At 48.4% G+C, this 51421-nt stretch carries 39 protein-coding genes, 1 other RNA gene, 3 pseudogenes and 1 riboswitch; of the genes and pseudogenes, 40 read left to right on the top strand and 3 right to left on the bottom strand.

Features of this window, described 5'->3' with window-relative positions; translation table 11 throughout:
• The 12 genes and pseudogenes from DWX76_RS14005 to DWX76_RS10410 all read left to right on the top strand — a co-directional run.
• Positions 1-618 (top strand): hypothetical protein (locus tag DWX76_RS14005; protein WP_412694051.1); only part of this gene is annotated, 618 nt, incomplete at its 5' end.
• A gap of 3 nt (positions 619-621) precedes the next feature.
• On the top strand, positions 622-1413 hold the full coding sequence (locus DWX76_RS10455) for a hypothetical protein (protein WP_118570624.1): 792 nt from the start codon (positions 622-624) through the stop codon (positions 1411-1413).
• Positions 1414-1876: 463 nt separating this feature from the next.
• A complete protein-coding gene (locus DWX76_RS10450) occupies positions 1877-3559 on the top strand; it encodes a carbon starvation protein A (RefSeq protein WP_022359691.1) in 1683 nt (560 codons plus the stop codon).
• Positions 3560-3884: 325 nt separating this feature from the next.
• Positions 3885-4892 carry a deoxyguanosinetriphosphate triphosphohydrolase gene (locus DWX76_RS10445; protein ID WP_117795145.1) on the top strand — a complete coding sequence of 336 codons (1008 nt, stop codon included), beginning with the start codon at positions 3885-3887 and terminating at the stop codon, positions 4890-4892.
• Positions 4893-4902: 10 nt separating this feature from the next.
• A complete protein-coding gene (dnaG, locus tag DWX76_RS10440; RefSeq protein ID WP_118570623.1) occupies positions 4903-6816 on the top strand; it encodes a DNA primase in 1914 nt (637 codons plus the stop codon).
• Between the two features lie 204 nt (positions 6817-7020).
• Positions 7021-8134, top strand: a pseudogene (gene rpoD, locus DWX76_RS10435) (RNA polymerase sigma factor RpoD).
• 43 nt (positions 8135-8177) lie between these two features.
• Positions 8178-8945, top strand: coding sequence for a tRNA (adenine(22)-N(1))-methyltransferase (locus DWX76_RS10430; RefSeq protein ID WP_118570622.1), 768 nt, complete (start codon positions 8178-8180; stop codon positions 8943-8945).
• Entirely contained in the window at positions 8932-9195 is a 264-nt protein-coding gene (locus DWX76_RS15150; protein ID WP_412694050.1) for a Nif3-like dinuclear metal center hexameric protein, read from the top strand. Before DWX76_RS10430 ends, DWX76_RS15150 begins: the two co-directional genes overlap by 14 nt.
• Complete coding sequence (locus DWX76_RS10425; protein WP_412694049.1) at positions 9192-9731, top strand: Nif3-like dinuclear metal center hexameric protein; 540 nt, start codon at positions 9192-9194, stop codon at positions 9729-9731. The genes DWX76_RS15150 and DWX76_RS10425 overlap by 4 nt, the downstream gene beginning before the upstream one ends.
• A gap of 12 nt (positions 9732-9743) precedes the next feature.
• A complete protein-coding gene (locus DWX76_RS10420) occupies positions 9744-11396 on the top strand; it encodes a nucleoside kinase (protein ID WP_118570621.1) in 1653 nt (550 codons plus the stop codon).
• A gap of 44 nt (positions 11397-11440) precedes the next feature.
• Positions 11441-11788, top strand: an RNA gene (gene rnpB, locus DWX76_RS10415) — RNase P RNA component class A.
• A 100-nt stretch (positions 11789-11888) separates the two neighbouring features.
• Entirely contained in the window at positions 11889-13316 is a 1428-nt protein-coding gene (locus DWX76_RS10410; protein ID WP_118523582.1) for an alanine/glycine:cation symporter family protein, read from the top strand.
• 136 nt (positions 13317-13452) lie between these two features.
• Here DWX76_RS10410 and DWX76_RS10405 read toward each other — a convergent pair whose 3' ends face one another.
• Both DWX76_RS10405 and pyrB read right to left on the bottom strand, forming a co-directional pair.
• Positions 13453-13878 carry an aspartate carbamoyltransferase regulatory subunit gene (locus DWX76_RS10405; RefSeq protein ID WP_022359701.1) on the bottom strand — a complete coding sequence of 142 codons (426 nt, stop codon included), beginning with the start codon at positions 13876-13878 and terminating at the stop codon, positions 13453-13455.
• Positions 13872-14794 (bottom strand): annotated as a pseudogene (pyrB, locus tag DWX76_RS10400) (aspartate carbamoyltransferase). The gene DWX76_RS10405 and the pseudogene pyrB overlap by 7 nt, the downstream one beginning before the upstream one ends.
• 419 nt (positions 14795-15213) lie before the next feature.
• Between pyrB and DWX76_RS10395 the strand changes: the two are divergent.
• The 10 genes from DWX76_RS10395 to DWX76_RS10350 all read left to right on the top strand — a co-directional run bounded on the left by DWX76_RS10395 (position 15214) and on the right by DWX76_RS10350 (position 27816).
• Positions 15214-15981 (top strand): ABC transporter ATP-binding protein, encoded by a 768-nt coding sequence (locus DWX76_RS10395; protein WP_118570620.1) that lies wholly within the window; start codon positions 15214-15216, stop codon positions 15979-15981.
• A gap of 155 nt (positions 15982-16136) precedes the next feature.
• Entirely contained in the window at positions 16137-18128 is a 1992-nt protein-coding gene (locus DWX76_RS10390; protein ID WP_243022537.1) for a CARDB domain-containing protein, read from the top strand.
• 15 nt (positions 18129-18143) lie between these two features.
• Positions 18144-19505 carry an ABC transporter permease gene (locus tag DWX76_RS10385; protein WP_118570619.1) on the top strand — a complete coding sequence of 454 codons (1362 nt, stop codon included), beginning with the start codon at positions 18144-18146 and terminating at the stop codon, positions 19503-19505.
• A gap of 129 nt (positions 19506-19634) precedes the next feature.
• On the top strand, positions 19635-20144 hold the full coding sequence (locus DWX76_RS10380) for an SEC-C metal-binding domain-containing protein (RefSeq protein WP_022359524.1): 510 nt from the start codon (positions 19635-19637) through the stop codon (positions 20142-20144).
• 143 nt (positions 20145-20287) lie between these two features.
• Positions 20288-21460, top strand: coding sequence for a hypothetical protein (locus DWX76_RS10375; protein WP_118570618.1), 1173 nt, complete (start codon positions 20288-20290; stop codon positions 21458-21460).
• Positions 21457-23364 (top strand): hypothetical protein, encoded by a 1908-nt coding sequence (locus tag DWX76_RS10370; protein WP_118570617.1) that lies wholly within the window; start codon positions 21457-21459, stop codon positions 23362-23364. The genes DWX76_RS10375 and DWX76_RS10370 overlap by 4 nt, the downstream gene beginning before the upstream one ends.
• Before the next feature lie 31 nt (positions 23365-23395).
• Positions 23396-25081: a GspE/PulE family protein gene (locus DWX76_RS10365; protein WP_118570616.1), complete on the top strand. Its 1686-nt coding sequence runs from the start codon at positions 23396-23398 to the stop codon at positions 25079-25081.
• Between the two features lie 32 nt (positions 25082-25113).
• On the top strand, positions 25114-26175 hold the full coding sequence (locus tag DWX76_RS10360) for a type IV pilus twitching motility protein PilT (protein ID WP_118467476.1): 1062 nt from the start codon (positions 25114-25116) through the stop codon (positions 26173-26175).
• A 148-nt stretch (positions 26176-26323) separates the two neighbouring features.
• Positions 26324-27421 carry a stage V sporulation protein AD gene (locus DWX76_RS10355; protein ID WP_118570615.1) on the top strand — a complete coding sequence of 366 codons (1098 nt, stop codon included), beginning with the start codon at positions 26324-26326 and terminating at the stop codon, positions 27419-27421.
• 38 nt (positions 27422-27459) lie between these two features.
• Entirely contained in the window at positions 27460-27816 is a 357-nt protein-coding gene (locus DWX76_RS10350) for a SpoVA/SpoVAEb family sporulation membrane protein (RefSeq protein WP_022359528.1), read from the top strand.
• A gap of 131 nt (positions 27817-27947) precedes the next feature.
• Here the strand turns inward: DWX76_RS10350 and DWX76_RS10345 are convergent, their stop codons facing one another.
• A complete protein-coding gene (locus DWX76_RS10345; RefSeq protein ID WP_118570614.1) occupies positions 27948-30659 on the bottom strand; it encodes a transglycosylase domain-containing protein in 2712 nt (903 codons plus the stop codon).
• Positions 30660-30946: 287 nt separating this feature from the next.
• Between DWX76_RS10345 and DWX76_RS10340 the strand changes: the two genes are divergently transcribed.
• The 18 genes and pseudogenes from DWX76_RS10340 (at position 30947) to DWX76_RS10250 (ending at position 51275) form a co-directional block, all read left to right on the top strand.
• The gene (locus DWX76_RS10340) at positions 30947-31597 is read left to right on the top strand and encodes a YigZ family protein (protein WP_107001536.1); all 651 of its coding nucleotides are present in this window, start codon (positions 30947-30949) and stop codon (positions 31595-31597) included.
• Between the two features lie 166 nt (positions 31598-31763).
• Complete coding sequence (gene typA, locus DWX76_RS10335; RefSeq protein WP_117795171.1) at positions 31764-33602, top strand: translational GTPase TypA; 1839 nt, start codon at positions 31764-31766, stop codon at positions 33600-33602.
• A 285-nt stretch (positions 33603-33887) separates the two neighbouring features.
• Positions 33888-34516, top strand: a pseudogene (locus DWX76_RS10330) (single-stranded DNA-binding protein).
• 245 nt (positions 34517-34761) lie between these two features.
• The gene (locus DWX76_RS10325) at positions 34762-35283 is read left to right on the top strand and encodes a cob(I)yrinic acid a,c-diamide adenosyltransferase (RefSeq protein ID WP_117795172.1); all 522 of its coding nucleotides are present in this window, start codon (positions 34762-34764) and stop codon (positions 35281-35283) included.
• Between the two features lie 167 nt (positions 35284-35450).
• Positions 35451-35623, top strand: a riboswitch (Lysine riboswitch).
• Between the two features lie 152 nt (positions 35624-35775).
• On the top strand, positions 35776-36669 hold the full coding sequence (dapA, locus tag DWX76_RS10320) for a 4-hydroxy-tetrahydrodipicolinate synthase (RefSeq protein WP_107001534.1): 894 nt from the start codon (positions 35776-35778) through the stop codon (positions 36667-36669).
• A 48-nt stretch (positions 36670-36717) separates the two neighbouring features.
• Positions 36718-37473 (top strand): 4-hydroxy-tetrahydrodipicolinate reductase, encoded by a 756-nt coding sequence (gene dapB, locus DWX76_RS10315; protein ID WP_107001533.1) that lies wholly within the window; start codon positions 36718-36720, stop codon positions 37471-37473.
• 336 nt (positions 37474-37809) lie between these two features.
• The gene (locus DWX76_RS10310; RefSeq protein WP_182429771.1) at positions 37810-38568 is read left to right on the top strand and encodes a hypothetical protein; all 759 of its coding nucleotides are present in this window, start codon (positions 37810-37812) and stop codon (positions 38566-38568) included.
• Between the two features lie 238 nt (positions 38569-38806).
• Positions 38807-39604, top strand: a complete 798-nt coding sequence (locus DWX76_RS10305; protein ID WP_118570612.1) for a hypothetical protein — start codon at positions 38807-38809, stop codon at positions 39602-39604.
• Positions 39601-40413 (top strand): phospholipid carrier-dependent glycosyltransferase, encoded by an 813-nt coding sequence (locus DWX76_RS10300; RefSeq protein ID WP_207664894.1) that lies wholly within the window; start codon positions 39601-39603, stop codon positions 40411-40413. The genes DWX76_RS10305 and DWX76_RS10300 overlap by 4 nt, the downstream gene beginning before the upstream one ends.
• A gap of 2 nt (positions 40414-40415) precedes the next feature.
• Entirely contained in the window at positions 40416-41267 is an 852-nt protein-coding gene (locus DWX76_RS10295; RefSeq protein ID WP_118570610.1) for a hypothetical protein, read from the top strand.
• Positions 41240-41623, top strand: coding sequence for a hypothetical protein (locus DWX76_RS10290; RefSeq protein WP_147353133.1), 384 nt, complete (start codon positions 41240-41242; stop codon positions 41621-41623). The genes DWX76_RS10295 and DWX76_RS10290 overlap by 28 nt, the downstream gene beginning before the upstream one ends.
• Before the next feature lie 120 nt (positions 41624-41743).
• Entirely contained in the window at positions 41744-42178 is a 435-nt protein-coding gene (locus DWX76_RS10285) for a hypothetical protein (RefSeq protein ID WP_118472488.1), read from the top strand.
• 278 nt (positions 42179-42456) lie between these two features.
• Positions 42457-43887, top strand: coding sequence for an adenylosuccinate lyase (purB, locus tag DWX76_RS10280; protein WP_107001528.1), 1431 nt, complete (start codon positions 42457-42459; stop codon positions 43885-43887).
• Positions 43880-44797, top strand: coding sequence for a LysR family transcriptional regulator (locus tag DWX76_RS10275; RefSeq protein ID WP_118481727.1), 918 nt, complete (start codon positions 43880-43882; stop codon positions 44795-44797). The genes purB and DWX76_RS10275 overlap by 8 nt, the downstream gene beginning before the upstream one ends.
• Positions 44798-45007: 210 nt before the next feature.
• On the top strand, positions 45008-46288 hold the full coding sequence (locus DWX76_RS10270) for an adenylosuccinate synthase (protein ID WP_118522437.1): 1281 nt from the start codon (positions 45008-45010) through the stop codon (positions 46286-46288).
• A 396-nt stretch (positions 46289-46684) separates the two neighbouring features.
• Complete coding sequence (locus tag DWX76_RS10260) at positions 46685-47959, top strand: PD-(D/E)XK nuclease family protein (protein ID WP_118570609.1); 1275 nt, start codon at positions 46685-46687, stop codon at positions 47957-47959.
• Positions 47960-48083: 124 nt separating this feature from the next.
• Complete coding sequence (locus DWX76_RS10255; RefSeq protein WP_118570608.1) at positions 48084-48458, top strand: MmcQ/YjbR family DNA-binding protein; 375 nt, start codon at positions 48084-48086, stop codon at positions 48456-48458.
• A 252-nt stretch (positions 48459-48710) separates the two neighbouring features.
• Complete coding sequence (locus DWX76_RS10250) at positions 48711-51275, top strand: DEAD/DEAH box helicase family protein (protein ID WP_412694048.1); 2565 nt, start codon at positions 48711-48713, stop codon at positions 51273-51275.
• The last annotated feature ends 146 nt before the right edge of the window (positions 51276-51421 follow it).

Here is a 51421-nt window from a genome sequence, read left to right as displayed (position 1 = left end):
TTTCAAATTATAGAAGGAGAAACTTTAGGAGAAGTATCTTTTAAAAATACAAAAGGATTGCTGTCAAGCGGAGAAACTTTAGGAGAAGTATCTTTTAAAAATACAAAAGGATTGCTGTCAAGCGGATACCAAGCAATTGTTAGAATTTTGTTAGAATTATTATATTATCAAGAAAAATGTGTAGAGAGTAAGAACTTGGAGCATCCAGTTGTAATAATAGATGAATTGGATGAATTTTTGTCACCAGGATATGCTTTTTTAATAATGCCTTTTTTAAAGACAAAATTTCCCAAAATGGAATTTATTATTACGACACATTCGTGTGATTTGGTTGCTGGAGCCCAAAATGCAAATTTAATTATTTTAAAGGATGATGAGTATGAAGTATTGGATATTAATGATTTGCAATCGATTTCAGAAGTGCAAATCATTTTCGACCGAGTATTTGGCGAACATGCAGTAAAAGAAAACGAAATTGAAATGGAGTTAAGACGTTTATTAAATAATAAAATAAATAACGCATGGGGAGAGCGTGAACAAATTCAGTTAAAAGAGATCCAGAGAAAAAATTTGACTGCATCGCAACAGATAATTTGTAAACAGATATCGGAGTGGTAATGTATGAATGACTATTTGCGCTTGGATATTCCAGTGTTTCAAGTGAAATATAAAAAATGGAAAAAATATGGATATAAGAAGACTGAAGAAAAAGAAAACTTAAAAGAAGTATTGAGCAAGGCTAGTTATGGATACTGTATGTATTGTTATTCACGTTTAGCAGTAGATAACAAATGGTATGGAAATTTAGAACATGCCATTGAAAAAATAAATTCAGATAAATTGATTGAATGTATTCCTAATATAGGAATGGCATGCTCAACCTGTAATCAGTCATTTAAAAAGATAGGAGACAAGAAAAGAAAAATTTCTCAATCAATGAGAGAACAGTTTGAAAAGGAGAGCAAATGTACATTAGAAAAAAGAAAACAATGTACTGTGCCATGTAAAGCATTAAGAAGTTTGCAAAAGTCCTATAGCCAGATGGAAAATGCAGAAATAGTATTACAACCAATGGGCATTGTTGGAGAGGAATCAGAAGAACCGTTTGTATTACAATATGATGTGTTAAAAATGGAGTTTTTGCCTAATATAGCTTTACATAATTATTCGGAAAAAGAAATTTTGTTTATAAATAGGCATATTCAAAGATTTCATTTAAATGATCCAAAATATCGTACGGTTGCGTTAGTCGATTTTGTTAAAAATGTAATTGATGCGGAAGGTAGTTTGCCCAGTTATGAATATAGCAATTTTATAGTTCAACTTTTTGCTGATAAATTGAAGGAAAAAACATTAAAAGAGAGAGTTTCTATATGTAGTAAACTTTATCCAATAATGTTTTTGAAAGCATAAATAGTTTTTTTGAGTCAAAGAAAATATTTTATAGCAGTAATATTACAATTGAGATTGAGGTTATAGCAACTATATAACGTCCTCTATCCAGAAACATGCGGTTTTAAGCCATTCCCACGGCCTAAAAACCGCATATTTTATTGTAACAACGACTTGACATCCCCGGGGGCATTGTGTCTGGAGCGAAGTTTTCCGTTGTAAAAACAATAGGAAGTGCAAGGTGCACAAAAAACAATAAATGAAATTGTAAATTATATTTAAAGTGTTAATTGAATTTTCTGTTCAAAAGAGTATAATTTATATGGTATAAAATGCAGTGAGCATGGCAAGACATAAAAGAACGGGAATACAGAGAGTCACTGGATGGAGCAGGAAGGCTGTTGGGATAGAAAATCCGCCTTTGTTATCCGACTGGATAGCAGAGGCGTTTTTTTATAAATAAACAAAGGAAAGAGGTTTAACTATGAGTGGAGTAATGATGATGATAATCGCCATCGTTGTTCTGGGAGGAGCATACCTTCTGTACGGGCGTTATCTCCAGAATAAGTGGGGCATCGATCCAAACGCCAAAACTCCGGCATATGAGATGGAGGACGGCGTTGATTATGTACCGGCTGATACAAACGTCGTGTTTGGACATCAGTTCGCATCGATCGCCGGTGCGGGTCCGATCAACGGTCCGATCCAGGCAGCAATTTTTGGCTGGCTTCCGGTCCTGCTTTGGATTTTAATCGGCGGCGTATTTTTCGGCGCCGTTCAGGATTTTGCATCCATGTATGCGTCTGTCAAAAATAAGGGACGTACAATCGGATACATCATCGAAGAGTACATTGGAAAATTAGGAAAGAAATTATTTCTTTTGTTCTGCTGGCTGTTCTGTATTCTGGTTGTCGCAGCGTTTGCAGACGTTGTAGCGGGAACATTTAAGGGATTTACGGTCGATGAGGCAGGTGCTGTCACAAAGATAGCGGCAAATGGAGCCGTTGCAACTACTTCTATGTTATTTATCATCGAGGCAGTTGCACTTGGATATTTCCTCAAATATACCAAATTCAACAAATGGATCAACACAGCCGTCGCTATCTTATTACTGGTGGCAGCGATCGCGCTGGGACTGAATTTCCCGGTCTATGTCGATCTTGGAACCTGGCATATTATTATCTTTGTGTACATTCTGATTGCCAGTGTCGCTCCGGTATGGGCGCTGCTTCAGCCGCGTGATTATCTGAACAGCTATCTGCTGATCTTTATGATCGTCGGTGCAGTTATCGGTGTATTTGTGGCCAATCCGGCATGTAATTTGAAACCGTTTACAAGCTTTAATGTAAATGGACAGTATATGTTCCCGATTTTATTTGTAACGATTGCCTGTGGCGCAGTTTCCGGTTTCCATTCTCTGGTATCTTCCGGTACTGCATCTAAACAGATCAAAAATGAAAAGAACATGCTTCCGGTTTCGTTTGGCGCAATGCTGATGGAGAGTATGCTTGCTATCATCGCACTGATTGCAGTTGCTTCCTTTGCAGATGGCGAGGCAGCAGCACAGGGACTTACCACCCAGCCGCAGATTTTTGCAGGCGCGATCGCAAACTTTCTTTCCGTAGTTGGTCTGCCGCATTCGCTTGTATTTACATTAATCAACTTGGCGGTATCTGCATTTGCACTGACTTCCCTGGATTCGGTTGCCCGGGTAGGACGTCTGTCGTTCCAGGAATTTTTCATGGATTCGGACACAGACGAGGAAAATATGAGCCCGTTTGTAAAGGTAGTAACCAATAAATATTTTGCAACCATCATCACACTGGTACTCGCATACCTGCTTACTAAGGTCGGCTATGCAGAGATCTGGCCGTTATTCGGTTCTGCAAACCAGCTGTTATCGGTACTTGCTCTTGTAGCTTGTGCAGTATTCTTAAAGAAAACCAAGCGTCAGGGCTGGATGCTCTGGGTGCCGATGCTGTTCATGATGGCAGTTACCTTTACTGCACTGAGCATGACCATCATAAAGCTCACAAACGCATTTATGACGACCGGTCTGGATCTGGGAAATACACTGCAGCTTGTATTTGCAGTGCTGCTGTTAATCCTGGGTGTATTAGTAGCAATTCAGGGTATCAAGAAACTGCTTGAAAAAGCGGATAAGTAAAAATAATAAGTGAAAATAAAATGTAGATGAGGTCCATCAGGGACAGCCGTTACGTTTTGTATGTATGATAGTAAAGAGAGGATGTCTGTATTCAAAAGAACAGATGTCTTCTCTTTTTCATTCTAAGCCCCTTTGTTCAATAGATGGAAATAAGTAGTCATAATTCCCCTTCTTTCCACATAAAATAAAAAAAAGAAAATAGAAAAAGATCAAAAATCCATGGAAAACCTCTGTCCCAAATTACAAAAATATGATATTATTATAAGATAATGGGCGAACTTTCGAATTTATTCCGTAAATTATTCTGAATAAAGGTGGGATCTGGATGAATATCAGAGAAACGATCGAAAAATGGGAACAGGAAACCCTGAGTCCGTATGCGTCGCTGAGTGCGAATACACGGGGACGGGAGCGGAAAGAACCGCTCTGCGACATCCGGCCAGAGTATCAGCGCGATCGCGACCGTATTCTGCACAGCAAATCGTTCCGGCGTCTGAAACAGAAAACGCAGGTTTTTCTGGCGCCGGAGGGCGACCATTACCGGACGCGCCTGACGCACACGCTGGAAGTATCGCAGATAGCGCGCACGATCGCGAAAGCGCTGCGGCTGAATGAGTCTCTGGCGGAGGCGATCGCGCTGGGGCACGATCTGGGACATACGCCGTTTGGTCATTCGGGGGAGGCGGTGCTCAACCGGCTCTGCAGCGAGGGGTTCGCGCATTATCAGCAGAGTGTCCGCATTGTGGAGGTGCTGGAGCAGAAGGGGCAGGGGCTGAACCTGACCTGGGAGGTTCGCAACGGGATCCTGAACCACCGGACGAGCGGTCATCCGGCGACGCTGGAAGGGAATGTTGTGCGGCTTTCAGATAAAATTGCCTACATAAACCATGATATAGATGATGCGATCCGGGGAAAGATCATGAAGGAAGAGGATTTGCCGCGGGAGTACACGGACATTCTGGGAAACAGTGTGCATGAGCGGCTGAATATCATGATCCACGACATCATCGAGCACAGCCAGGACAAGCCGGAGGTGGCGATGTCACCGGAACGCGAGGAGGCGATGCACGGGCTGCGCCGCTGGATGTTTGACCATGTCTACCATGACGGGATTGCGAAAGCGGAGGAAGGGCGCGCACAGCAGATGATCGAGATGCTGTATGGATATTATATGGCGCATCCGGAGGAACTTCCGGAAGAATCCCACCGGATTATGGAGATAAGAAATGAGACGAAAGAGCGCGCGGTATGCGATTATATCGCGGGTATGACAGATATTTACGCGATTGACCGGTTTAAGGAATTGTTTATTCCGAAAGCCTGGAGCGTATAAGGAGGAAGAAATGTATTATCCGGAAGAGGTAATCGAGGAAGTCAGAATGCGTAGCGACATTGTGGATGTGATTTCCGGATACGTGAAGCTGCAGAAGAAGGGAAGCAACCTGTTTGGACTCTGCCCGTTTCATCATGAGAAATCGCCATCCTTTTCTGTGTCGCCGTCCAAGCAGATGTACCACTGCTTTGGCTGCGGTGTCAGCGGCAATGTGATTACGTTTGTGATGGAATATGAAAATTATTCATTCCGCGAGGCGGTTGAGATGCTGGCGGATCGTTCGGGCGTGAAACTGCCGAAGATGGAATATTCTAAAGAGGCAAAGGCGAAGGCGGACCGCAAGGCGGCGCTTCTGGAGATCAATAAGCTGGCAGCCAATTATTTTTATTATCAGCTCAAGCAGCCGCAGGGAAAGATAGGATATGATTATCTGGTAAAGCGGAAGCTGACGGATGAGACGATCCGGCGGTTCGGACTGGGATTTTCCAATAAAATCAGCGACGATCTGTATCGGTATCTGAAAAGCAAGGGCTATGAGGACGAGCTTTTAAAGGATACGGGGCTGGTGACGATCGAGGAGCTCGGCGCCAGGGACAAGTTCTGGAACCGTGTCATGTTTCCGATCATGGATGTCAACAGCCGGGTGATCGGGTTTGGCGGACGTGTCCTCGGGGACGGGGAACCGAAATACTTAAACTCACCGGAGACGATGCTGTTTGACAAAAGCCGGAATCTATACGGACTTAATTACGCGCGTACTTCGAGAAAGAAATATATGATGCTCTGCGAGGGCTACATGGATGTGATTTCCATGCACCAGGCAGGTTATACGAACGCGGTCGCATCGCTGGGAACGGCGCTGACCGAGCAGCATGCGGCGCTTCTGAAGCGGTATACGGATCAGGTCATTCTGACCTACGACAGCGATGGCGCGGGCGTCAAAGCGGCGCTGCGGGCGATTCCAATCCTCAAGCGGGCAGGAATTTCAACCAAGGTATTGAATATGCGTCCGTATAAGGATCCAGATGAATTTATGAAAAACCTGGGAGCAGAGGAGTTTGAAAAGCGGATCGAGACGGCTAGAAACAGCTTTCTCTATGAGATTGATGTGCTGAAAGCCGGCTTTGATATGGAAGATCCGGAGCAGAAGACAGCATTTTACAATCAGACGGCGCGCAAGCTGCTTGAATTTGGCGAGGCGCTGGAGCGGGATAATTATATACAGGCGGTTTCGCGGGAATACTTTATCAATTATGAAGATCTGCGGCGGCTGGTCAACCAGCTCGGAAGCCGGTATGGCGTCGGGGAGACGGCAGCAGGCGGATATGCGGGTCGCTATGGTGATTCATATAGAACCGGAAATACGACTGGTGCGGTACAAAACAGGGAGGTAGGCGGAAGCGTCGGCAGTGCCGGGGCAGTGTCGGAAAACCGTGGTGCTGGAAATGCAGAGCTTCCGGGAAATGCGGGACCGGCGGTGAGACCGGTGGGCAGGAAGAAGGAGAAGGACGAGGGCATCCGCCGTTCAGAACGCCTGCTTCTTACATGGCTGATTGAAGAACCATCGCTGTATGCCCGGATCAAGGACATCATCGGACCGGAGGATTTTGTAAAACCACTTTATAAAGAAGCGGCAAAAGCTGTATTTGAGGGTCTGGAAGCTGGAAATGTCAATCCGGCGGCGATTTTGAACCGTTTTATCGACGACGAGGGCAATTACAAAGAAGTCGCGGCGCTTTTCAATGCAAGTCTGGAAGAATCCTTAAACAATGAGGAGCAGAAAAAGGCATTTGCGGAGACGGTGCGCCGGATCAAGAAGAACAGCCTCGACGATCAGATCCGGCGGGCGTCGGATTTGAATGAGCTGCAGCGGCTCATACGGGAACAGGCGGGATTGTCTTCGCTCGTAATTACGTTGGAGTGATTGCGGATTGGGAAAAATTGGGTTACTGTACACGGGTAGGCACTTTTGGAACCGAAAGTGCCGTAAGAAAACGTGGTGGCAGCAGGAATTTGCCGTATTGAAATGCGAAGCCACGGCAAATTCCGTTACTGGACACGTATGCGTGTTCAGTAACAAAATTGGAAATGGTCGGGCAGATTCTGAGGATGGAAGGAAGGACGAACTATGGAAGAGAAAAAAGTTACATTTGAAGAAAAACTCACACAGCTTCTGGAATTGGCAAAAACAAAGAAAAATGTACTGGACAATAAAGAAATATTGAATTATTTCCATGGTGAGATACTGAGCCCGGAACAGCTCGATCAGATCTATGATTTTCTGGAAAATCATCATGTAGATGTTCTCCGGATGGATGACGATGAGGACATGGAGCCAGAACTTTTTGAAGACGGCGAGGAGGAGGAGCCGATCGATGTGGACAACCTGGATCTCAGCATCCCGGATGGCGTCAGTCGATGATCCAGTCCGGATGTATCTGAAAGAGATCGGAAAAGTGCCGCTGCTTTCCCCGGAAGAGGAGATTGAACTGGCGAAGCGGATGGAGCTGGGAGATGAAAATGCCAGAAAACGTCTGGCGGAGGCGAATCTGCGCCTGGTTGTCAGCATTGCGAAGCGCTATGTCGGCAGAGGTATGCAGTTCCTTGACCTGATTCAGGAAGGAAATCTGGGTCTTATCAAGGCGGTTGAAAAATATGATTATTCAAAAGGATTTAAGTTCAGCACCTATGCAACCTGGTGGATCCGTCAGGCGATCACGCGCGCGATCGCGGATCAGGCGCGGACGATCCGGATTCCGGTTCACATGGTGGAGACGATCAACCGTCTGATCCGGACTTCCAGACAGCTTTTACAGGAACTTGGACGGGAACCTACCCCGGAGGAGATCGCGGAAAAGATGGAGATGCCGGTTGAGCGTGTGCGGGAGATCATGAAGATTTCACAGGATCCGGTTTCCTTGGAGACACCGATCGGCGAGGAGGAAGACAGTCATCTGGGCGATTTCATTCAGGACGATCATGTGCAGGTTCCGGTCGATGCGGCAACCTATACATTGCTGCATGAACAGCTCATGGAAGTGCTCGATACGCTGACCGAGCGGGAGCAGAAGGTGCTGCGTCTGCGCTTTGGCCTGGACGACGGCAGACCGCGCACGCTCGAAGAGGTAGGACGGCAGTTCAATGTCACCCGCGAGCGGATCCGCCAGATCGAGGCGAAAGCGCTGCGGAAGCTGCGCCATCCGAGCCGGAGCAAAAAATTGAAGGATTATCTGGATGAATGATCTGGAAAGAAGAAATAAAAAATAGAACACAGGAGAATAAATCATGCGGACAGAAGTAAAACTCTCGAAGCGTCTGGAACGGATCGCTTCTTTTGTACAGCCGGGCAGCCGGGTAGCAGATATCGGCACCGATCACGGTTATGTGCCGATCTGGCTGGTGCAGAAGGGCGTGTGCCCGTCGGCATTGGCGATGGATGTGCGGAAAGGCCCACTGGAGCGGGCGGAAGAACACGTGGAAGAGGTGGGGCTTTCCGGGAAAATTGAACTGCGCCTGTCAGACGGACTGGCAAAATTGAAGGCAGGCGAGGCAGACACAGTTGTGATCGCCGGAATGGGCGGAAAACTGACCTGCCGGATTCTGGAACAGGGACGCCATGTGTGGGAGAATTGGAGCGAGGGAAAAGAACGCCTGATTCTGTCGCCGCAGTCGGAGCAGGACGAAGTGCGTCATTTTCTGGAAGAACAGGGATTTTCGATTCTCCGGGAAGCGGTGCTGACGGACGAGGGAAAATATTACATAGTGATAGAAGCGGCGCGAGGCACGATGCGGCCGGGGAGAGAGCAGGATTACCGTTTTGGAGCCGATTTGATCCGGAAGAAAGATCCGGTGCTGCTTGCGTATCTGGAGAAAGAAGAGAAGATAACGCGGCAGGTGCTGGCAGGGCTGACAGAAAATGATGCCCAGAACAAGAAGGAAACTTTAGAAGCCAGTGAAGCGGGAGAGACGGCGATCAGCCGCCGAGCAGCGCGCATCAACGAACTGACCGCCTATCTGGCGCTGATAGAGGAGACGAGACATGAAATGCAGTGAGATTATCAAGATCCTGGAAACACTTTCGCCGCGCAGCATGGCATGTGACTGGGACAATCCGGGGCTTTTAGCGGGGCGCAGCGGGAAGGAAGTGAATACGATCTTTCTGGCGGTGGACGCCACAGATTCTGTGATTGAGCAGGCAGAGCAGGCGGGGGCGGATATGATTTTGACGCACCATCCGCTTATTTTCAAAGGAATCAAGCAGGTGTCCGATCAGAATTTCATCGGCAGAAGAGCCTGCGGATGATTCAGGATGATATTTCCTACTATGCGATGCACACGAATTTCGACGCAGCGCCGGGCTGCATGGCAGATCTGGCGGCAAAGAAGCTGGGACTGACGGATTGTGAAGTTTTAGAGAAAATGGGAGAGACCGGAGACGGCACTTCCTACGGAATCGGATGCACTGGACGCTTCGAACAGCCGATGACGCTGCGGGCAGCTGCCGAGCAGGTCAAGGAGGCATTTGGCCTGCCGTATGCGGCAGTCTTCGGTGAGCTGGACGGTGAAGCAGTGATTCAGAAAGCGGCGGTCTGCCCGGGCGCAGGAGGAAGCACGATGGGAGAGGCACTGGCAGCCGGGACGCAGGTTTATATCACAGGAGATATCAGCCACCATGAAGGAATCGACGCGGTTGCACAGGGCATGGCGGTCATTGACGCCGGACATTATGGAATTGAACACATTTTTACAGAATTTATGGAGAAATATCTGATGAGGAAGCTGGGTGATGCCGTGAAGGTTGTGCGGGAAAAACCGGCGTTTCCAATCCAGATTGTTTAGGGAGGGGATTACATGCCGGAGGTACGGATTGGGAGTGAGATAAAAACATATCCGCAGGGAACCGCCTACGCGGAGATTGCGGAGGAATATCAGAAGAATTACGAGAATGATATTCTTCTGGTCTCGGTAAATGGACGGCTGCGGGAGCTGCATAAAACACTGCAGAAGGACTGCCAGATGGAATTTATCACAGCGGCAGATACGGCTGGCTATCTGGCATATCAGAGAAGTGCCGTCTTTCTGATGATGAAAGCCTTTCAGGATGTGGTAGGCAGGGAAAATGTGAAAAATATCACGGTCTGCTTTTCTGTTGAAAATGGTCTGTATGTGGAGGTGGAAGGCGGGGTAACACTCAGCCAGGAGCTGTTAGACCGTGTGAAAGCGGAGATGAAGCGCCTGTCTGAGCAGGATCTGCCGTTGCAGAAACGGAGTGAAAATACGGATGAGGCGATGGATCATTTCCAGGAGCAGGGCATGTATGACAAGGCGCGTTTGTTCAATTACCGGCGGGCGTCGCGGGTCAATGTTTACCGGCTTGGCGATTATGACGACTATTTCTACGGATATATGGTCATGAGCACCCGGTATCTCAAATATTTTGATTTACAGATGTACGAGGAAGGATTTATCCTGCGTCTGCCGAACAAGAAGCAGCCGAAGGCGATTCAGCCGTTCCATCCGCAGAAAAAACTGTTTGATGTCCAGCAGGAGGCGGAAAAGCTCGGTCACAAGCTCGGTGTGTTTGACGTGGGAACACTCAACGATACGATCGCGCGGGGGCGCATGAACGACCTGATCCTGATGCAGGAGGCGCTGCAGGAAAAGAAGATCGGAGATATTGCGGAGCAGATTTATGAGAGCGGACGCAAACTGATCATGATTGCAGGACCGTCCTCTTCGGGAAAAACGACCTTTTCACACCGTTTGTCGATTCAGCTCGGCGCGCTGGGAATGAAACCGCATCCGATCGCGGTGGACAATTATTTTGTCAACCGTGTGGACAGCCCGCGGGATGAAAATGGAAATTACGATTATGAGGCATTAAACTGCATCGATGTGAAACAGTTTAATGAAGATATGGAAGAACTTCTGGCGGGAAAACGCGTGGAACTGCCGGTTTACAACTTTGTCAAGGGCGAGCGCGAATATAAGGGCGATTTTTTGCAGCTTGGGGCGGAGGATATTCTGGTCATCGAGGGAATCCACTGCCTGAATGATGATTTGTCGTATTCACTGCCGCGTGATAAGAAATTTAAGATCTATATCAGTGCGCTGACCCAGTTAAATATCGACGATCACAACCGAGTTCCGACGACGGACGGACGTCTGATCCGGCGGATGGTCCGCGATGCGAGAACGCGCGGTGCGTCGGCACAGGACACGATCCGGATGTGGGATTCCGTACGCCGGGGCGAGGAGCGGAATATTTTCCCGTATCAGGAAGAGGCGGATGCGATGTTCAACTCTGCGTTTTTATATGAGCTTTCGGTGCTCAAACAGTATGCGGAGCCGATCTTATATAGTGTTCCGCGTGATTCGGCGGAGTACAACGAGGCGAAGCGGCTGCTCAAATTTCTCGATTATTTTCTGGGTGTCAGCAGCGAACAGGTGCCGCACAATTCGATTGTGCGCGAATTTATCGGCGGAAGCTGTTTTAAAGTATGATTGACTGGACAAATGCCTGAAAATATGGTAGAGTTAGGATGTTTTGAGTAAGACAGATGGTCGCGGCTGCAGAACCGAAAGGCTGCAGGTGAGGAAAGTCCGGGCTTCACAGGGCAGGATGCCAGATAACGTCTGGTGGAGGCGACTCCAAGGACAGTGCAACAGAAATGTACCGCCCGGTTTACCGGGTAAGGGTGGAAGGGCAGTGTAAGAGACTACCGCCCGGCTGGTAACAGCCGGGGCACATGTAAACCCCATCCGAAGCAAGACCGAACAGAGAGCGCAAGGCGGCCCGTCTGCTCTCGGGTAGGTCGCTTGAGCCTGCTGGCGACAGCAGGACTAGATAGATGACCATTCAACGACATAACCCGGCTTACCGTTTTGCTCAAATCATTTAAGAGGGCTGTTGCCGAATGCAGATACCAAAGAGCATCTTTATCCGGCAGCGGCTCTTTTTTCTATATTGCATACAAAAGAAAAGGGGGAAATTTTATGTTAGAAGGATTTGCATCACTCGTTGGTGTGATCAGCAATGTTATGTACAGCTATCTGCTGATTATCATGCTGCTGGCGGTCGGACTGTATTTCACACTCCGAAGCCGTTTCGTACAGCTCCGTCTGCTTCCGGAATCAATCCGGGTAGTCGGAGAAAAGACAGACAGCAACTCCGTATCCGCATTTCAGGCGCTGATGGTATCGACGGCGAGCCGCGTCGGCACAGGCAATATCGTAGGTGTAGCCAATGCGATCGCGATCGGCGGTTACGGCGCGGTGTTCTGGATGTGGCTGATCGCGATTGTGGGCGGCGCATCGGCTTTTGTTGAGAGCACGCTGGCACAGATTTATAAGAAGCGCGACGCATCCGGCGGAAGCTACGGAGGTCCGTCTTATTATATCGAGGCGGCGCTGAAGAGCCGTGCGCTGGGCGTTGTCTTCGCGATTGCCCTGATTGCTACTTATGCTGGCGGTTTTAATATGCTGGCGTCCTTTAACCTGATTGACAGCATGTCGAATTACGGCTTTTACCATCAATTTATGATGGGGGACAGGAGCCTGGTTCCGATGATCGGCGGCGCCATTCTGGCGATTCTGGTCGGCATCTGTATCATAGGCGGCGGAAAACAGATTGTCCGCATTACCGGTGTGCTGGTTCCGTTTATGGGCGTTTTCTACATCTTGATGGCAGTTGCGGTCATGTTCTTAAACATCGGAAGACTACCGGAAGTGTTTGTCAATATCTTCTCCAATGCCTTTGATTTCAAGGCGATCTTCGGCGGATTCGCAGGTTCTGCCATGATGCAGGGAATCAAGAGAGGTCTGTATTCCAACGAGGCGGGTGTTGGTTCTGCACCGAACGCGGCGGCAGCAGCCAATGTCAGCCATCCGGTTAAGCAGGGACTGGTACAGATGCTTTCCGTTTTCATCGATACGATCCTCATCTGTACGGCAACTGCGATGATGTGTCTCTGCACCGGCATCGTTCCGTCGGAAGAGCTGAAAGGTGCTCCGTTCGTACAGGAATCGCTGGGAACAGTATTTGGTGTGATTGGACCGTACTTCATCACATTTGCACTTCTTCTGTTTGCATTCACGACGCTGCTCGGCAACCTGTTCTACTGTGAGGGATGTCTCAACTACATCGCAGGCCGCACGCTGAAAAATAAAGAAATGAATGTGTTCCGCCTGTTTGCGGTGGTAGTTGTTTTCATTGGCGCACAGCTCCAGTTCGGTCTGGTATGGGATCTCGCGGATGTCCTCATGGGTATCATGGCGATCATCAACCTGCCGGTTATCGTGATTCTGGGAAATACAGCGCTCAAATGTCTGGATGATTACCTGGTGCAGAAAAAGGAAGGCAAGAATCCGTGCTTCAAGGCTGAGAGTATCGGGCTGGAAGGTAAGACAGAGTTCTGGAATTAAGATGTTCAAGGGTAGGCACTTTTGGAATCTATAATCTGGAAAATAATAAAAAGCCATGAAATCGCTTATGATCTGTAAATCTACAGAAAAGTCGTTCATGGCTTTTTTGATATTCATTTGATATATTCAGGAGAATTTACAGCGAATACTTCTCATCACAGTACTGGCAGCGGTATACCTCTTTTTCCTCATCCGCGAGATAGAAGATATGCGGAAGCTCCTGCTCGATCGAGGTAATGCAGCGCGGGTTCTTGCAGTGGATGACATTTGTGATTTTTTTCGGCATCTTGACATCTTTTTTCTCTACGATTTTTCCATCCTTGATGATGTTGATCGTGATACGGTGATCGATGTAGCCGAGCACATCAACATTTACCAGATCAAGGCTGCCGTCGATCTTGATGATGTCCTTGCGTCCCATCTTGCTGCTGCGCGCATTTTTGATGATAGCCACCTGGCAGTCCAGCTTGTCCAGCCCCAGTTTAAAGTAAATATCCATACTGCGTCCTGCCTGAATGTGGTCCAGAACAAAACCTTCTTTTAATCCGCTGATATTTAACATGGTTTTTCCACCTCCAGTAAAGTCATGATCAGAGCCATACGGACGTATACGCCGTACTGGACCTGTTTGAAGTAAGCGGCACGCGGGTCGTTGTCCACCTCAACGGAAATCTCATTGACACGCGGAAGCGGATGGAGCACAAACATATCATCACGGGCAAGCTCCATTTTCTTTTTGTCGAGAATGTAGCAGTCCTTCATACGGATGTAATCTTCCTCGTTGAAGAAACGTTCTCTCTGGACACGTGTCATGTAGAGAATATCAAGCTCCGGCATCGCCTCATCCAGGTTTTCAACCTCTTTGTACTCGATTCCCTTTGCATTCAGTGTATCCTCAATGATATAATCCGGGACGCGCAGTTCCGGCGGGGAAATGAGGACGAAACGGATGCCTGTGTAGCGGGACAGCGCATTGATTAAGGAGTGAACCGTGCGTCCGAATTTCAAATCGCCGCACAGACCGACTGTTAAATTGTTCAGGCGTCCTTTTAAAGAACGGATCGTCATCAGATCGGTCAAGGTCTGCGTCGGATGCTGGTGACCGCCGTCGCCGGCATTGATAACCGGGATGGAAGAGTGCAGGGAAGCAACCATCGGCGCACCTTCCTTCGGGTGGCGCATCGCGCAGATATCTGCGAAGCAGGAGATAACGCGGATGGTATCTGCCACACTCTCGCCCTTGGAAGCAGAGCTTGAATCGGCAGAAGCAAAGCCAAGAACCCGTCCCCCTAAGTTCAGCATAGCAGCCTCAAAACTTAAGCGTGTACGGGTGCTTGGCTCATAAACAGAGTCGCGATTTTCTTTCCGTCGCAGACGTGTGCATATTTGGCTGGATTGGCTTCGATATCGGAAGCGAGATCCAGAAGCTGGTCGATCTCCTCAACGGAAAAATCCAGTGGATTCAGCAAATGTCTCATTTGATTCTCCTTCTCTATTCGTATTAGCATATTTTTCCCAACTATTATAAAACATTTCCAGATGGATTGCTATAGCTTTTAATGATCTGTGATATAAAAAATATGAATAGGGGGGATAGAAAATATGGACAATGTGATGACGGCTGGAAGATTACCTGCGATGAAATAGGAAATAAAAATGACTTTCCAGGGCAAAATGGATTAGCGTAAGGAACGGTCAGACAGGGAGAAAAATCTGGTAAGAAAAGCGTAAGGAACATTAAGAAAAATAAGGTAGGAGAATTGAAACAAATCCGGTATAATGTAGAAAGAAGAACTGGAATTGCAATGGTTGAAACTTGTATAAATCCAGGTTGTCAGGAATGGATTTCGATGGAATATTCAGGAGCATGAAATAAGTTAGAAAATGGAGAAGGCTGATGGAAGAGCGGAAAGTGCCGGGGAAGAATGAATTCCGGAAACGGGAACCTGTCATACAGGTGAAAAATCTATATAAAGTCTACCGCGTCGGCGAGACGAAGGTATACGCGCTGAACGGCGTTGATTTTACGATGTACCGTGGCGAATTCTGTGCGATTGTAGGTACCTCCGGTTCGGGTAAATCTACCTTATTGAATATGCTGGCGGGGCTGGAGAAGCCGACGAAGGGCGAGATTGTCATAGCCGGACAGCACATAGAAAAATTAAACGAGAACCAGCTGGTGGCATTCCGCCGGGAGCGGGTCGGATTTATCTTCCAGTCATATAACCTGCTCGGTACGATGAATGCGGTTGAAAATGTAGCGCTTCCGCTGTCCTTCCGCGGTGTGCCGCGCGGCAGGCGCCGGGAGATGGCGGAAAAATATCTGAAAATGGTCGGACTGGAAAAAGTCGGCGATCATATGCCGAACCAGATGTCCGGAGGGCAGCAGCAGCGTGTCGGCATTGCACGGGCGCTGGTGGTACATCCAGAGATCATTTTTGCAGACGAGCCGACGGGAAATCTGGATTCGCACACGACGATGGATGTGCTGAAACTGATGCAGCGGATCGTCCGGGAACAGAACCAGACCCTGGTTATGGTCACGCATGATAACCATCTGGCGGCGTATGCGGACCGGATCTTCCATATTATCGATGGTAAGATTGTGAAGATAGAGGAGAATCGGCAAATGGGCAAGGAAGATGGGAAAATAGAGGAAATTTAAGAGAGCGAAAGACGGAGCAGATATGGAATAGACAGATAAAAATAGAGTGTTGGCTGTGTCTGAAATTTAGAAGGCTAAAACACAGGAATGCTGACGATAGAATGAGAAATTGATAAAAGCAGCATTTAATGTGAGCGGATATGGAGGTATGAAAAATGAGAGGTATGAGAAAGTGGAAGAGATGGGCGGTGTTTTTGCTGCTTTTTGCGGTGCTGGCGGTGGGAGGAAGCCGGACGGCGCAGGCGGAAATGCTGGATATGACAAAATATAACGATGATTTAATTACCGTCAGCAAAGTGCCGCACGGAAAGGCCGGAAATAAAATTTCGATTAAGATGACGGTTCATAATATACATGAGAAAAGGGATCAGGAATTAAAGGAAATTTGGCTGGCAAATGCGGAAGAATTTGATGATTTAATGACAGAAAATTTTGGAGAATCCGATGATGCGGATGAGAGTGATGATAGCGATGCTATCAGATGGTATTCAAAATCATTTCCGTTTGAAACGGATTCAAATTCATTTAAGCCAAAAGCTATAAATGTAAAAGCAGGTACTTCAAAAACTGTTAGTTTAAGTTATAAACTACGCAGAGATTTACCGGCCGGCTATTATCAGGCGTTCTTTTTTATTGGACAAAAGGGAAAGGATAAGACCGCGGTTGGTGTCAACATCTGGGTATCCGCCTACGATGGTTCCTCCACCGAGGAAGACGACAACACGAAGCTGGATTACGATTTTTCCATCGGCGATAACCAGCAGACACCGTATGCGGGGTACAATCAGGTCATGGATTTTGGCGTGAACCTGACCAATACGGGACTTAAAAAGGTTTACGATGTCCGCGTGGATATGCAGCTTGACGCAGATATTACGAAATTCCCGTTTGATATCAATGAGGGCAACTATAACCGCAAGATGGGGGATATGGAACCGGGGCAGATGGTGACGGTTCCGTACAGCATGATGGTGCGTGAGGACGTAAAATCGGGCTTTTTCCCGATTCACTATCTGGTTACATACCGCGAAGAAGAGGGCGGCGAGTTTTCGGAGCCGGTGGACAAGGTATTTTATGTGCGCGTCAAGGGAAAAGATGACGATGAGCTGTCGGCGGATGCGGGCGAGCAGGATCGAACCAAGTCGCGTATCATCGTGGACAGCTTCGAGACGATCCCGGCAGAGATCTATGCCGGACAGCCGTTTGAACTGCGTGTGCGGATGAAGAATGCGTCTTCGGATGTGGCAGCTTCCAATATTATGTTTACATTTGCTTCGGAAGAAGTTGAAAATACGCCGATCTTTACATCTGAGAGCGGTTCCACCTCCGTAGTTGTCAATAACATGGCGCCGGGGGCGACGGCGGATCTCTCGATGGTGTTCAAGGCGGCGCCGACGGCGGAGCAGAAATCATACCGCATGACGATTCAGGAGCAGTACGACAGCCCGGAATTTAAAAATGCCAAGGAAGAAGTCAAAATTGCCCTCCCGGTCAAACAGGAGCCGCGGCTGAACACCAGCACGATCGATGTGATGCCGGATGCGATCGAGGTTGGTTCTGAGACGAATGTCATGTTTGGCATCAACAACACCGGAAAAGTAATTCTTTACAATGTTATGGCGCGTTTTGAGGCAGATTCTATCCAACCATCTGACGCTTACGTGGGAAATATCAAGCCGGGCGAAACCGGCAATGTCGATACGATGCTGACCGCGATTGCGCCGACAACCGATGATGGAAAAGTGAAGATTATCATTTCCTATGAGGATGAAAATGGAGTCGTTTCAGAGATTGAAAAAGAAATGCTTCTGAACGTGAGTGAGGCGTTTTCCGATGACGGGATGGACGGCATGGATGGAATGGACAACAGCATGGATGCAGATGCCGATGCGGCGCAAGCGGGCGGCGCTGGGCGGATCGCTCCGATGCTTGTGATCGCTGCGCTGGTGGGCGCAGGTGTCGGTGTAGTTGTCTGGAAGAGGAAAAAGAAGAAAATAGCAGGAGAAAAGGCGCTTGAAGACGAATTAGAAGAGGAACTGGACAATGAGCTGGGCGAGCCGGAAATGACGACAGCAGATGTATCGGAAGACGAAACAAAGGACGTTGAAAAAGAACAAAACGATCATCTGAAAAGAAAGAAAAAATAGAAAGGACCGGTGAAAATGAGATTCAGTGATCTGCTGACGATGAGCGTCAACAACCTGTTTCGCAGAAAGCTCCGTACCTTTCTGACGGTTCTGGGAGTCGTGATTGGTACGGCATCGATCGTTGTCATGGTTTCCATCGGAATAGGACTGAAAGAATTTACCATCAAACAGTATTCTTCCTATGGAAGCCTGACCGCGATTCAGGTGTATAATTATGACAATGGAAATTCCAGCGATAAGAAAAATCCAGAGGACAGCTTTATGACGGATGAGACGATGAAGACATTTGAGAAGATTCCGCATGTGACAAGTGCTTATCCGGATCTGAACCTGAATGTGATTATGCGTCAGGGTGTCTACGAGGGAAATGTGCAGCTGCATGGGATCCCCTTGGGAGCAATGAAGAATATCAAGCTGGGGGAAGGAAGTCTGCCGACTGCCGAAACGAAGGATATGGAGATGGTGGTCGGAAACATGGTCGCGCAGAATTTCAGCAATGCTAAGACGGGAAAAGGCTATTGGGACACCGGAGAGATGCCGGATATCGATTTTATCAATAAGCCGATGTTCACGATCTTTGACACGGATGCCTACTATCAGTCTAAGGGTAATTCCGGCGGTGATGACGGCAGCCAGAAGGTGGCGGCTCCGAAGAAATATATGCTGAAAACCGCCGGTCTGGTCGCAGGCGGACCGGATGAGTGGAGTGATTATAGCTACGGCGTCTACGTTGATCTGGATAAGCTCAAGACACAGCTAAAACAGGTGTTCAAGAAAAAGCCGATTCCGGGTCAGCCGACCAATAAAAAAGGAAAACCGTACAATTATTTTGTATATGAGGAAGCGACGGTCAATGTGGACGATATGGATCATGTAATAGAGGTACAGAAAGCCATCAGCAACATGGGCTATGAGGCAAACAGCCAGATGGAATGGCTGGAACAGTCCAAACAGCAGTCCAACATGATCCAGGCAGCCCTCGGCGGCATCGGCGCTGTTTCCCTGCTGGTAGCTGCGATCGGCATTGCCAACACGATGATGATGTCCATCTATGAGCGGACGAAGGAGATTGGCGTGCTGAAAGTGCTGGGATGTTCCCTTGCAACCATCCGAAATATGTTTCTGATTGAGGCAGGTTTTATCGGTTTCATGGGAGGACTCATCGGACTGACGCTGAGTTTTATGGTTTCCGTGCTGATCAACCAGTTTCTGGCAGCGACTTTTTTATATGGAATGGATGGAAAACTGTCCGTGATCCCGATCTGGCTGGCAGTTCCATCGGTAGGATTTGCCATCATCATCGGCATGGCAGCCGGATTCTTCCCGGCGATGCGCGCAATGAAGCTGAGTCCGTTGGCGGCGATACGGAATGAGTGATACGTTTGCTTATGCGATAAAATAGGCAGATGCCAGTTTTCCTCCTTGCAAATCCCCCCAACTTGTTATATACTTAAATATACTATGTTATTATAGTAATGAAAGAACGAAAAAAGGAAGGAATTACCGATGACACTGTTAGAAAATTGGCGCAATCTGGCATATGGTGACGGGCTGGATGATAAAAAGAAAGAGGAACTCTGGTCTGGATATTTTACGATTGAGAAAGGCATTTACGAGCAGATTCTTGCAAACCCGACTGAGGTTGTAGAAGGTACCGTTAAGGAACTGGCTGAGAAGTATGATACCGAAGTTATGATCATGACCGGTTTCCTGGATGGAATCAATGAGAGCTTAAAGGGCTATGAGAACCCGATCGAGACCATGGATGAGGATACCAAGGTTAAGATTGAGATCGACCCGGAGAAGTTATATTACAACATGGTAGAGGCAAAGGCTACCTGGCTGTATGAGCTTCCGCAGTGGGATGCAATCCTGACTGAGGAGAGAAGAACAGAGCTGTACCGCGAGCAGAAGGCATCTGGCACAGTCCGCAATACACATAAGATTTACCCGAACGATCCGTGTCCATGCGGAAGCGGTAAGAAATATAAGAAGTGCTGCGGAAAGAATAAATAATAGATTTATGAATCAGAGAAGCACATCCGGAACACAGAGAGAACCGGATGTGCTTTTTTTTATGGAAATATAGGACGTGCTCTTGTATAATAGATATAGAGAAAAGACAGCAGACGAATGATGGCAGGAGGCATGATAAAAGAATGGCAGGTACAAAGCAGTGGAGGGCGGCAGATGGGAGACTGCAGCCGGGATTTCAGACAGCAGGTTTTACATTGAAACAGGTGGGAAAACTGCAGGCGCTGGGAGCGCAGACACTGTATTTTGAACATGAGAAAAGCGGGGCGTCCCTGTTTTATATCAGAAATAAAGATACAAACCGGGGATTCTCGATTTCCTATCGGACACCGCATCTGGATGAGACGGACACGAATCATGTGTTTGAGCATTCGGTACTTGCTTCCTCTGATAAATATCCGAGTAAGGATATTTTTTTTGATCTTTGCAGCAAGACATACCACACATTTGTAAATGCATTTACCTATATACCATTTACGGCATATCCGGTGTGCAGCCAGAGCGAGGAACAGCTGCTTAAGATGGCAGATGTGTATTTAAGCTGCATGAAAGCGCCGGGAATCCGGCGGGAACGCCGCTTTTTTGACCGTGAAGCGGTCCGCTATGAGCTGCGCGACCGCGAAAGCCCGATTACGCTGGCAGGAACGGTGTACAGCGAGGATTTCGGCATGCTGAATGATACAGATAATGAGGCACTGCGGAATATCCTGCGGGCGCTGTATCCGGGGGAGACGGCGGCAAATGCGAATGGACAGGCGCACCGTTTTTATAAGGATCTGACGTATGAACATACGATGGAGATGTATGATCGATTTTATCGGTTCGATAATGCTCTGATTTTGTTGTATGGGGATCTGGACTGGAAACGGTTTCTGGCATTCCTGGATAAAGAGTATCTATGTGATGCAAAGAAAAGCTATGGAAAAGAAGACGGATGGAGTTTCCAGTCAGGCAGCGGGCGACAGGAAAAACAGGAAATGCAGAATATAGGGATGAGTGCGTTTTACAGCCCCGAGCCAGATGGTTTGGAAAATGGGGGAGAATCATTCTTCCGTCAGGCAACCGTTCCCAGTCCTGCTTACCGGGGAGACGCATCGGAGAATGCGGCGGTGGTATCGTATGCGATGGATCTGAGCGGCATTTCATGGGAAAAGCTGATCCAGTACAGCATCATTGCGGGAATGATGAATGTGGATGGATCGGTTTTCAGGGAAAAGCTGCGGATGGCGGGCATCCATTGTGATGCGAGTGCATCGGTGATGATGGAGCAGAAAAGCCATTTTTTGTTTTCGAAATGACAGACAGCAGTCCGAAGGATGCAGAACGGTTCCGGCAGGTGTCGGATGAGACATTATGCGAGATGCAGGAGCGCGGGATCGACCCGTCAGTGGTGGAGACGGCGCTCAAGGCGCGGGCGATACATGATTATACGGCAGGCGAAGATACGGATGTATTTGTGGATTCGATCGTGCCGGAAGTCAGCCTGAAATGGGCATTGACGGGCGATGCGGATGTGTATGCGGATGAGGCGGCAGCCTATGATTCTCTGGATGCAGGGACGGCACAGGCGGAGATTCGCCGGTTTGCGGCAGAGCTTGGCGCGGCGAAGCGGCGGGTTCTTGTCACGACGATTCCGACGCCGGGGATGGCAGAGGCGATGGAGCAGGAGCGCGACGCGTATCTGGCGCAGATGAAGGCGGAGATGAGCGAGGCAGAGCTGGATACGCTGATTGCGAAGACCTTGGATTTTGATGCGTGGAATGCGTCGGAGTGTTCGAATGCGGATTTTATGATCCGGGTCGATGAGCTTCCGCCGCCGGAAGAGACGCCGGAATATCAGATATATGAGATAAATGGGATTTCGGTCTATGAATCGCCGTCGGATCTGGAAGCGATCAGCTATAACCGTTTATACCTGGATTTGAGCGGCGTGCCGGAAGAGGACCGTTTTTACATTCCTTTATATACAATGTTTGTTTCAGAGCTTGAAAATGCCCGGTATGGCAGAATGGAAAAGGAAAATCAGATTGAGCGCTATCTGCATGATTTTTCCATGAATGAGGGACATCCGGAGGTTCGGGCGGGACGAAACAGCCATCCGACGCTGGCGGTGAGCTGGTACGGGATGGCGGAGGATTATGAAGAGAGCCTGTATGTCCTGTTGGAACTCTTATCACATCCACTGTGGAGAGATAAGAATGCGGTTCTTCAGGCACTGGATGAGACGATTCCGTCCTGTGATGAGTCGCGCAGTGATGCGTATTCGCTGGCGGTGCGTCTGGCGGCATCGGGCTATAGCATCAATACGCGGTATCAGGAATATGTCGGCGGACAGGCGTTTTATGAGTTTTTGAAAAAACTGCGCGGGCGACTGGAACAGGAGGATGCAGCGATCTTCCAGCTGGCAGAGAAGATGGAGGAGGTGCGCGACCGCATCCTGCATGGAACAGCGGTGACGATCCTTCATGTTGCACCGAGGGAAAAACTGGAATGGATGCGGAACTGTGCAGGGCGGATTCTGGGAAATCTGCGGGGAGAACAGATGTCAGACCATGAAAATAAAACGGAAAACAGAGGGGAAAATGCTGGGTATACCTTCCCGGTTCCGGCGCGCAGGGAGGCGGTAATTGTGGAGAGCTCCAGCCAGTATACCGTCTTTTCGGCAGAGCTGAGCGCTGTAGATGGATTTTCCGGGCGGATTCTTCCGTATGTAAATGCGCTGGATGACCGGTATTTTGTGCCGCAGCTCCGTTTTCAAGGTGGCGCCTACAGCGCGTCGTTTGCATTTACGCCGACGATGGACCGGATCGTGGCGAGTACATACCGGGATCCGAAGGTCAGTGAGACGATCGAGGCGATCCGGGCGGCAGCGGGTGTATTGGAAAAACTGCAGCTTTCGGAGGCAGATCGGAATGGCTATATTTTAAGCAGTTACGGCAATGCGACGGCGCCGTGCGGATGCCTGGGACGGCGGATGGCAGCGATGCAGTATGCGTACAATGGCCTGGATATTGTACAGATCCGTCGTTGGACAGAGGAGATCCGTGAGACGACCGCAGAGGATCAGAAAGAGGCGGCGCGGATCATCCGGCGGCTTCTGGAAGAAGCGTGGATTGTGACGACTGGAAATCAGACGGCGATCGAGATGGATCGGGACTGCTTTGACCGGATCCGGGATTTCCGCAGTAAAATGGCTGAATAACTAGATCCATATTTATAGGGAGGTAGAGAGAATGCGTACAAAGCGATTGGGAGACATGCTTTTGGAGCTGGGACTGATCACAGAAGGACAGCTTAAAGAGGCGCTTGATTATCAGGCGAAGGAGAAAGAACGTCTGGGAACAACGTTGATCAAGCATCATTATATCACGGAAGGTCAGCTGATCGATGCGCTTCGCATGCAGCTGGGCATTGACTATATTGATTTGACACGGGTCGATATCAGCCCGGAAATGTCGCGTTTTGTGCCGAAAAATCTGGCAAAGAAGATGACGATCGTACCGGTGCGTATTTCCAAAGACCAGCTCTATCTGGCAATGGCGGATCCGCTGAACTTCATGGCGATTGAGGAAGCACAGCATACTTCCAAAAAGAGAATTGTGCCGATGATCGCCTCTGAACCGGCGGTGAAGCGTGCGATCAATATTTTGTATGGCAACGAGGGCGCGGCAGAAGCGATGGCGCAGATGCAGGCAGAGACGGCAGCGGCGCAAGAGGTGCGTCAGGGGCAGACGGCGGTAAGAGAAGGACAGGAGAATGTGACGCCGATGATCCGCCTGGTCAATTCGATTATTGAGCGCGCCATTTCGGAAGATGCTTCGGATATCCATTTTGAGCCGACGGAGGAGGAGATGGTCGTCAGGATGCGTATCGACGGGCAGCTTCACCGGATCATGACGATCCCGTCGGAACTCAAGGATTCGGTCATTTCGAGACTTAAAATCATGTCCCAGCTTGATATTGTTGAAAAAAGAATTCCGCAGGATGGTCGTGCGGTGATGCCTTTAAGAGGGAAAGATATTGATATGCGTATATCCACCCTTCCGACCCTGTATGGAGAAAAAGTGGTTATCCGTATTCTGAAACGAAATGAGGAGACGCTGAACCGCCGCGGTATCGGTATTCCGGCAGTGGAGGATGCAAAGATTGATACGCTTTTAGGGCTTACTTCCGGAGTTATCATGATTGTAGGACCGACTGGATCAGGTAAATCTTCGACGATGTATACGCTGATCCGCGAACTTCTTTCGGATCGGACCAACCTGATTACACTGGAGGATCCGGTGGAATACCATATCAAGGGCGCGACACAGGTGCAGATCAATGAAAAAGTGGGGCTGACCTTTGCATCGGGTCTGCGCTCCGTTCTGCGTCAGGATCCGGATATCATCTGCGTCGGCGAGATCCGTGACGGTGAGACGGCGGAGATCGCGATGCGTGCGGCAATGACGGGACATCTCGTTATCACCACGATTCATACGGAAGATGCGATCTCGGCGATTGACCGTCTGCGAGATATGGGCGTGGCGCCATACCTGATTGCGGCGGGACTGCGTGGCGTTATTTCCCAGCGTCTGCTGAGAAAAATCTGTCCGAACTGCAAGACCCAGATTCAGCCGCCGAAAAAAGCACTTGAGATGGCAGGAATCCCGGAGATTCCTGGAAAATTATACTGGCAAGGAGCCGGATGCGATCAGTGCTTCCATTCGGGATACCGGGGCAGAATCGGTGTGTTTGAGGTAATGCTGATTCAGGAGGAGCTGCGCCGGTGCATTCTGGAAGGAGCTGACCGGACACGTTTCTTAGAGGCAGCCAGAAGAGCGAGCCAGTATGTTCCGATGCTGGAACACGCGCAGAAGCTGGTAGAAGAGGGTGTTTCGACGGTGGACGAGGTGATCCGGACGCTGCTGGCGCTGTAAATGGTGCAGAAAGAGAAGAGGAGACAGATGGTATGTATGGAATCGAGGAATTAATCGCGCTGGCAGCTGAAAAAAGGGCATCGGATGTGCATCTGATTGCAGGGCTGCCGCCAAAATGCAGAATTGACGGCAGAATCGAGACGCTGACGGATGGCGGGCTGACGCGTGAGGATTGTGAGGAATATGGACGCCAGCTGGCAGGCAATGCGGCAGATCAGATCGAGGCGATCGGACAGCTGGATTTTAGTGCTTCGTTTGCGGGACGGCGTCTCCGTGTGAATCTGTTCCGGCAGCAGGGCGCGCTCTCTGCGGCGATCCGTCTTCTGGGCAGTACGATTCCGAACCTGTCGGAGCTGGGGCTTCCGGAAGCAGTGAATCAGTTTTCAAGCTGGAATAAAGGCATTATTCTGGTAACCGGCGAGACGGGAAGCGGCAAGTCAACGACGCTGGCGGCAATTTTAAATGAGATCAACCAGAATCGTCCGCTCCATATGATTACGCTGGAAGACCCGATCGAGTATGTCTATGAACCGGCGCAGGCGATCATCAACCAGCGCGAGGTGGGCGTGGACGTAGAGAGCTATGATAAGGGGCTTTATGCGGCGCTCCGTGAGGACCCGGATGTCATTCTGATTGGAGAAATGCGTGATCCGGCGACGATCGAGACGGCGCTGATGGCGGCGGAGACGGGACATCTTGTTTTTTCCACCATTCATACCAATTCGGCAATCGACAGCATTGACCGGATTGTGGGTGTTTTTCCAGAGGATAAACAGCCGCAGATCCGGATGCAGCTCTCGATGACGCTGCGGGCGGTGCTGTCACAGCAGCTGGTGCCGAGGGCGGGCGGCCAGGGCAGGGCGGCAGCTTGTGAACTTATGATGCTCACGCCGGCGATCCGGAATCTGATCCGCGATGGAAAAACACCGCAGATGCAGAGCTATCTGCTTTCTAGTGCAAAAGAGGGCTCTATTACGATGGATAATTTTCTGATCCGTATGGCGAAAGAGGGCGTGATCACACCGCAGACGGCAGTCGATGCGTCCCAGGATCCGCAGGAACTGAGAGAGAAACTGGCGGCGGTGCAGTATTAATAATATGGTAAAAACGGGTGAATGAAGCCTGCGAGGAATACAGATTACTAGAAAACATAAAAATGTATGTTTGTGTAAATACTGAGATTGTAGCGAAAGTTTGAACAGTATATTTTTGACAATGTTTTTATGTTTCAGGAGGAATTTTATGCAGGCAGGTAAATCAAGCATCCAGTTTGAGCATCCGCCCATCATCACATCGGCGGCATCGATCGTGGGGCAGACGGAAGGCGAGGGACCGCTGGCAAGTTTTTTTGACCGGGTGGAGCCGGATCCGACGTTTGGGAAAAAGTCGTGGGAGGAGGCGGAGAGTGAATTGCAGCGCCAGACGGTGCAGAAATGTCTGGATAAGGCGGGCAGACAGGCAGCGGATGTGAATTGCCTGTTTGCGGGAGACCTGTTGGGACAGATTGTGGCGACCTCGTTTGGTGTGGAGTCGTTTGATATCCCGTTTTTCGGGCTTTACGGTGCCTGCTCGACGATGGGGGAGGCGATGATTCTGGGGGCGATGGCAGCAGGGGCTGGCTATGCGGATCGGGTTCTGGCGCTGGCGTCGAGCCATTTTGCATCGGCAGAACGGCAGTTCCGGTTTCCGCTGGCGTATGGGAATCAGAGACCGCAGTCCACAACCTGGACGGTGACCGGGTGCGGGTGTGTGATGATCGAGAAGAGTGAAGGGAAAGATGGGCGCAGAGCGAAAGAAAATGCGTCAGAATCACTGAAAAATGCTGGACAGGAAAAATTGCATCCCAAATTTCAACCTTGTATCCCAGCTGCCACCCCCGGAAAGATCGTCGATATGCAGATGCGCGATTCCATGAACATGGGAGCGGCAATGGCGGTGGCGGCGGTAGACACAATCTTGCAGAATTTCCGTGATTTTAATCGGAAACCATCTGACTATGACCGGATCATCACTGGCGATCTGGGAATGGTGGGGAAGGAGATCCTGCTTGATTTTATGCGCGAGGCAGGACAGGATATTTCCAGCATCCATATGGACTGCGGGATCGAAATGTTTGACCCGAAGACGCAGGATACCCATTCGGGCGGGAGCGGCTGCGGTTGCTCGGCGGCGGTGCTGTGCGGCTATATTCTTCCGAAAATACAGGCGGGTGAGTGGAAACGAGTCCTGTTTGTGCCGACCGGGGCGCTGCTGTCCCAGATCAGCTTTAATGAGGGGCGGAATGTGCCGGGGATTGCCCATGGAGTGGTGCTTGAGGGAAAAGAATCGTTCGGTGAATGATAGGTATTTGCAAGAAACTTTAGAGAGGGAGCAGAAAAATGGACTATATCAAAGCATTTGTGACCGGCGGACTTCTCTGTGCCGCCGTGCAGATTCTGATGGATAAAACGAAACTCATGCCGGGGCGGATCATGGTACTTTTGGTGGTATGTGGCTCGATTCTCGGTGCGATCGGCTTGTACGAACCGTATGCCAAATGGGCGGGTTCCGGGGCAACAGTGCCGCTGCTGGGGTTTGGGAATACGCTTTGGAAGGGCGTGCGGGATGGAATTGACAAGGATGGGGTTCTGGGGCTGTTCACCGGCGGATTCACGGCGGGTGCGGCGGGGATTTCCGGGGCGTTGATCTTCGGCTATCTGTCATCGCTGATTTGCAAACCCAAGATGAAGGATTAGAGAGAAGACGAAAGAAAAGTAAAAGAAAGCAAAGCAAAAGAAAATCAGTTGAGGAAATAAAAAGCTGCTGTAAAAGAGGCATATGAATGTCACTTTTTACAGCAGCTTTTTGCAGATATATTATTTTGCTGTTAATGCTCCGGATTCGCCGGGACAATCGGAATATTATTTCCATTCCGTCCACTTCCCGCCATCGGGCGTGGAACCGCAGAGTGGATCGGAGCCGATAGATTATCTGAATCGGGGCTGTAGCCCGGAGCTGAGAAATCGGCGCTCTCAGAAGGATGGATGATCGTGGACGAACCATTGTGAATCTTGCACTCGCCCGGCATGGAGAAGCGGGAATCGTCCGTTTCTCCGCCGTCTTCCGGAACGACCATAACTGTCTTGGAAATCTGCTGGTTCGTCGGGCAGAAGGCAGTCGAGATGCCGCCGGAGGCGGAGCAGATCGTCACGCGGGTGTGGTGATCGCAGGTCTCGGTCGGAACCGTGCCCTTCGCGAAATATTCAGTGTAGACGGCCGTTCCGCGCGGGTCACTGCTGCAAACGCCGGAAACCGGAAGCTTGCCGGATTTGCGGCATACTTCAGCAGTTTCAATGCTGTCCGGAACCGTAAATCCGGGGTCGCTTAAGCTCTCATGGACACGTGTCATGATATTTCGCCAGATGCGCTTGTGGTAACTGGTACCGCCGTTTGAAACAGTGCCGCCTTTTAATGGCTGGTTATTGTCGCACCCGCCCCAGATACCGGCAGTGTAGTACGGCGTAAAGCCTACAAACCAGACGTCGACGTTGCTGGTGGTCGTACCGCTCTTTCCGGCGCAGCTCATATTGGGAATCGCCGCTGTCGTACCGGTCGATTTAACCCCGGAACCGGAACGCGTATACATTGTATTGCTCTGCATAACATCCTGCATCGCGCTGGTTAAAAGATAGGCGGTAGAGTCTTTGAGCGCCTGCCGCGTCTCCGGTTCATTGTCGATCAGTATCTTTCCGTTGCGATCCAGAATCTTAGTAAAGAAGATAGGCTTCGTGTAGGTGCCGCCGTTGGCGATCGCCGCAAATGCATTTGTCAGTTCCAGGTTGCTGACGCCCTTTGTCAGACCGCCGAGTGCTGTCGAGAGAGTCTGATCCTGGCTTACGAGGGAAGTGATTCCCAGCCGTTCGGCATATTCGACACCGAGCTGCGGCGTTACCGTGTCCGCCATGCAGCGCAGGGCGACGATGTTCATGGAATAGGTAATGCCGTCGCGGATCGTGTGATAGCCCTTGTAATCGCTGCCCCACCAGTTTCGGAACTCTTTTTCACCGGAAGAGTATGGTCCGTCATAGTAAACAGTTGATAGGGTCGCGCCGCAGGCATCCAATGCCGGGGCAAAGGAGGAAATGACCTTGAAGGTCGATCCTGGCTGCCGCAGGGAGTCGGTCGCACGGTTTAAGGTGCGGTTTGCCGTCTTCTGTCCGCGTCCGCCGTTGATTGCCTTGACATAGCCGGTGGACTGTTCGATCAGGACGAACGAGGTCTGCGGCTCTAAAATCATGGTAACTGATTCACCGAGAACGGTGCTTCCGTCCTGCGTGAGGGCGGTGCGGTACTCATCGATCGCCGTCTGCGCCTCTTCCTCGGAATTAAACAGCCCGTCAAAACCGCTTTGTCCCTTGACCTGCTGGAGCCATGTTTTCAGAGTTTCCTGTGAATAATGCTGCGTTTCCCCGTCTGGATGGGTCAGGGAAAGGCGGTATTCAACCGAATAGCGAGCCGCGTCGTAGTTGGCAGGATTGTTGACTTCCTCATCGACGATCGCCTGAATCTGCGGATCCTGCGGGGTGTAAATCTGCAGTCCGCCGCTGAATAGAAGATTGGACGCCTGCGTGTCAGTATAGCCGAGCTGCTCTTTGAGCGCTTCGGTGACCTGGCTGATCAGCTCGTCCGTGTAATAGGAGTACGGTGTCTCATTTTCCTTGAGCGCCGTGTCGACATTCTGGATACGGGCGTAGACGTCGTCCGCCAGTGCTTCCTCCTGTTCTTCTTTTGTGATATAGCCCTGCTCATACATTGCCTGCAAAATGACCTTGCGCCGGGCGGCATTTGCCTCCGCGCCGCTGATCGGATTCAGCTTTGACGGATTCTGTGTGATACCGGCGATGACCGCGCACTCAGAAAGAGTCAGATCGGAGACGTTCTTATTAAAATAGCGCAGCGCCGCTGCTTTGACGCCCAGCGTATTGCTGCCGAGGTTGATCGTATTTAAATAGTTCGTTAAAATGACCTTCCGATCGACGTTTTTTGTCAGCTGCAGCGCCAGATATTGTTCCTGGATTTTTCGTTCGATTTTGGAACCTTTGCTGGTCTCCATACCACCGTTGAAGACGGTATTTTTGATGAGCTGCTGGGTCAGGGTGCTGGCGCCGCCTTTATAATTATTTGTCAGGACACCGACCACGGCGCGTGAAATGGAGCGCAGATCGATACCGCTGTGCTGCCAGAAACGCGAGTCCTCAATGGAGACGAACGCGTCAATTAGATCCTGAGGAAAATCCTCGTAGGATGCTTCAATTCGGTTCGAGTTGGAACCGACCAGCGTGTCGGTCACTTCCCCGGCGCTATTATATATAGTAGAAAAATATCCGCTTGGGGTGAAGCTGTCCGGGTTGAAGTCTGGCGAACTGTCCAGAATGCCTTTAAACATGCCGATAAAGGTGCTGGCACCCGTCACGCAGAGAAACAGAACAAGAACAAAGGCAGTCTTGAAGAAGGTCAGAAACAGCCGGTTGGCGTATTTCTTCTTCCGGGAATTGGCTGCCCGGATCCGTTTCTTGGTTGCTTTTACACCGTAATTCATGAGAACCTCCTTTGGGTTCGTAGTGGTTCATTCTATTAATAAATACAGTATTTCCAATTATATCAAAATTCATAGGATAAATAAATACTATTGTCATGAAGTTTTTTTTACGGTATCATAAAAGATAAGGTTTGTTAGTGAGCACGTATGCGTGAACAGTAACTGAGGTTTACAAGCAGTTAAAGAAGTGAAAAAACGTCCGTTTTAAGGATGCGTAGTGTATAGATGGAGGGTAACTGTTCAGCAGGTCTGCGCATTTACTGAACAGTTACGATGGAGGAATAATCATGAAAGAGCGCTATAAAATCGTCTATCAGGGCGGAGAGGGCGAGATTGTGGAGAAGAAGTCCCGCTTTATCGCGGAGATCCGCCCGGTGGAATCGGAAGAAGAGGCGACGGCATTTATTGCGGAAGTCAAGAAGAAATATTGGGATGCGAGACATCATTGTTCGGCATTTACAATCGGAGAAAATAACGAGGTGGCGCGCTGCAGCGACGACGGCGAACCGGCGCAGACGGCGGGACGCCCGATGCTGGATGTGCTGTTGGGACGCGAGCTTCACAACGTCTGTGCGGTTGTGACCCGGTACTTTGGCGGGACACTTTTAGGAACCGGCGGACTGGTGCGGGCATACGGCGGCGCGGTCCAGGAAGGTCTTAAAAACTGTGTGGTTCTGGAAAAATGCCTGGCTCGCAAATGGAAGGTCGGGACAGACTACAGCGGGCTTGGAAAGGTGCAGTACATTTTGGCAGAAGCAGAGCTGCCGATTCTGGACAGCGAGTACGGCGAGGGCGTGGATCTGACGATCCTGGTGCCGTTTGACCAGGCGGGAGCAGCGGAGAAGAAGCTCATAGAGGGCACAAATGGAAGATGCCGGATCGAAAAACTGGATGAAGTTTATTTTGGCATGGATGACGGAAAAATCATTTTATTGTAAAAAAAAGATTGAATAATGGATAAAAAAATGCTAAAATAACAAGCTGTATTATTTTGTGGGCGGATCCTTTGCCAAAGACGAAACGGCAGGATGCTTGTCTGTGACAGAAAATAATTATTAATTAGTACATGTAATGAATCATCATAAGAAAAGAGAGTAAGCAGATATGAAAATGAAACGGGAAGATGTCAGAAACGTTGCAATTATCGCTCACGTTGACCACGGTAAAACGACGCTGGTAGACCAGCTGCTCCGCCAGAGCGGTGTATTCCGTGCCAATCAGGAAGTAGTCGATCGTGTCATGGACTCTAACGATATTGAGCGTGAGAGAGGTATCACGATTCTGTCCAAGAATACGGCTGTTAATTACAACGGCACCAAGATCAACATTATCGATACACCAGGACATGCGGACTTCGGCGGCGAGGTAGAGCGTGTTCTTAAGATGGTAAACGGCGTTATCCTTCTGGTAGACGCATATGAGGGCGCGATGCCGCAGACCAAATTCGTTCTGCGTAAAGCACTGGAACTGGATCTGCCGGTTATCGTATGTATCAATAAGATTGACCGTCCGGAAGCACGTCCGGAGGAGGTTGTGGACGAGGTTCTCGAACTTCTGATGGATCTGGATGCATCCGACGAGCAGCTTGACTGCCCGTTCTTGTATGCATCTGCACGTTCTGGCTATGCGAAGAAGAACCTGGACGATCCGAATGTGGATATGAAGCCGCTGTTCCAGACCATTCTGGATTACATCCCGGCGCCGGAGGGAGATCCGGATGCAGAGACACAGGTTCTGATCAGTACGATTGATTACAACGAGTATGTAGGACGTATCGGCGTTGGTAAGATCGACAACGGTTACCTGAAAGTAAATCAGGACTGCGTCATCGTCAACCATCATGAGCCGGACAAGTTCCGCAAAGTTAAGATCGGTAAGCTCTATGAGTTTGAAGGTCTGAATAAAGTAGAAGTACAGGAAGCAAAGATTGGTTCGATCGTAGCGATTTCCGGTATCGCAGATATCCACATCGGTGATACCCTGTGTTCACCGGAGAAACCGGAGGCAATTCCGTTCCAGAAGATTTCTGAGCCGACCATTTCCATGGATTTCATGGTAAACGACAGCCCGCTGGCAGGTCAGGAAGGTAAATTCATCACTTCCCGCCACATCCGCGAGCGTCTGATGCGGGAGCTGAATACCGATGTCAGCCTGCGTGTAGAGGAGACAGACTCCGCTGACTGCTTCAAGGTATCTGGCCGTGGCGAGCTGCATCTGTCCGTCCTGATTGAGAATATGCGCCGCGAGGGCTTTGAGTTCGCAGTCAGCAAGGCGGAGGTACTCTACAAATATGACGAGAGAAACCGCAAATTAGAGCCGATGGAGATCGCTTACGTCGACGTACCGGATGACTTTACCGGTGCTGTTATCCAGAAGCTGACCAGCCGTAAAGGCGAGCTGCAGGGCATGAGCCCGATCGGCGGCGGATACACAAGACTGGAGTTCTCGATTCCGTCCAGAGGTCTCATCGGCTACCGCGGCGAGTTCATGACCGATACAAAGGGAAATGGTATCTTAAACACCAGCTTTGACGGCTATGCACCGTTCAAGGGCGAATTAAGTTACCGCAAACAGGGATCCCTGATTGCATTTGAGGCAGGCGAGTCCATCACCTACGGTCTGTTCAATGCCCAGGAGCGCGGAACCCTGTTCATCGGACCGGGCGTTAAAGTTTACTCCGGCATGATTGTCGGACAGAGCGCAAAACCGGAAGACATCGAGTTAAACGTCTGCAAAACCAAAAAGCTGACAAACACCCGTTCTTCCAGCGCCGATGAAGCCCTCCGCCTTGTTCCGCCGAAAATCATGAGCCTGGAGCAGTGCCTCGACTACATCGATACCGATGAACTTCTCGAGATCACCCCGACCAGCTTACGAATCCGTAAAAAGATTCTTGATCCGACTCTGAGAAAGAGAGCGATGATCAGCCGTAAAAATAGCTAAATAATCGTAAAGTGGGAGCAGCCGCGCAAGCCAGCTGCTCCTTTTCGTATATTCAAGCAAGAGACATCCAGGAAACGACGCGCCCCGCCGTTTCCGTCCCTCTGCCGATCCCATTCCCTCTGCCGATCCCATTCCCTCTGTCGATTCATGTCCCCCACCCTGTCGAAATTTCCCCCTCACTTCTTCTTCTAAAACGGTCATTCCCCTCATACATATATACAGTAAGAAGCAGGACTCCAAGAACCTGCCGTGAAAAACTGCAAAAAAGAAGAGGAGAGAGATACTATGTCGGAAAAAATGATTGAAAACAACAAGGTTAGCGTGATTGGTGAGGTCGTATCGGAATTTACATTCAGCACGAAGTATTCGGGGAAGGATTTTATATCGCAGACCTGGCAGTCAGCCGTCTGAGCGATCAGGTGGACGTGATTCCACTCATGATTTCAGAACGGCTTCTGGATGTATCGAAAGACTACCGCGGAATGACGATGGAGGCGATCGGCCAGTTCCGTTCCTACAACCGTCATGAGGGCGCGAAAAACCGTCTGGTGTTGTCTGTGTTTGTCCGTGAGATTCATTTCCTGGAAGAATTTACGGATTACACCAAAACCAACCAGATTTTTCTGGAAGGCTATATCTGCAAGGAGCCGATCTACCGGAAAACACCGCTGGGACGCGAGATTGCCGATATGCTGCTGGCGGTCAACCGTCCGTATGGAAAATCCGATTACATACCGTGTATTGCGTGGGGTAGAAATGCCCGCTATGCGTCCGGATTTGGCGTGGGAAGCCACGTGTGCGTGTGGGGGCGCGTGCAGAGCCGTGAATATACGAAGAAACTGAGCGAGACAGAGTGCGAGAAACGTGTGGCATACGAGGTGTCGGTCAGCAAGCTGGAGTGCGTGGAAGAATAGGATAGGTTTAGGATGTTACAGCAAATTTTGAAGCCGGTTATGCAATCGATAGGACATGATAAATGGCTGGTTTTGCCATAGCTTGCCAAAACAGATAAAATATGCTAGAATAAGGCAGTTTACAGAATTCGTAAAACGATTATTGGATGGATAGAAATAAAACACACAGGCCTGTGTGTAAAAAGACATCAGGAAAGACAGTCTGTGCGCCAGCGCAGCGGGAGGCACAGAAAGAGGAGAGGGAAATGAAAAAGGGGAAAGTTCATATCATCTTCGGCACCGGGATGGGAAAAACAGCGATGGCACTGGGACGTGGTGTCAGTGCAGCCATGCACGGCCGGAAGGTAATTATGATACAATTCTTAAAGGGAGTGCTGAGTCATGAGACAGCAGATGGGTTAAAACAGCTGGAGCCGGCATTTAAAGTATTCCGATTTGAAAAACAGAATGAGTATTATGAAAATCTCTCTGAAGAAGGCAAAAAGGAAGAGCTCTGCAATATTCAGAACGGGTATAATTTTGCAAAAAAAGTACTCTGTACCGGCGAATGCGATATGCTGATTCTGGATGAATTTCTTGGGGTGTTAGATCAGAAACTGGTCGGAGACGATGCTCTGGAAACACTGCTGGCAGCGCGCGAGGAGAATGTCGATCTGATTCTGACCGGAAAAGTATGCCCGGCTGGGGCAGAGGAGCATGCAGACGAGGTGACGCGCCTGGAATGCCTGAAGCCGTCAAACGATCATGCCGTTACTGTTCACGGGTAGGCACTTTTGGAACCGAAAGTGCCGTAAGAAAACATGGTGGCAGCAGGAATTTGCCGTATTTGAATGCGAAGCCACGGCAAATTCCGTTACTGGGCACGTATGCGTGAACAGTAACATCATGCGTGCATGAACGGTTGACAAGTATTCAAAGTAATGCTAAGATAGAAAAAACAAGTAGAGGTTGCGTTGATTATCAGTAAGCGGTCGGATGCGGCAGGTGCAGGAGAAGACAGCTGAAAGGATGATACGCCGAAGGGCTGCGGCGCCTGTATCTGCAGTTCCTGGGTGCAGGATGAAGAATTCTGTAACTGTCATCGACAGATGGGGAGCTACTGGGAGTTTGGATTTGAATTCATAGAGCTGGCCATTGTGCCAGCTTTTTGTACGCTCAGGACCGACAGGCTGCAAACAAACATTCGTTTGAAGCGGGGACAGAAACGGACTCTGGAATAGAAACTCAGCCATCGTGCAAAAGAATAAGGAGGAAACAAAATGTCTATTTTTGAAGGAGCAGGCGTAGCGCTGGTAACGCCATTTCATGAGGATGGAAGCGTAAATTATGAGAAACTGGAGCAGATCGTAGAAGAACAGATCGCTGGCGGTACAGACTGTATTATCGCCTGCGGTACGACCGGCGAGGCGGCTACATTAAGCCATGAGGAGCACATCGAGGTGATCCGTTTCGTATGCCAGGTCGTAAATAAGAGAATCCCGGTTGTAGCAGGAACTGGTTCCAACTGCACAGAGACAGCGGTATATCTGTCTACCGAAGCGAAAAAGGCAGGCGCAGACGGACTTCTGCTCGTATCCCCGTATTACAATAAATCAACCCAGAAGGGTTTAAAGGTTCATTTCTCAGAGGTCGCAAAGGCAGTTGATCTTCCGATCCTTCTGTACAATGTACCGAGCCGTACCGGCGTCAATATCACCCCGGAGACGATCGTGGCACTGTGCAAGGAATATGAGAACATCGTCGGTGTCAAAGAAGCAAGCGGCAATTTCTCCGCGATCGCACAGATTGCAAGCCTGTCAGGCGGAACAGTAGATATTTACTCCGGCAACGACGACCAGACGGTTCCGATGATGGCACTGGGCGCAAAGGGCGTTATCTCCGTATTATCCAACGTGGCACCGCGTCAGGTACATGATATGTGCGCGGCATTCAAGGCTGGCGATGTAGCGAAGGCAAGACAGATGCAGATAGATGCAATTCCACTGATTGAGGCGCTGTTCTGCGAGGTAAACCCGATTCCGGTTAAGGAAGCGATGAACATGATGGGCGAGGAAGTGGGTCCGTTCCGTAAACCGTTAGTGGATATGGAACCGGCAAACCGCGATCGTCTGAGAAGAGAACTGGTAAATTACGGAATCAGCCTGAAAGAGTGATAAGAACCGTTAAAATTAGGATGAGATAGGGAAATGAGGTTTTAACAGATGGTACGAGCAATTATGCATGGCTGCAACGGCGCCATGGGACAGGTTATTTCCGGAATTGCAGCGAAGGACGAGGAGATCTCTATCGTTGCGGGTATTGATATGAGAACCGAGCAGAAAAATGATTATCCGGTTTTTGCGTCTCTGAACGAATGCAAGGTAGAAGCGGATGTTGTGATTGATTTTTCCAATGCAGCAGCTGTCGATGAACTTCTCGACTGGTGTGCAGAGAAGAAAATGCCGGTTGTTCTGTGTACGACAGGACTTTCCGAGGTACAGCTGGCAAAGGTAGAAGAGACGGCAGAGAAGACAGCTGTTCTTCGCTCTGCAAATATGTCTCTTGGTATCAATATGCTCTTAAAGCTTCTGAAAGAAGCAGCGCAGATTCTGGCTCCGGCTGGATTTGATATTGAGATTCTGGAGAAACACCACAATCAGAAGGTGGATGCTCCGAGCGGTACGGCGATTGCGCTGGCAGATTCGATCAACGAGGCGATGGGCAATACATACCATTACAAATACGATCGTTCCGCTACACGTGAGAAACGTGATGCGAAGGAGATTGGTATTCAGGCGATCCGCGGCGGCACAATCGTAGGCGAACACGATGTCATTTTCGCTGGTCAGGATGAGGTGATTACCTTTAATCATACAGCTTATTCCAAGGCGATTTTCGCAAAGGGTGCGGTACAGGCAGCCAAATTCCTGGCAGGAAAGCCGGAAGGACGGTATGATATGGCGGATGTGATCGGCTAAGAGATTTTATACAGATGTGAAAATGAAACCCCGGCTGTGAGTAAGTTTATCCACTCACAGCCGGGGTTTTCATTTCTGGAACCTTTCCTGCCCTTGTGTTTGTGGATGAAGGCTTCTGAAAATCAATTTGTCAAGGTTAGTGTATCATTTTTTTACATCTTGTGTAAAAAAATGACATCTTGTGCAGTGTGAATTGTAGAAAAATAAAACAAATGATAAGATGAATACAACAAGAAAAGCTTGAAACCGTGAAAAAGAAGAAAAACTCCAGAATTAAAAATAAAAAATACATGAAAGACAGCTTTTCGATTAATAAAAATACGAGGAGGTATGAGGATGAGAAAACGCAAATGGATGAAGGTGGGTGCCTGCGCACTCAGTGCCGTTTTGATCATGGGCTTGTATGCCGGACCGGCTTTTGCCGAATGGATAGGTACAGGAAGTGCAAGAGCCTACATCCTAAACGGACAGGTGCAGACAGGCTGGCAGCAGATCGATGGAAAATGGTATTACCTGAAAGAACAGGGAGCACCGCAGATCGGCTGGGTAAAAGACGGGGACAAACAGTATTTCTGTACGGCGTCGGGAGAAATGGTCAGCGGTGTCGTATGGATCAATGGAAAAACCTATTATTTTGGCACACCGGACAGTGGAGAGATGGCAACGGGCGTTGTCAGTATCAACGGAATTCCTTATACGTTTGAAAACGATGGCACATCGTTCGGCGGCCGCAAGCCGAGACCAGCGAGAAGCTTTGAAGTAAAAGTGGCAGAAGACGGAACGATGACCATCTTAGAGACGACCAATGCCGATACACCGAAGCTGAATTCCAGAACATCCAAAGAACGCAGACATTCTGGAGGCGGTGGAAGTGAAACGCCGAGTGTGGTACCGAGTGATGCACCGGCGACGAAAGAACCGACCGAAAACCCGACGTCGACCGTGAAACCGACCCAGCCGGAAGAGACGGAAGGGATACAACAACGGAGCCGCCGCAGCCAACAACGGAGCCGTCGCAGCCAACAACGGAGCCGTCGCAGCCAACAACGCAGCCAACAGATCCGTGATCAATCTGAAACTAAGAGTACGAAGTGAAAATAATCGGCCAAGTTCAGATTTGGGGCGATTACAATCATCTATAATTTAACCTTGTTTTTGCTCTCCTGCATATAGGATGATGGAAACAGATTCATATACTCTCGAGCTCTTTCCTGCGTATGTGCAGGGAGGAACCCGGGAGTATATAAGTTAGAGCGATGAGAAAGAAACGGCGTGCCTGAGGGGAGTGCCACCGAAATGGAGCGCTTAAAAAGTCGTTAAAGGAGGTGCCAGAATGAAATCAGCTTACTGTATCGCCATTACGGCGTGCCTGACTGTCATCTGGCTGTATGAGGAAAAGAAAAAGCGGGGGATGGCGGGAAGGCTTTGCTGGAAAGCAGCGGCCGGGTATCTGATTACGCGCTTTGTATTCTTTGCCATTTCTAATCAGGAGGTTCATGGCTTCCTGGAAGTCATGGCAATGGATCTGGTGACAGCCGGACTTTTATATATTTTGTCCGGGAAAAACGGAAGCCGGGAATCAGTGTGGGAATGCTTGTATCTTTATATCTGGAATCCGATCCCGGTATTATCTGTTCTTTCACAGGGAAAAAAGCGGATGCTTTTTATCTGGCTGGCGGTATTGATTCTTTTCATGGGCAGTTCGTGGATAGAGCACTTCAGAGCGCGCCTTGGAATAGAAAGATTCAAAAAAATTGGAATTCTTCTCACGGTTGCGGGAACTGGCATACTCTGGGCGCGGGATATCACCGGAGAGCGTTTCGGACAGTGCAGTCCGGGAGATGAATTTTATCCGCTGATGCTGATGTTTTTTGCGGTACTGGGTGTGGGAACCTGTGTATATGGAATTGCTTCTTATGTTGGAATAATACATGAAAAATGTCAGATTCCTGAATCGAGAGTCGAGCTGGATGAAGCAAAAGCGGCACGTTGCGCATCAAAACGAATGACGGGGAGTGAAAAAACAGATGCCGGGAAGAGCTTGGGAATAAAATCCTGTGAAAAGAACACAGAGTCGGAAAAGACCGGCGCGCCTGGTCCGGCCGTGACTGGTGTATGGCAGCAGGATTGACAGTTCTTTTTGTTGTGATGGCATTTGTGAATCTTGGAAGCATGAAGGCGCCGCAGACTGCGTATGAATTTGAAAAAAATGATAGCCACGGAAATGAGATGGTGCTTCGGTTTGATGGAAGTGTGACTATCTCAGAAGCGCAGGTTTATCTGGGTGGAAAGGAGAAGAGACATTTTGTATGCTCGGTTCCGAATGCCGAGGGAGATGGCTGGGATGCCATCGGGGAAGAGACAGAATTGTTATCCGTATACTGCTGGAATCCAGTGGAAATTCATTACCGCACTTACGAACTAGGGATCGTGTCGATGGATGAGAGTGCAGAGGTTCTGGAAATCGTTCTTCTGGATCCGGATGGAAATCCGATCCTTCCATCCAATGCAGATGATTATCCAGAGGCATTTGATGAGCAGGAATTGTTTCCGGCGGATACAACCTATGAATACCAAAGTATGTTTGATGAGGTTTACCATGCCAGAACGGCAAATGAGATAGTAGAAGGGCGTACAATTTATGAGACAACGCACCCACCGCTTGGAAAATGGTGGATGAGTCTGGGAATCCGCGTATTTGGAATGACGCCGTTTGGATGGCGGTGTGTATGCGCTCTGTTTGGCATCCTGATGGTGCCGGTCAGCTATGCGTTTATGCGGAAAATCAGCCGGAGTACATGGATTGCCTCATTTGCAGCACTGTTGATAGTCTTTGATTTCATGCACTTTACATTGTCAAGAATCGGAACCATTGATGTGATAGTGGGATTTTTTATCCTGCTTACCTTTTATCTGATGTATCTGGTGTGGATGACCTGAAAATGGGATGCAGCTGGAAAACGGTGTGTCTGATGATTTTAAATGGCATGGCAGCTGGAGCGGCGATGGCATCGAAGTGGACAGGGGTATATGCCTGCGCGGGGATTGCAGTCCTCTTTTTTACATTTTTGTTCCAGGAATATGGGACAGCTGCGGCACGGACCAGAAAGGGAATGTCTGGACAGGCGGCGATAAGTTACCTGGCGGGGCTGTCTGTCATCTGTATCGTTGCATACATTTTGATTCCGGCAGTGATTTACGTTGCATCCTATCTTTCTTATGGAAATGGTATGGGAAATGGAAATGTTTTCCAGACTATGTGGGAAAATCAGCAGCTTATGCTTCATTACCATGAGAAAACGGTGTTTGAACATCCATATGCCTCTGAATGGTATGAGTGGGCCTGGATTAAACGACCGCTTCTGGATGCATACACGTCGCTTAAGTCTGGTAAAATCAGTGTGGTTTCAACTTTTGGAAACCCGGTAATCTGGTGGTCGGCAATTCCGGCGCTATTTTATACTATATACCTGTGGCAGATTCGACAGGATAAAATAGCGGGATATCTGTGCATTTCCTATGCTTCTATGCTGTTTCCGTGGTTATTTATCCACAGAACCGTGTTTATCTATCAGTATTTTGCGTGCAGTATGATACAGATTTTAATGCTGGGAAATTGTCTGCATTTTTTCTGGGAAAGAGATCCGAAACGAACCAGGAAAGCAGCGCTGCTGTATCTTGCAGCAGTGATCGGCGCGTTCCTTCTTTTCTATCCGGTGCTGTCTGGATATCCGGTAAAACAGGAATTTGCCGAGCAGTGGCTGGAATGGCTGGAAGGTTGGGTGTTGTCATGAAAGAAAAAAAGAGAGACTGGGCGATCAGCGCTGGCTTTCTGGGGGTGCTTTTGACGGCTTATGTGATAAATTATAGATTTGGTTTTCTGGAAATTCTTGATTTTCATATCGAGAAAGTAAAGAAAGCATACCCAGCTTATTTTGGCACCTATGACCGGATGGGTGAATTGACTGCATGGTTGAATAAAATCGAAAATCTGTTGTGTATCGGACGGAATGGACAGCATCGCTACAATAACATGGATCATTCGATGATGACAGCATTTTGTGCAGTGGATCTCCTTCTGGCGGGAAGTGCGGATAAGGAGCATATCTGGAGTGTGAATACAGAAAAAGCGTATCATGAGAAAAAATAAACTGCCTAAAAACCACAACTTTCAGTTCGGAAAAGCCCTGCCTGTGAGCCGCATCATCTTTACAGATTTTTTTCTATTTGTTATAGTAAAAATGGAGAGGCACCTGCGGGAGGAATGCAGATGTCAGAGAAACATAGAAATGCACAAAAATCAATGCCGCAAAGCAGAAAGCTGTTTAAATATCAAAAACGGAAGATTCGCCGCTATCTGAAACGCGTCCGCTGGCGGAGGAAGCGGAGGCAGAGGTATTTTCTGTATGGACTTGCACTGGCTGTATCCATGTACCTGGCGAGTATATGGAAGATGCGGGAACGGATCTGGTCGATCCGAGAGATGGATGTGATCGAGTATGAACTGCCGGAGGGGGAAAGAGCAGAGAATGGGGCGGAGGAAGCGCCTGCAGACTGGCAGGAGAAGAGAACAGTTGAACGGGAAAATGCCGGGGAAACATACGGAGCGACAGAAAAAACGGGAACTTCCACGAAAATCCGTCTGCATCTGAAGACCGGAGAGCTGGAAATCCTGCACGAACGGGTGGAATCAGAAGGAGAGTGACTGTTTGCGGCAGGAAAAACGTTTGGCCGGGCATGAATGATGAATGGAAGAGCAGGAACGGTTACTGTGGCAAATTCCGTTATTGGGAATGTATGCGTGAACAGTAACCAAGAACGAAAGAGCTGCAGCCGGAACAGCGAAAAGTGATTGATTTTGAAAAGTGCCTGTATTATAATTTGCAGGTAGGATATTGAGAAAAAGTGTCGGTGACGCCTTCAAATGGCTGCGAAAGAGACTATTTTCCATACCCTGAAAAAAGAAAGCGAGGTAAATTAGCCATGTACGACAGATATGTAAGCCCTCTTTCCGAGCGCTATGCAAGCAAGGAGATGCAGTATATTTTCTCTCCGGACAAGAAGTTCCGCACCTGGAGAAGACTTTGGATTGCGCTGGCAGAGACGGAGAAGGAGCTTGGCCTTCCGATTACGCAGGAGCAGATCGATGAATTGAAAGCACATAAGGATGAAATCAATTTTGATGTTGCTAAAGAGCGTGAGAAACTGGTGCGCCACGATGTTATGTCTCATGTGTATGCGTACGGCGTACAGTGCCCGACAGCAAAAGGAATCATCCATCTGGGTGCAACTTCCTGCTACGTAGGAGACAACACCGATATCATCATTATGACAGAAGCCCTGAAGCTGGTACGTAAGAAACTGATCAGTGTTCTGGATGAGCTGGCTAAATTTGCTGATAAATATAAAGCACAGCCGACCCTGGCATTTACCCATTTCCAGCCGGCACAGCCGACCACCGTCGGCAAGCGTGCAACTCTGTGGATGATGGAGCTCAAGCAGGATCTGGATGATCTGGATTATGTGCTTGGATCCTTACGTCTCCTTGGCTCCAAGGGAACAACCGGTACACAGGCAAGCTTCCTGGAGCTCTTTGATGGGGATCATGCAAAGTGCCGCAAGGTAGATCAGATGATCGCGGAGAAGATGGGTTTTGATGGCTGCTATCCGGTATCCGGACAGACCTATTCTCGTAAGCAGGATACACGTGTATTAAATGTTCTTGCCGGTATTGCACAGAGTGCCCATAAATTCTCCAACGATATCCGTCTTCTTCAGCATCTGAAAGAAGTAGAAGAGCCTTTCGAGAAGAATCAGATCGGTTCCTCCGCTATGGCATATAAGAGAAATCCTATGAGAAGCGAGCGTATGGCTTCCCTGGCTAACTACGTGATGGCAGACGTGATGAACCCGATGCTGGTTGCATCTACCCAGTGGTTTGAGCGTACATTGGATGATTCTGCGAACAAGCGTCTGAGTGTTCCGGAAGGCTTCCTTGCAATTGATGGTATTCTGGATCTGTACCTGAATGTCGTTGACGGTCTGGTTGTATATCCGAAGGTTATCGAGAAACACATGATGGCAGAGCTTCCGTTCATGGCAACCGAGAATATCATGATGGATGCAGTAAAGGCAGGCGGTGACCGTCAGGAACTGCATGAGAAGATCCGTACTCTGTCGATGGAAGCTGGAAAGAATGTGAAAGAGAAAGGTCTGGATAACAACCTTCTCGAGCTGATTGCAGCGGATCCGGCGTTTAATCTGTCCTTAGATGACCTGAAAGCAGCGATGAAACCGGAGCGCTACACCGGCCGTGCAAAAGAGCAGGTAGATGAGTTCTTGGCAGAGGTAATCCAGCCGATTCTGGATGCAAATAAAGAAGATCTGGGCGTGAAAGCAGAGATTAATGTCTAAACAGGATTTACATGGAAGTGTGAATCTGGAGTATTACCGGGTATTTTGCAGCGTGTGCGAATGCGGCGGCATCACGGCGGCCGCAGAGGCACTCTGCATTTCCCAGCCGGCGGTCAGCCAGGCGGTCCGACAACTGGAGACCGCGCTTGGCTGCCGCCTTTTTTTGCGGACATCGCGCGGCGTGAAGCTGACGAGCGAGGGAGAATTGCTTCTGTCGTATGTCAGACGGGGAATTGATGCGATACAGGACGGGGAGACGATGTTGCGGCGCATGAAGGACCTGGAAACGGGCGAGATCCGCATTGGCGCGAGCGATATGACACTCCAGTTTTATCTGCTTCCATATCTGGAACAATTTCATGAGCAGTATCCGAATATCAAGGTGACGGTTTCAAACGGTCCGACGCCCGAGACCCTTGAAGCACTCTATCAGGGACACATTGATTTCGGTATTGTCAGCACACCTTTTGAGACCAAGCAGGCGGTAAAGAGTTTTCCGGTTCAGGAGATCCGCAATGTGTTTATAGCCGGACCCAAATACGCAGCCCAGTTAAAGGGCAGAAAACTTTCATATAAAGAGCTGTTGAACTGCCCCTGCATCTTCCTGGAGCGCAATACCAGTACGCGCCGCTTTATGGATGAGTTTCTGGCAAAGCGCGGGGTTCGGCTGGAGCCGGAGTTTGAACTGGCCACCAGTGAGATGATTGTCCAGTTTGTTAAGCGGAATCTGGGAATCGGCTGTCTTATGTCGGATTTTGCATCGGAGGCTCTTGGAAATGGGGATGTTTTTGCGTTGGAATTTGACGAAGAGATGCCATCCCGTGAGTTTTGTCTGGTGGCAGCTGAGAAAGCCTGGATGTCCCCAGCGGCTGCGAAGCTTTTTAAGCAGCTGGCGAAGGTAACCACATGAGAAAAATAGGAGCTGCAAAGTAGCGGTTTTTCAAATCACATTGCCTGGCATATGTGTGAGCATCAATAGTATAAGAGTTAATTATGTAGCTTATAAATAATATTGATTTTACTTATATAGAAAAGTTGTGTATGATTATACAGTAAGAGGGCATGATCGTTTTTCGATCATGCCGAAAAGTATTTATATTCTTCTGAGGGAGGAAAATTCATGGTACGAGCAATAGTAGGAGCTAACTGGGGAGACGAAGGCAAGGGTAAGATTACCGATATGCTTGCTAAGGAATCCGACATCATTATCCGTTTTCAGGGAGGAAGCAACGCAGGTCATACGATTATCAATAATTATGGCCGTTTCGCACTTCACCTTCTGCCGTCCGGTGTATTTTACGGACACACAACCAGCATCATCGGCAATGGTGTGGCATTAAACATCCCGTTTCTGGTAAAAGAGCTGGAAAGCCTGGTATCTCAGGGTGTTCCGATGCCACATATTCTGGTATCGGATCGCGCACAGATCCTGATGCCGTACCATGTTCTGTTTGATACGTATGAGGAAGAGCGTCTGGGCGGCAAGTCCTTCGGTTCTACCAAGTCCGGTATCGCGCCGTTCTACTCTGACAAATACGCGAAGATCGGTTTCCAGGTCAGCGAACTGTTCGAGGACGAGGCAGCTCTGAAAGATAAAGTACAGCGTGTCTGCGAGACAAAGAATGTCCTGTTAGAGCATCTGTACCACAAACCGCTGCTGAACCCGGATGAGGTTCTGGCAGAGCTGATGGAATACAAGAAGATGGTAGAGCCGTATGTATGCGATGTATCTGCATATCTGCATGACGCGATCAAAGATGGTAAAAACATCCTTCTTGAGGGTCAGTTAGGTTCCCTGAAAGACCCGGATCACGGTATTTACCCGATGGTTACTTCTTCTTCGACTCTGGCAGCTTACGGCGCTATCGGCGCAGGTATCCCGCCGTACGAGATCAAAGAGATCACAACCGTTGTAAAGGCATACTCCAGTGCAGTCGGCGCAGGTGCATTTGTCAGCGAGATCTTCGGTGATGAGGCAGATGAGCTTCGTCGTCGTGGCGGTGATAAGGGTGAGTTCGGCGCAACCACCGGACGTCCGAGACGTGTGGGCTGGTTCGACGCAGTAGCAAGCCGTTACGGCTGCCGCATCCAGGGTTCAACCGAAGTGGCTCTGACCGTTCTGGATGTTCTGGGATATCTGGACGAGATCCCGATCTGCGTTGGCTACGAGATCGACGGCGAAGTTGTCAAAGACTTCCCGGTAACCTACAAGCTGGAGAAAGCAAAACCGGTTCTGAAGACACTTCCGGGCTGGAAATGTGATATCCGCGGAATCAAGAAATACGAAGATCTCCCGGCAGAGTGCCGCAACTACATCGAGACGATCGAGGCAGAGCTTGGCGTACCGGTAACCATGGTATCCAATGGTCCGGGACGTGATGAGATCATTATGAGAAAGTAACTTTATAGAATCAATTTCAGCGGCGGTCCTGCATGATGAGTGCAGACCGCCGCTATTTTTGTGTAATAGGAAATTCCTTGGAATTCTCTATTACACAAAAAGGCACATTCTTTTTAAAGTTTATTCTGAAATCAGCCAGTCAATTAAATTCTTAGATTTATGCCATCACAGGAAGAGTCCATTCCGGGATTCAGGGAAAGGACGATTTTTTCGTAATTGTCATTGATTTTTTGAAGAGGGAATAATTCAGGATAAGGTATGATTTGGTGTGAAGAAAATTGGAGGGATGCCTTGGATAGAGTCTGTGAGAACCGTTTTTTTTATGGTATGATAGATAAAAAGAAATCGTTTTATAAATGAAAAATGAGACAAACGGGAATCGCCAGAGAATGAAAAATGGAAACATATAGAGATTTACTATCGCAAATTCATACAAACTGTAAAAACATACCATTTCATAAGAAATTATCAGCCTACAACATTTTTGATGTATTAGAGATACAGAGCCGTGAAGTGATCATGTGCCGTTTTTTGACCGCTCTGCTGAATCCAGAGGGAATGCATGGCTGCGGAATCCGGTTTCTGAAATCGTTTATCCGAGATGTGTTGAAAATGGATCCGGTAAGCGATACATTGCTATTGCATACGGAGGTAGTCAAAGAGTACCCGATTAATAAAGAGAGAAGAATTGATATTTTCATACGGAATGCGGAGTATCAGATTCCGATCGAGGTAAAAATCTATGCGGGGGAACAGGAAGGACAGTGTTCGGATTACTTTGAGAAGGCACAAAATTCCCGATTGATATATCTAACCCGTTTTGGAACGCCGCCATCTGAGTACAGCCGGAAGAAGAAAGGCGGAGGAAATTTATTACCATTAGAGCAAATCCAGTGTATTTCATGGGCAGAAGATATCTATCGGTGGCTGGAAGGTGAATTGCAAAATTTAAAAGAGCCATTTCGGGCAGTCATGGAGCAATATTTGGATGCGGTACATAGCATAGCGGATGAAAGAGAGAAGAAAGTGGCAGATAAAGTGATGGAGGCATTGTACGAATCGCCGGAAAAATTTCTTGCCGGAATTGAGATTGAAAAATCAATGAAAAAGGCAAAGGTGCGGCTGATTCGCCAGGTGTTTGAAGAATTTCAGCAGCAGATGCAGCCAATTTTAGAAAAATATGGTTTGAAATTAGAAAAGAATAGTGGATATTATTCCTATCAGGATTCACAGCATGATAAATTTTATGATTGTTACAGCACCTATCCTGGATTGAATTATGTCGTAAAAAAGGCAAAATTTCAAAAAGCAGGTCTGGAACTCTGGTTTCGGATTGAGGTAGAGCACAATTTGTTTGCGGGATTCTGCCTGTTTGATAAAGAAGCCAGCTCCAAGGATGGCTTTTCGAAAGGCTATCAGGTAGATGATATAACCGACGGGCTTAAGCAGGAGGCATCCAGATATCTCAAAAAGGAAATAATTCTGCCGGAGGACTGGTGGTTTGCCTGGTGTTATCCGAACGGAAAACGCCACTGCGAAGAGGCAGAAGTGCCGGATTTTAAGCAGATGAATCCGTGTGCGGTTTCACTTGTGGATGAAACGGCGCGGAGGGAGTATGTGAAGCGGGCGTTGGCGGTGTTCGAGAGAGAGCTTTTGGGGTGGCTTTTGTAAAAGGATAAATTGTCTCTGAAACAGAATATCACACTACACTATAAAAGCATATTTACACAAACACAAACATTGTAAATAACAAATATATTCTACCTTTAAACCGAAAGCGAGGCGTTTCACCAAAATGACAAGAGAAGAATTATTTCAATGGGTAAAACAGGGATATGGCACGGAAGCGGAATATCCGTGGAAGGATTCGAACGCAGTGCTGCGTCGGGCAGATAATGATAAATGGTATGGCGTGGTTTTGAGTGTTGCAGGGAGTAAGCTGGGGTTGGAGGATGATAATATCATAGATGTTATAAATCTAAAGAGTGATCCGATGCTGATAGGTTCTTTGCGGGGGCAGAAAGGATATTTTCCGGCATACCATATGAACAAGGAGAAGTGGATCAGTGTTTTGCTGGGGGATGCGGGGCTGGATGAGCCGATTAAAAATTTACTTGCGTTAAGCTATGAGCTGACAGCGCCAAAGAAAAAGAAGAATACTTCCAAATAGGGGGGATCTTATGTCAAACTTTGAATTTTTAAAGAATACAAAAGAATATGCATTATTTGTGCCAGCGGTGGTGGAAGCGGAACGGGTATATGCATCCGCCCCTGCAATGTGCGCGGTAGGATGCAGAAAGGCATTGGAATTGGCGGTAAAATGGGTCTATTCTGCGGATAATACGATGCAAATGCCGTACAAGGACAATTTGCAGTCCCTGATTCATGAGCCGAGTTTCCGTTTCTCGGTTGATTATAATACATGGGGGAAGTTGCCGTTTATTGTGATTATGTCCTGTTTGGAAAGGATGGCAGCCCTCTGGCGGTGGTGGAAGCGAAGCGCACCAGCAAGGATCCGAATGTTGGTCGGAAACAGGTTATGCTGTATGCGGATTGTTTAGAGCGGAAGTTTGGCCGCAGACCGATGATGTTTACGACGAATGGATTTGAAACGTATTTCTGGGATGACAAGACTTCTCCACAGCGTCCGGTCAGTGGCATTTTCAGTAAAGATGATTTGCAGAAGATGATGAACCGACGTTCGGAACATAAGGATTTAATGCAGATTCCGATTGATGATAAAATCACGGATCGTTATTATCAAAAAGAAGCGATCCGGGCGGTGTGCGAACAGATACAGCGCGGTTATCGGAAACATTTGCTTGTGATGGCAACCGGAACTGGTAAAACAAGAACGGCTTCCAGCTTGACGGATGTTTTGAGTCGTGGAAAATATGTGACGAATGTGCTTTTTTTGGCGGATCGGACTGCCTTGGTAAAACAGGCAAAGGATGATTTTAAGAATTATCTGCCGGATATGTCACTTTGCAATCTGTGTACCAATAAAGATGATCGGAATGCACGTATCGTATTTTCAACCTATCCGACGATGTTAAATGCGATTGATGATACGAAAAATAAGGATGGCATCCGCTTGTTTACACCGGCACATTTTGATTTGATTATTATTGACGAAAGCCACCGCAGTATTTTTAAGAAATACCGGGCGATTTTCGAGTATTTTGATGCAATCATGGTTGGTCTGACGTCTACGCCGAAAACGGATGTGGATCGGAATACGTATGATTTCTTTGAAATGGAACATGGTGTGCCGACGTATGCATACGATTATGAGACGGCTGTTTATCAGGATCATGTGCTGGTTCCATATTATAATTATGAGGTAAAGACGAAGTTTCTGGATGAAGGAATTACGTATGATGATTTATTCGATAAGGATAAGGAACGGTATGAGGACGATTTTGTGGAGGATGGTCAGATGCCAGAATTTATTCCTTCTGCGGCGATGAATAAGTTTATCTTTAATGAAGTGACGGTAGATATGGTGCTTCAGGATCTGATGGAACGTGGTATTCATGTGGCTGGCGGCGATCGGATTGGAAAGACAATCATCTTTGCACAGAATAAAAAGCATGCGGAGTTTATTCTGGAACGCTTCAACAAGCTATATCCCAATATTTATCCGGAAAAGAAGGGGATATTTGCACAGAGGGTAATTTGTGATGATGCATACGCCCAGACTGTAATTGATGACTTCAAGGTTGAAAATAAGCCTCCTTTTATTGCGGTATCGGTGGATATGATGGATACGGGGATTGATGTGCCGCAATGTGTAAATCTTGTATTTTTTAAGAAGGTACGTTCTAAGGCAAAATTCTGGCAGATGATTGGACGCGGCACTCGTTTGTGCAAGGGACTTACCTGCATGGATCCGATAGACGGGGAGTATACAGATAAAAGACGTTTCCTGATTTTTGATTATTGTGGGAATTTTGAATATTTTCGTGAACATATAGAAGGTTTTGTGTCGAAGGAGACGAAATCCTTAAGTGAAAATATTTTTGGAAAACAAATCCGGCTCATTTCTCTGCCGCAGGAAGCTTGCTATGCGGAAGGTACTTATGAAGAGTGGCGGAAGGAACTGATATCGGGATGCCATAATCAGCTTGTGGAGTTGGATCCGAAGCTGATTTCTGTAAAGCTTAAATTACAATATGTGGAGAAATTTAAACAAGAGACGGATTTTGACGTGATCAGTGAAGGGGATAAGGGAGAACTTTTACAGCATATTGCGCCGCTGGTGCATTTGAATGATGAAGATGAGCTGGCTAAACGGTTTGACAATTTTATGTATGGTCTGATGCTGGCTTCTATGGAACAGATGCCGTCTTTTAAGAGAGCGAAAAAGGTGCTTTGTGAGATTGCTGGTTTGCTGTCGCGCAAGATCAGTATTCCTCAGGTAAAAGAAAAACTTGATTTTATACAAGAAATTCAGACGGATGAATTTTGGAAGGTAAATGATGTTCTTCAATTTGAACGCGTCCGGCAGAAATTGCGGGAACTGATGAGGTTTTTGGATCAAGATCAGGGGGGCAGGACGATCACGACTCATTTGACAGATTCCATTATCGATCAGCAGGAGGGTGTCCAGTTAGATGCGGCATATGATTTTGAGGATTATCGGGAAAAGGTTAATCGATATATCGGGGAACATGGAAACACACTGGCGATTCATAAATTAACGCACAATATTAAGCTGACACAGGGAGATTATCAGGAGTTAGAGCGGATTCTCACGACGGAACTTGGCGGTAAGGAAGACTACCAGAGGGAGTTTGGAGATACACCATTTGGTCTGATGGTACACAAAATTGCCAAACTGGATCATGAGGCGGCGATGCAGGCATTTTCAGAGTTTATTAACGATCAGTCATTGAAAAACGGCACACCGCATTCTCGTTACTTTAGCCTGCAAATAAAAAGTCAAGACTTAATGGGGAAAAAATATAAAATTTTACATGGTTAAAATTAGGCACTAAAATAAGACCACCACAAGCAGTGCTGGTCTGCAAATAAAAGTTTTGAATTAGCTTGACTCAGAAAGAATACAGAGATATTCCTTCACTCGTCCATAATAAATTCTGAGAAATTTATTAGCGCCTGCAGTCATGT

Source organism: Clostridium sp. AF21-20LB (assembly GCF_003478795.1).
GTDB classification, from domain to species: domain Bacteria; phylum Bacillota; class Clostridia; order Lachnospirales; family Lachnospiraceae; genus Otoolea; species Otoolea fessa.
This window is presented reverse-complemented; position numbering and strand designations above follow the sequence as displayed.

What these genes read in the sequence shown, in the direction of transcription:
- DWX76_RS10310 (WP_182429771.1), top strand. Translation starts at nt 37,810, where the DNA reads ATGAGAAAACGCAAATGGATGAAGGTGGGTGCCTGCGCACTCAGTGCC.
- dapB (WP_107001533.1), top strand. Translation starts at nt 36,718, where the DNA reads ATGGTACGAGCAATTATGCATGGCTGCAACGGCGCCATGGGACAGGTT.
- DWX76_RS10425 (WP_412694049.1), top strand. Translation starts at nt 9,192, where the DNA reads ATGATTCAGGATGATATTTCCTACTATGCGATGCACACGAATTTCGAC.
- DWX76_RS10430 (WP_118570622.1), top strand. Translation starts at nt 8,178, where the DNA reads ATGCGGACAGAAGTAAAACTCTCGAAGCGTCTGGAACGGATCGCTTCT.
- dapA (WP_107001534.1), top strand. Translation starts at nt 35,776, where the DNA reads ATGTCTATTTTTGAAGGAGCAGGCGTAGCGCTGGTAACGCCATTTCAT.
- DWX76_RS10410 (WP_118523582.1), top strand. Translation starts at nt 11,889, where the DNA reads ATGTTAGAAGGATTTGCATCACTCGTTGGTGTGATCAGCAATGTTATG.
- DWX76_RS10370 (WP_118570617.1), top strand. Translation starts at nt 21,457, where the DNA reads ATGACAGACAGCAGTCCGAAGGATGCAGAACGGTTCCGGCAGGTGTCG.
- DWX76_RS10285 (WP_118472488.1), top strand. Translation starts at nt 41,744, where the DNA reads ATGTCAGAGAAACATAGAAATGCACAAAAATCAATGCCGCAAAGCAGA.
- DWX76_RS10250 (WP_412694048.1), top strand. Translation starts at nt 48,711, where the DNA reads ATGGGGGAAGTTGCCGTTTATTGTGATTATGTCCTGTTTGGAAAGGAT.
- DWX76_RS10305 (WP_118570612.1), top strand. Translation starts at nt 38,807, where the DNA reads ATGAAATCAGCTTACTGTATCGCCATTACGGCGTGCCTGACTGTCATC.
- DWX76_RS10260 (WP_118570609.1), top strand. Translation starts at nt 46,685, where the DNA reads ATGGAAACATATAGAGATTTACTATCGCAAATTCATACAAACTGTAAA.
- DWX76_RS10385 (WP_118570619.1), top strand. Translation starts at nt 18,144, where the DNA reads ATGAGATTCAGTGATCTGCTGACGATGAGCGTCAACAACCTGTTTCGC.
- purB (WP_107001528.1), top strand. Translation starts at nt 42,457, where the DNA reads ATGTACGACAGATATGTAAGCCCTCTTTCCGAGCGCTATGCAAGCAAG.
- typA (WP_117795171.1), top strand. Translation starts at nt 31,764, where the DNA reads ATGAAAATGAAACGGGAAGATGTCAGAAACGTTGCAATTATCGCTCAC.
- DWX76_RS10390 (WP_243022537.1), top strand. Translation starts at nt 16,137, where the DNA reads ATGAGAGGTATGAGAAAGTGGAAGAGATGGGCGGTGTTTTTGCTGCTT.
- DWX76_RS10380 (WP_022359524.1), top strand. Translation starts at nt 19,635, where the DNA reads ATGACACTGTTAGAAAATTGGCGCAATCTGGCATATGGTGACGGGCTG.
- DWX76_RS10355 (WP_118570615.1), top strand. Translation starts at nt 26,324, where the DNA reads ATGCAGGCAGGTAAATCAAGCATCCAGTTTGAGCATCCGCCCATCATC.
- DWX76_RS10360 (WP_118467476.1), top strand. Translation starts at nt 25,114, where the DNA reads ATGTATGGAATCGAGGAATTAATCGCGCTGGCAGCTGAAAAAAGGGCA.
- DWX76_RS10395 (WP_118570620.1), top strand. Translation starts at nt 15,214, where the DNA reads ATGGAAGAGCGGAAAGTGCCGGGGAAGAATGAATTCCGGAAACGGGAA.
- DWX76_RS10255 (WP_118570608.1), top strand. Translation starts at nt 48,084, where the DNA reads ATGACAAGAGAAGAATTATTTCAATGGGTAAAACAGGGATATGGCACG.
- DWX76_RS10270 (WP_118522437.1), top strand. Translation starts at nt 45,008, where the DNA reads ATGGTACGAGCAATAGTAGGAGCTAACTGGGGAGACGAAGGCAAGGGT.
- DWX76_RS10325 (WP_117795172.1), top strand. Translation starts at nt 34,762, where the DNA reads ATGAAAAAGGGGAAAGTTCATATCATCTTCGGCACCGGGATGGGAAAA.
- DWX76_RS10345 (WP_118570614.1), bottom strand. Translation starts at nt 30,659, where the DNA reads ATGAATTACGGTGTAAAAGCAACCAAGAAACGGATCCGGGCAGCCAAT.
- DWX76_RS10420 (WP_118570621.1), top strand. Translation starts at nt 9,744, where the DNA reads ATGCCGGAGGTACGGATTGGGAGTGAGATAAAAACATATCCGCAGGGA.
- DWX76_RS10450 (WP_022359691.1), top strand. Translation starts at nt 1,877, where the DNA reads ATGAGTGGAGTAATGATGATGATAATCGCCATCGTTGTTCTGGGAGGA.
- DWX76_RS10295 (WP_118570610.1), top strand. Translation starts at nt 40,416, where the DNA reads ATGGGATGCAGCTGGAAAACGGTGTGTCTGATGATTTTAAATGGCATG.
- DWX76_RS15150 (WP_412694050.1), top strand. Translation starts at nt 8,932, where the DNA reads ATGAAATGCAGTGAGATTATCAAGATCCTGGAAACACTTTCGCCGCGC.
- DWX76_RS10340 (WP_107001536.1), top strand. Translation starts at nt 30,947, where the DNA reads ATGAAAGAGCGCTATAAAATCGTCTATCAGGGCGGAGAGGGCGAGATT.
- DWX76_RS10365 (WP_118570616.1), top strand. Translation starts at nt 23,396, where the DNA reads ATGCGTACAAAGCGATTGGGAGACATGCTTTTGGAGCTGGGACTGATC.
- DWX76_RS10445 (WP_117795145.1), top strand. Translation starts at nt 3,885, where the DNA reads ATGAATATCAGAGAAACGATCGAAAAATGGGAACAGGAAACCCTGAGT.
- DWX76_RS10290 (WP_147353133.1), top strand. Translation starts at nt 41,240, where the DNA reads ATGGCTGGAAGGTTGGGTGTTGTCATGAAAGAAAAAAAGAGAGACTGG.
- DWX76_RS10350 (WP_022359528.1), top strand. Translation starts at nt 27,460, where the DNA reads ATGGACTATATCAAAGCATTTGTGACCGGCGGACTTCTCTGTGCCGCC.
- DWX76_RS10375 (WP_118570618.1), top strand. Translation starts at nt 20,288, where the DNA reads ATGGCAGGTACAAAGCAGTGGAGGGCGGCAGATGGGAGACTGCAGCCG.
- DWX76_RS10275 (WP_118481727.1), top strand. Translation starts at nt 43,880, where the DNA reads ATGTCTAAACAGGATTTACATGGAAGTGTGAATCTGGAGTATTACCGG.
- DWX76_RS10405 (WP_022359701.1), bottom strand. Translation starts at nt 13,878, where the DNA reads ATGTTAAATATCAGCGGATTAAAAGAAGGTTTTGTTCTGGACCACATT.
- DWX76_RS10455 (WP_118570624.1), top strand. Translation starts at nt 622, where the DNA reads ATGAATGACTATTTGCGCTTGGATATTCCAGTGTTTCAAGTGAAATAT.
- dnaG (WP_118570623.1), top strand. Translation starts at nt 4,903, where the DNA reads ATGTATTATCCGGAAGAGGTAATCGAGGAAGTCAGAATGCGTAGCGAC.